This is a genomic window from Citrobacter sp. Cpo142, from assembly GCF_030332425.1.
Taxonomy (GTDB): domain Bacteria; phylum Pseudomonadota; class Gammaproteobacteria; order Enterobacterales; family Enterobacteriaceae; genus Citrobacter; species Citrobacter portucalensis.
Window position 1 is genome coordinate 1 of sequence record NZ_JAOWHW010000124.1, and the last position, 57,671, is coordinate 57,671.

Annotated in this window: 55 protein-coding genes (1 of these 55 running past the window's edge); 10 read left to right on the forward strand and 45 right to left on the reverse strand. The window is 51.4% G+C overall.

Going from position 1 to position 57,671, the window contains the following annotated elements; all coding sequences use genetic code 11:
- From OGY18_RS13405 to pcoA, 12 genes are all read right to left on the reverse strand, one after another.
- Positions 1-526, reverse strand: a 526-nt coding sequence (locus OGY18_RS13405; protein ID WP_044258217.1) for a hypothetical protein, incomplete at its 3' end; no start/stop codon positions are given.
- 28 nt (positions 527-554) lie between these two features.
- Positions 555-1,265, reverse strand: coding sequence for an ABC transporter ATP-binding protein (locus tag OGY18_RS13410; RefSeq protein ID WP_022652302.1), 711 nt, complete (start codon positions 1,263-1,265; stop codon positions 555-557).
- Position 1,266: 1 nt separating this feature from the next.
- Positions 1,267-2,472 carry an ABC transporter permease gene (locus OGY18_RS13415; protein WP_286553339.1) on the reverse strand — a complete coding sequence of 402 codons (1,206 nt, stop codon included), beginning with the start codon at positions 2,470-2,472 and terminating at the stop codon, positions 1,267-1,269.
- A complete protein-coding gene (locus tag OGY18_RS13420; protein ID WP_022652304.1) occupies positions 2,469-3,620 on the reverse strand; it encodes an efflux RND transporter periplasmic adaptor subunit in 1,152 nt (383 codons plus the stop codon). The genes OGY18_RS13415 and OGY18_RS13420 overlap by 4 nt, the downstream gene beginning before the upstream one ends.
- Positions 3,617-4,225: a TetR/AcrR family transcriptional regulator gene (locus tag OGY18_RS13425; RefSeq protein ID WP_004393990.1), complete on the reverse strand. Its 609-nt coding sequence runs from the start codon at positions 4,223-4,225 to the stop codon at positions 3,617-3,619. Before OGY18_RS13425 ends, OGY18_RS13420 begins: the two co-directional genes overlap by 4 nt.
- A 486-nt stretch (positions 4,226-4,711) precedes the next feature.
- Positions 4,712-5,146, reverse strand: a complete 435-nt coding sequence (pcoE, locus tag OGY18_RS13430) for a copper resistance system metallochaperone PcoE (protein ID WP_038633679.1) — start codon at positions 5,144-5,146, stop codon at positions 4,712-4,714.
- Positions 5,147-5,361: 215 nt separating this feature from the next.
- On the reverse strand, positions 5,362-6,762 hold the full coding sequence (gene pcoS, locus OGY18_RS13435; RefSeq protein ID WP_142514401.1) for a copper resistance membrane spanning protein PcoS: 1,401 nt from the start codon (positions 6,760-6,762) through the stop codon (positions 5,362-5,364).
- Entirely contained in the window at positions 6,759-7,439 is a 681-nt protein-coding gene (pcoR, locus tag OGY18_RS13440) for a copper response regulator transcription factor PcoR (RefSeq protein ID WP_001188930.1), read from the reverse strand. Before pcoR ends, pcoS begins: the two co-directional genes overlap by 4 nt.
- Before the next feature lie 54 nt (positions 7,440-7,493).
- Positions 7,494-8,372, reverse strand: a complete 879-nt coding sequence (gene pcoD, locus OGY18_RS13445) for a copper resistance inner membrane protein PcoD (RefSeq protein WP_306453573.1) — start codon at positions 8,370-8,372, stop codon at positions 7,494-7,496.
- A 55-nt stretch (positions 8,373-8,427) separates the two neighbouring features.
- Complete coding sequence (gene pcoC, locus OGY18_RS13450) at positions 8,428-8,808, reverse strand: copper resistance system metallochaperone PcoC (protein ID WP_000025662.1); 381 nt, start codon at positions 8,806-8,808, stop codon at positions 8,428-8,430.
- A 39-nt stretch (positions 8,809-8,847) separates the two neighbouring features.
- Positions 8,848-9,738 (reverse strand): copper resistance outer membrane transporter PcoB, encoded by an 891-nt coding sequence (gene pcoB, locus OGY18_RS13455; RefSeq protein ID WP_001378118.1) that lies wholly within the window; start codon positions 9,736-9,738, stop codon positions 8,848-8,850.
- A gap of 5 nt (positions 9,739-9,743) precedes the next feature.
- On the reverse strand, positions 9,744-11,561 hold the full coding sequence (pcoA, locus tag OGY18_RS13460) for a multicopper oxidase PcoA (protein WP_000925242.1): 1,818 nt from the start codon (positions 11,559-11,561) through the stop codon (positions 9,744-9,746).
- A gap of 234 nt (positions 11,562-11,795) precedes the next feature.
- Between pcoA and OGY18_RS13465 the strand changes: the two genes are divergently transcribed.
- Both OGY18_RS13465 and OGY18_RS13470 read left to right on the forward strand, forming a co-directional pair.
- Complete coding sequence (locus OGY18_RS13465; protein ID WP_001023257.1) at positions 11,796-12,245, forward strand: PcoE/SilE family metal-binding protein; 450 nt, start codon at positions 11,796-11,798, stop codon at positions 12,243-12,245.
- A 288-nt stretch (positions 12,246-12,533) separates the two neighbouring features.
- Positions 12,534-13,271, forward strand: a complete 738-nt coding sequence (locus OGY18_RS13470; RefSeq protein ID WP_000287501.1) for a peptidoglycan DD-metalloendopeptidase family protein — start codon at positions 12,534-12,536, stop codon at positions 13,269-13,271.
- A 33-nt stretch (positions 13,272-13,304) separates the two neighbouring features.
- Here the strand turns inward: OGY18_RS13470 and OGY18_RS13475 are convergent, their stop codons facing one another.
- The 7 genes from OGY18_RS13475 to silC all read right to left on the reverse strand — a co-directional run bounded on the left by OGY18_RS13475 (position 13,305) and on the right by silC (position 22,974).
- Complete coding sequence (locus OGY18_RS13475) at positions 13,305-13,502, reverse strand: DUF2933 domain-containing protein (protein WP_000843494.1); 198 nt, start codon at positions 13,500-13,502, stop codon at positions 13,305-13,307.
- 40 nt (positions 13,503-13,542) lie between these two features.
- Positions 13,543-15,990: an Ag(+)-translocating P-type ATPase SilP gene (gene silP, locus OGY18_RS13480; protein WP_023331515.1), complete on the reverse strand. Its 2,448-nt coding sequence runs from the start codon at positions 15,988-15,990 to the stop codon at positions 13,543-13,545.
- Between the two features lie 126 nt (positions 15,991-16,116).
- Positions 16,117-16,557 carry a DUF411 domain-containing protein gene (locus OGY18_RS13485; protein WP_000758228.1) on the reverse strand — a complete coding sequence of 147 codons (441 nt, stop codon included), beginning with the start codon at positions 16,555-16,557 and terminating at the stop codon, positions 16,117-16,119.
- Between the two features lie 86 nt (positions 16,558-16,643).
- Complete coding sequence (silA, locus tag OGY18_RS13490; protein WP_032620969.1) at positions 16,644-19,790, reverse strand: Cu(+)/Ag(+) efflux RND transporter permease subunit SilA; 3,147 nt, start codon at positions 19,788-19,790, stop codon at positions 16,644-16,646.
- A 10-nt stretch (positions 19,791-19,800) separates the two neighbouring features.
- Positions 19,801-21,093: a Cu(+)/Ag(+) efflux RND transporter periplasmic adaptor subunit SilB gene (gene silB, locus OGY18_RS13495; protein ID WP_286553343.1), complete on the reverse strand. Its 1,293-nt coding sequence runs from the start codon at positions 21,091-21,093 to the stop codon at positions 19,801-19,803.
- Between the two features lie 113 nt (positions 21,094-21,206).
- Positions 21,207-21,560 (reverse strand): cation efflux system protein CusF, encoded by a 354-nt coding sequence (gene cusF / locus OGY18_RS13500; protein ID WP_008786772.1) that lies wholly within the window; start codon positions 21,558-21,560, stop codon positions 21,207-21,209.
- A 28-nt stretch (positions 21,561-21,588) separates the two neighbouring features.
- Complete coding sequence (gene silC, locus OGY18_RS13505; protein WP_038633711.1) at positions 21,589-22,974, reverse strand: Cu(+)/Ag(+) efflux RND transporter outer membrane channel SilC; 1,386 nt, start codon at positions 22,972-22,974, stop codon at positions 21,589-21,591.
- Positions 22,975-23,163: 189 nt separating this feature from the next.
- On the opposite strand from silC, the gene silR reads away from it, so the two are divergent.
- Both silR and silS read left to right on the forward strand, forming a co-directional pair.
- Positions 23,164-23,844 carry a copper/silver response regulator transcription factor SilR gene (gene silR / locus OGY18_RS13510; RefSeq protein WP_286553344.1) on the forward strand — a complete coding sequence of 227 codons (681 nt, stop codon included), beginning with the start codon at positions 23,164-23,166 and terminating at the stop codon, positions 23,842-23,844.
- Positions 23,837-25,312 carry a copper/silver sensor histidine kinase SilS gene (gene silS, locus OGY18_RS13515; RefSeq protein WP_032433718.1) on the forward strand — a complete coding sequence of 492 codons (1,476 nt, stop codon included), beginning with the start codon at positions 23,837-23,839 and terminating at the stop codon, positions 25,310-25,312. Before silR ends, silS begins: the two co-directional genes overlap by 8 nt.
- Before the next feature lie 81 nt (positions 25,313-25,393).
- Here silS and OGY18_RS13520 read toward each other — a convergent pair whose 3' ends face one another.
- The 11 genes from OGY18_RS13520 to OGY18_RS13570 all read right to left on the reverse strand — a co-directional run bounded on the left by OGY18_RS13520 (position 25,394) and on the right by OGY18_RS13570 (position 40,075).
- On the reverse strand, positions 25,394-25,636 hold the full coding sequence (locus OGY18_RS13520) for a hypothetical protein (protein ID WP_286553345.1): 243 nt from the start codon (positions 25,634-25,636) through the stop codon (positions 25,394-25,396).
- An 80-nt stretch (positions 25,637-25,716) separates the two neighbouring features.
- Positions 25,717-26,247, reverse strand: coding sequence for a hypothetical protein (locus tag OGY18_RS13525; protein WP_003828330.1), 531 nt, complete (start codon positions 26,245-26,247; stop codon positions 25,717-25,719).
- Positions 26,237-28,864: a type VI secretion system ATPase TssH gene (gene tssH / locus OGY18_RS13530; protein ID WP_286553347.1), complete on the reverse strand. Its 2,628-nt coding sequence runs from the start codon at positions 28,862-28,864 to the stop codon at positions 26,237-26,239. The genes OGY18_RS13525 and tssH overlap by 11 nt, the downstream gene beginning before the upstream one ends.
- Before the next feature lie 161 nt (positions 28,865-29,025).
- Positions 29,026-29,517, reverse strand: a complete 492-nt coding sequence (tssD, locus tag OGY18_RS13535; RefSeq protein ID WP_003024437.1) for a type VI secretion system tube protein TssD — start codon at positions 29,515-29,517, stop codon at positions 29,026-29,028.
- 16 nt (positions 29,518-29,533) lie between these two features.
- On the reverse strand, positions 29,534-31,198 hold the full coding sequence (locus OGY18_RS13540; protein ID WP_191219683.1) for an OmpA family protein: 1,665 nt from the start codon (positions 31,196-31,198) through the stop codon (positions 29,534-29,536).
- A gap of 3 nt (positions 31,199-31,201) precedes the next feature.
- Entirely contained in the window at positions 31,202-31,843 is a 642-nt protein-coding gene (tssL, locus tag OGY18_RS13545; protein ID WP_191219682.1) for a type VI secretion system protein TssL, short form, read from the reverse strand.
- A gap of 5 nt (positions 31,844-31,848) precedes the next feature.
- Positions 31,849-33,186, reverse strand: coding sequence for a type VI secretion system baseplate subunit TssK (gene tssK, locus OGY18_RS13550; protein WP_286553349.1), 1,338 nt, complete (start codon positions 33,184-33,186; stop codon positions 31,849-31,851).
- Positions 33,187-33,209: 23 nt separating this feature from the next.
- Complete coding sequence (gene tssC / locus OGY18_RS13555; protein WP_048225521.1) at positions 33,210-34,739, reverse strand: type VI secretion system contractile sheath large subunit; 1,530 nt, start codon at positions 34,737-34,739, stop codon at positions 33,210-33,212.
- A 65-nt stretch (positions 34,740-34,804) separates the two neighbouring features.
- The gene (gene tssB, locus OGY18_RS13560; protein ID WP_048225523.1) at positions 34,805-35,302 is read right to left on the reverse strand and encodes a type VI secretion system contractile sheath small subunit; all 498 of its coding nucleotides are present in this window, start codon (positions 35,300-35,302) and stop codon (positions 34,805-34,807) included.
- Between the two features lie 468 nt (positions 35,303-35,770).
- Positions 35,771-37,633 carry a bifunctional glutathionylspermidine amidase/synthase gene (gene gss, locus OGY18_RS13565; RefSeq protein WP_286553352.1) on the reverse strand — a complete coding sequence of 621 codons (1,863 nt, stop codon included), beginning with the start codon at positions 37,631-37,633 and terminating at the stop codon, positions 35,771-35,773.
- 153 nt (positions 37,634-37,786) lie between these two features.
- On the reverse strand, positions 37,787-40,075 hold the full coding sequence (locus tag OGY18_RS13570; protein ID WP_126317418.1) for an FdhF/YdeP family oxidoreductase: 2,289 nt from the start codon (positions 40,073-40,075) through the stop codon (positions 37,787-37,789).
- A gap of 218 nt (positions 40,076-40,293) precedes the next feature.
- Here OGY18_RS13570 and yghU point away from each other — a divergent pair, with 218 nt between their 5' ends.
- Positions 40,294-41,160 (forward strand): glutathione-dependent disulfide-bond oxidoreductase, encoded by an 867-nt coding sequence (gene yghU, locus OGY18_RS13575; RefSeq protein ID WP_048225529.1) that lies wholly within the window; start codon positions 40,294-40,296, stop codon positions 41,158-41,160.
- A gap of 94 nt (positions 41,161-41,254) precedes the next feature.
- On the opposite strand, the gene hybG is transcribed toward yghU, so the two are convergent.
- The 11 genes from hybG to yghX all read right to left on the reverse strand — a co-directional run bounded on the left by hybG (position 41,255) and on the right by yghX (position 51,122).
- Complete coding sequence (gene hybG / locus OGY18_RS13580; RefSeq protein WP_003024459.1) at positions 41,255-41,503, reverse strand: hydrogenase maturation factor HybG; 249 nt, start codon at positions 41,501-41,503, stop codon at positions 41,255-41,257.
- 30 nt (positions 41,504-41,533) lie between these two features.
- Entirely contained in the window at positions 41,534-41,875 is a 342-nt protein-coding gene (hypA, locus tag OGY18_RS13585) for a hydrogenase maturation nickel metallochaperone HypA (protein WP_003828349.1), read from the reverse strand.
- On the reverse strand, positions 41,868-42,356 hold the full coding sequence (gene hybE, locus OGY18_RS13590; protein WP_126317417.1) for a hydrogenase-2 assembly chaperone: 489 nt from the start codon (positions 42,354-42,356) through the stop codon (positions 41,868-41,870). The genes hypA and hybE overlap by 8 nt, the downstream gene beginning before the upstream one ends.
- Positions 42,349-42,843 carry a HyaD/HybD family hydrogenase maturation endopeptidase gene (locus tag OGY18_RS13595; RefSeq protein ID WP_032944999.1) on the reverse strand — a complete coding sequence of 165 codons (495 nt, stop codon included), beginning with the start codon at positions 42,841-42,843 and terminating at the stop codon, positions 42,349-42,351. The genes hybE and OGY18_RS13595 overlap by 8 nt, the downstream gene beginning before the upstream one ends.
- Positions 42,843-44,546 carry a hydrogenase 2 large subunit gene (gene hybC / locus OGY18_RS13600; RefSeq protein WP_003828353.1) on the reverse strand — a complete coding sequence of 568 codons (1,704 nt, stop codon included), beginning with the start codon at positions 44,544-44,546 and terminating at the stop codon, positions 42,843-42,845. The genes OGY18_RS13595 and hybC overlap by 1 nt, the downstream gene beginning before the upstream one ends.
- Positions 44,543-45,721 (reverse strand): Ni/Fe-hydrogenase cytochrome b subunit, encoded by a 1,179-nt coding sequence (gene hybB, locus OGY18_RS13605; protein ID WP_003828354.1) that lies wholly within the window; start codon positions 45,719-45,721, stop codon positions 44,543-44,545. The genes hybC and hybB overlap by 4 nt, the downstream gene beginning before the upstream one ends.
- Entirely contained in the window at positions 45,711-46,697 is a 987-nt protein-coding gene (gene hybA / locus OGY18_RS13610; protein ID WP_003828357.1) for a hydrogenase 2 operon protein HybA, read from the reverse strand. The genes hybB and hybA overlap by 11 nt, the downstream gene beginning before the upstream one ends.
- A 2-nt stretch (positions 46,698-46,699) precedes the next feature.
- Positions 46,700-47,818 carry a hydrogenase 2 small subunit gene (hybO, locus tag OGY18_RS13615; protein ID WP_003024486.1) on the reverse strand — a complete coding sequence of 373 codons (1,119 nt, stop codon included), beginning with the start codon at positions 47,816-47,818 and terminating at the stop codon, positions 46,700-46,702.
- 188 nt (positions 47,819-48,006) lie between these two features.
- Positions 48,007-48,294: a DUF2623 family protein gene (locus tag OGY18_RS13620; RefSeq protein ID WP_003024490.1), complete on the reverse strand. Its 288-nt coding sequence runs from the start codon at positions 48,292-48,294 to the stop codon at positions 48,007-48,009.
- Positions 48,295-48,378: 84 nt separating this feature from the next.
- Positions 48,379-50,019: a methyl-accepting chemotaxis protein gene (locus OGY18_RS13625; protein ID WP_286553355.1), complete on the reverse strand. Its 1,641-nt coding sequence runs from the start codon at positions 50,017-50,019 to the stop codon at positions 48,379-48,381.
- Between the two features lie 215 nt (positions 50,020-50,234).
- On the reverse strand, positions 50,235-51,122 hold the full coding sequence (gene yghX / locus OGY18_RS13630; RefSeq protein WP_286553485.1) for a YghX family hydrolase: 888 nt from the start codon (positions 51,120-51,122) through the stop codon (positions 50,235-50,237).
- A gap of 155 nt (positions 51,123-51,277) precedes the next feature.
- Here yghX and OGY18_RS13635 point away from each other — a divergent pair, with 155 nt between their 5' ends.
- Positions 51,278-52,318 carry an aldo/keto reductase gene (locus tag OGY18_RS13635; RefSeq protein ID WP_003828364.1) on the forward strand — a complete coding sequence of 347 codons (1,041 nt, stop codon included), beginning with the start codon at positions 51,278-51,280 and terminating at the stop codon, positions 52,316-52,318.
- A gap of 68 nt (positions 52,319-52,386) precedes the next feature.
- On the opposite strand, the gene OGY18_RS13640 is transcribed toward OGY18_RS13635, so the two are convergent.
- Complete coding sequence (locus OGY18_RS13640; protein WP_008785809.1) at positions 52,387-52,890, reverse strand: ESA_00282 family adhesion-associated protein; 504 nt, start codon at positions 52,888-52,890, stop codon at positions 52,387-52,389.
- Positions 52,891-52,994: 104 nt separating this feature from the next.
- Between OGY18_RS13640 and OGY18_RS13645 the strand changes: the two genes are divergently transcribed.
- The gene (locus OGY18_RS13645; protein WP_003828367.1) at positions 52,995-53,399 is read left to right on the forward strand and encodes a hypothetical protein; all 405 of its coding nucleotides are present in this window, start codon (positions 52,995-52,997) and stop codon (positions 53,397-53,399) included.
- A gap of 1 nt (position 53,400) precedes the next feature.
- Positions 53,401-53,808, forward strand: coding sequence for a cytoplasmic protein (locus tag OGY18_RS13650; RefSeq protein ID WP_148361476.1), 408 nt, complete (start codon positions 53,401-53,403; stop codon positions 53,806-53,808).
- A 77-nt stretch (positions 53,809-53,885) separates the two neighbouring features.
- Here the strand turns inward: OGY18_RS13650 and exbD are convergent, their stop codons facing one another.
- Both exbD and exbB read right to left on the reverse strand, forming a co-directional pair.
- Positions 53,886-54,311, reverse strand: a complete 426-nt coding sequence (gene exbD / locus OGY18_RS13655; RefSeq protein ID WP_003828370.1) for a TonB system transport protein ExbD — start codon at positions 54,309-54,311, stop codon at positions 53,886-53,888.
- 6 nt (positions 54,312-54,317) lie between these two features.
- Complete coding sequence (gene exbB / locus OGY18_RS13660; RefSeq protein WP_003828371.1) at positions 54,318-55,052, reverse strand: tol-pal system-associated acyl-CoA thioesterase; 735 nt, start codon at positions 55,050-55,052, stop codon at positions 54,318-54,320.
- A gap of 250 nt (positions 55,053-55,302) precedes the next feature.
- Between exbB and metC the strand changes: the two genes are divergently transcribed.
- Positions 55,303-56,490, forward strand: a complete 1,188-nt coding sequence (metC, locus tag OGY18_RS13665; RefSeq protein ID WP_003828372.1) for a cystathionine beta-lyase — start codon at positions 55,303-55,305, stop codon at positions 56,488-56,490.
- A 131-nt stretch (positions 56,491-56,621) separates the two neighbouring features.
- The gene (yghB, locus tag OGY18_RS13670; RefSeq protein WP_003024510.1) at positions 56,622-57,281 is read left to right on the forward strand and encodes a DedA family general envelope maintenance protein YghB; all 660 of its coding nucleotides are present in this window, start codon (positions 56,622-56,624) and stop codon (positions 57,279-57,281) included.
- Between the two features lie 90 nt (positions 57,282-57,371).
- Here the strand turns inward: yghB and OGY18_RS13675 are convergent, their stop codons facing one another.
- Positions 57,372-57,671, reverse strand: partial view of an AraC family transcriptional regulator gene (locus tag OGY18_RS13675; RefSeq protein WP_032934199.1) — the 3' portion only. The gene runs 600 nt beyond the window's last position; 300 of the gene's 900 nt are visible here — the last part of the coding sequence; its start codon lies off the right edge, out of view — the gene reads right to left on this strand; its stop codon occupies positions 57,372-57,374.

The following is a 57,671-nucleotide window of genomic DNA, read 5'->3' on the forward strand; positions in this document are numbered from 1 at the left end:
AAATAAAGCACGCTAAGCCGGTGGCAGCGGTCGCAATGGCCTGAACTTCCCCGCACCGACCTTGGCACTGCTGCGCCATAGGTAATCGCCGGTCAGGTTGATATGCTCCCACCCCAGCGGGGACAGATAGGGCGAATGATTGGATCACCGCCTTGCCGTCGCTGCTCGCAGCAGCCAGCTTCATGGCCAGCGCCGCCTCGTGAGTCTGCGCGTCAAAGTTTCTGAACTTGGTCGCATCAGCGCCGAGGTAAGCAAGGATGCGCATTTTTTCAGTAAGCGGTGGCTCGGGGTGTGCAGCAACTTTTGGGGCGAGCTGAACGACCTGAACCCATTCCTCCTGCGAAATCGCACCGGTAATAGCCTGCATGTTGCGCCCGAGTTCCTGCATGATCTTGCGTAGCGCCAGTGGCTCAACCTGGGTAGCGTCACCAGCCCAAGCTGGCAACTGAAAACCCCATAAAAGCAGGCAGGCCGTAACGGTCAGGGTGATAGTTCCAAATGCGTGGCTGTGTTTGCGGTGGGTCATGAAATTCTCCTGTAATTCAATCGTTCTCTCATTCGAACTCCCGCCCTTCGCCAGCTTCCTCATGGGTCACGCCGTCGCGGATGTGGTAGATGCGCTTGAATGTGGGGATGATCTTTTCGTCATGGGTGACGACGATGATGGCGGTCTCGAACTTCCGGGCCATGTCGTTGAGGATGCGGATTACAGCCATGGCGCGCTCGGAATCCAGCGGCGCAGTGGGTTCATCGGCCAGGATCACCGGCGGACGATTGACCAGTCCGCGCGCGATGGCGACCCGTTGCTGCTCGCCACCGGAGAGTTGCGAGGGCATTGCGCGAGCTCGGTGTTGCACATCAAGCGCTGTGAGCAATTCCAGTGCCTTCGCGCGCGACTCTCCATTCGCGACGCCTGCAAGCATCGGCAGCAGCGCCACGTTGTCGGTGACATCGAGAAACGGAATCAGGTACGGCGCCTGGAAAACGAAACCGATCTTGTCACGCCGTAAGGCGCGCAGGTCGCGGACTTTCCAGCCATCGGCGTAGATCACTTCATCGCCCAGCGTCATGCGACCGGCGGTCGGTTCGATCACCGCACCCAGACACTTGAGCAGCGTGCTCTTGCCGGACCCGGAAGGGCCGATCAGTCCCACCACTTCACCAGGCGCAACATGCATATTCACGTCTCTCAAGGCAAAGACAGCGGTGTCACCATCGCCATACCGCTTGCTTAAACTTTCGATGTGTATCCCTTTGCTACTCATCTCAACCTCCAATGGCTTCGGCCGGATCGACCTTGAGTGCTATGCGAATGGCGACGAGGCTAGCTAGAACGCAGATCACGAGCACGGCAAAAAAACCGGCGACAGAATCCATTGGCGTGAGCAGGACATATTTTGGAAAAGCCGGTGCTGAAAAGGTGGCTGTGATCTTGCCGACCACGAAGCCAATCACGCCCAGGGCGAGCGCCTGCTGCATGATCATCGCGGCGATGGTTCGGTTGCGTGTGCCGATGAGCTTCAACACCGCGATCTCACGGATTTTGTCCATCGTCAGCGAATAGATGATGAAGGCAACGATGGCCGCGCTAACGATGGCCAGAATCACAAGGAACATGCCGATCTGCTTGGCCGAGGTGGCGATCAGCTTGCCGACGAGGATGTCTTCCATCTGTGCCCGGGTGTAGACCGTCAAACGCTTCCAGCGCTGGATGGATTCGGCAACCTCGTCCGGCGCATGACCAGGTTTCAGAGTGACCAGCACGGCATTGACGAACGCGTTGCTGCTCTGTGAAGCAATCACGGCATCCAGCAAACCTGGATCACCGGGTCGATTGAAGACCGGGTTGGCTTCGGTGCGACGCCGGCTTTGCCAGATGGCATCGTTGTCCTTGAGGAACTGGGCCTCCTGGGCATCTTTGAGCGGAATGAATACCATCGGGTCGCCGCTGGACGACACCATGCGCCGTGTCAGCCCCACGACGTTGTAATGATTGCGGCGAATGGCAAGACGATCTCCCAGTTTGAAGCCGGTGGCGATGTCGGCCACAGCCTCGTAGTGACCGCGCGTGATCTGGCGTCCAGCGACGAGATAAGGAGGCCATCCGGGTGTAGCCCCCAACGCACCGGGCGCGATGCCGACCACCATGGTGCGTACATCACTCTCGCCCTTGCGTACCTGCATGGTCAGGTAGGTCGCGTTCGCAGCCTGTGAGACTCCCGGCATGGCGAGAATGGCGCGATACACGTCATCGTTGAGGCTGGACGACTCCGCATAAGGACCCAGAGTATCCTTTTGCACCACCCAAAGGTCAGCGCCACTGTTGTCGAGCAACGCCTTGCCGTCGTCCACCATGCCTCGGTACACCCCAGCCATGACTAGGGTGACGCCGATCAGCAGACCCAGACCGATGCCGGTGAAGACGAATTTCCCCCAGGCATGGAGAATGTCGCGGCCGGCCAGGCTGATCATCGTGAAACTCCCGGGATATGCTCGACCACATGGATGCGGCTGCGCGCCGTCAGTGCCTTTTCGCTATAGGTCACAACCTGGTCCCCATTCTTGAGCCCTTCGCGCACCTGCACGTAACCATTGAGGTCGGAAGTGCCGAGCTTGACCGGGGAGAAATGCAGATCACCATCCACGATTTGCCAGACACCAACTTTATCGCCTTCACGCTGGACGGCAGCGTTGGGGATCAGTGGAGCGGCCGGGAGCGCCGGCAAGTCAACCGTGACTTCGGCCAGTTCACCCACTGGTGGCAAAGGTTCTGGTTTGTTATCGAATGTCACCTTGGCAAGCGTTTCCTCGGTTACCGCGTCGGCCTTGGGTTCCACCCGCAGCACGCGACCTTTCAAGGTCTGGCCACCACGCGAACGCAGGACGATATGAGCCGGCAGCCCCCCAGCCAGCCCCGATGCGCTGATCTGGTCGAAGCGCACATTGATCCACAAACTCTTGGGGTCGATCACTTCCACCACGGCCTGGCCCGCGACGATGGTCGTGCCGGGATCGGCATCGCGCACGGCGACTACACCGTCGACCGGCGCGATCAGGCGCAGATTGCTCCGCTGCGCGACGAGTGCTTCGCGGTCGGAGCGTGCCCGGGCAATATCTTCCCGAGCGGCGGATAGGGCGGCATCGGCGATCTGCAGTTCCTGCCGCTTGGTGGTGACGATTTCCTCGCTGGTCGAGCGCACCGCAAACAATTGCTCATAGCGGCGCGCCTGGGTTTGCGCGTAGGCTTGCCGGGCTTCTGCCTCGCGCAAAGCCGCTTCCGCCCGCTTGAATACAGACTCCTGTGAGCGCACCCGATCATCAAGGTCGACCGGCTCCATCTCGCCGAGCACCTGTCCGGCCTTGACCTGGTCGCCTACATGCACCTCCAGGCGTTTGACGCGCCCGGCAAACGTCGGTCCGATCTTGTAGGTGTAGCGCGCCTCCACCGTGCCGATGCCGAACAGCGCCGGTGTGATAGCCTGTGATTCCACGCTTGCCACCGTCACAGCGACCGGGGCGAGCGGCCCTGATCGCAGACCGACATAAATAAAAAGCACCAGCAAAGGAATGATGACGGCAAGCAGTGCCAGGGTGCGGCCTTGCAAGGGTAACTTTTTCATTGCGCACTCCTTATGCCACGCCGATAAATTGCAAAGACGCGCGGCGCATCGCGGTGCATACGTCCCACATCACCCGCCAACAGCGATTGCATGACCAAGCCCTGGATCGTGCCAATGAACAGCGTTGCCGCCGCCTCGTTGTCAAGCGAGGGAGACAACTCGCCGCTGGCCTTGCCTTTCTCGATGAGACGATGCAAACGTTCGCCGTAGCGCTGAATCAAGGTTTGCACCATGCGCTTGGCCGGTGTCGATTCGGCACGCTGAAGCTCACCAAACATCATTCTTGGCACGCCTGGGTGCTCAGCTACGAATTCGATATGACTCATGAACATCGCCTCCATGGCTGCCAAGGGCGACTCGATTCCTTGTGCGGATCGATCGATTCTGGCTAATAGGCGCTCTGCTACCCACTCCATGACCGCCTGCCAAATGGCTTCCTTGTTCGGGAAGTGCCGAAACAGCGCACCCTGGGTCAAGTTCATGTGTTTAGCGATAGCCGCAGTGGTTATCTCGCTTGGGTTTTGTGAACCGGCAAGCGCCACGACGGACTCGACAGTTACGGCACGACGTTCATCGGCCGGCAGATGCTTTGGATGGGTGTCCACGAGCACTCCTGGTAAGATAGTAATTGATTACTATCTTACCACAAGAGGCAACTCAAACAAGAGAAAACCCGACGTACTCGTCAATATCTAGAGTCTGCAATGGGCTTAACGTGCTTTATTTTCCGTTTTCTGAGACGTCCCCAGTATGGCAACCACGATCAGTTGTGTAGAGACATTAAAGTTGTATCCTTTAACCTGAAAAAGACTTTAAAGTTGTAAACTTTTAAAAAAAACACATACAAAACATGATACTAAGTGTGTATCACACGCTGTTCCAACATTATGCCTTGATGTTCTTGCAGGAACTGCAATTTACAGGAGGAAAAAGGTGTTTTTGTAGTTATCTGGCGTTACGTGACAGTGTTGGTCAGATACTTCCACCTCTTCAGAGTTAAAGTTTGATATATGGGAAAAAAACGCTCCCGGACGGGAGCGTAAGCCAGTGACTTCGGCGTCAAATGAGGGTCTGACAAGTGGAGCTGCGGGTTAATTCTGGGTGATCTGGCTGCGATGCTTTTCAGCCTGCTGCTGATGAATAACGGAAGATTGACCATTATTCGCCTTCTCATGCATAACAGCGGCTTTCTCATGCTCGTTCATTTCGGAAAATGATTTTGCTGTTTCGTTAGAAGCTGCTGGCTTGGATTTCATCATTTTTTTATGCATTTCAGCCATGTCCTGATGGGCAGCAGAATTGCCGTTTTGCATCATTTCATGGGACATTGCGGCCTGATCGTGACCGCTCATATCCATCATTTTCATGCTCTCCCCCTGAACTGCACTTTTTTCAGCGGATGATTGCATCTGATGGGCAGGCGCCTGGGCATTATTTACCTGGTCATGCATGTTCATTGTCTCTGCAGCCCAGGCAGATGAAGCGACAGCCATCATGGCAATAAAGGATACAAGGATCTTTTTCATGGTTGGGTCTCCGGTGTTTTCATACCCGAACAATCAATGCTTATAACAGAGAAAGCATTTGATCTCAGGGCTGGTTGATCATCACGCCAGGAACCGGGCGATTGAATTATCACGCTGTCCTGATTTATGGCTGATTATAAAAAACCGCCTCTGTTTATCGCGTGACTGAACGATGACATTTTTGTCACCTTCCGGGTTTCTCCTGAATAACGGTATTAATCCATTAACAGACGCACACTGAACACAATTTCCCGCCCCTGCTGTTCTGCTGACAGCTCGCCGCCGTGAGCATGAATGATCGACCTTGTAATTGATAATCCCAGCCCCGCGCCTTCCGTGTTGTAGAACCTTGATGAGTCTGCGCGATAGAACCGGTCAAACAAACGTTCCAGATTAGCGGGAACCTGGCCGGATATCGTATTCGTAATCATCACGTTCACACAGTCACTGTCACGCTCAAGGTGTATCGCTGTACAGGTGTTATCGGGAGAATACTTGATTGCATTGGAAAGCAGGTTACTGAAAGCACGTCGGAGCATATCGCTGTCTCCGGCAACAACGCCCTCTCCTTCAACCGTGATTGTCTTTCCTGTTTCGTCTGCCAGGGGGTCGAACAACTCACGTAATTCATTCAGTTCGGCTGCCAGATCCACATCATGTTTATCCAGCCGCAGCAGACCATGCTCTGAACGTGCCAGAAAAAGCATGTCACTGGTCATTCGTGACAACCTTTTCAGTTCTTCCAGGTTAGCGAATAAAATTTCGCGGTAATGCGAAACATCCCTTTCCTTAGCCAGTGCAAACTGCGTCTGCATCATCAGATTACTGACTGGTGTGCGCAGCTCATGCGCGATGTCAGACGAGAAATCTGACAGTTTCCGGAATGCCCCCTCCAGGCGATCAAACATATTATTGAACTCCTGCATGGTCTCAGAGATTTCCGGCGGAGCCAGATCGGGATTTAGACGCTGATCCAGGCTGTGTACAGTCATGGAGGAAGCCAGACTGGTCATTTCCCGTAACGGTTTCAGACCAATACGTGTGGTCAGCCAGCCCAGAAAAACAGAAATAAAGACCAGACCGATATTGAACCAGAACAGCCAGGTACTGAGTTTGTCCATAAACAGGGTGTGATACCCAGTATCCGTGGCAACCGTAATGATGACATGTTTGCTTTTACCCTGTTCCGGCGTCACGGCAACCCGCCGCGAGATACTGCGGTACACGGTGTTATTTTCTTCCGTCTGGATCATATAGTCGAGAATATCACCCGACTTATTAAGCAGGACCGCTGGAACAACAGAATTTTTGGCATAGAGTTCAACAATTTTTTCATTTTCCATGTTTTTTATAGAAATGAATAAACCATTGTGCCCTACCATCGCATCGTTTATTTTTTCTGATAATGACTTAATATCCGTTTTGTTCCGGAACGTCTCTGTTTTAAGAAACTCTTCGGTGAGCTGAAGTTTACCTGTCAGAAAATCGCGGTCCTGATTATCGAAATAGCCATTAAGGGTGCTAATCAGGATAAAACTTGATAACCACCATACCGTAAGCATCACCGCAGAAAAAATCAGGCTCAGGCGTGTGGTCAGGGAAATTTTGAACCTCACTCTTCTCTGATCTCCAGGACATATCCGGCACCGCGAACGGTATGGATCAGTTTTGGCTCAAAGTCATCATCAATTTTACTTCTCAGACGTCTCACGGCGACATCAATCACATTCGTATCACTGTCAAAATTCATGTTCCAGACCAGGGACGAGATAAGACTCCTGGGTAACACTTCTCCGGTGCGTTGCAGCAGCAACTCAAGCAGAACGTATTCTTTACCGGTGAGATGGATCTTCTTCCCCGAACGGATCACGGTCCGGCGCACCATATCAACGGTCATATCGGCGATGGTGCAGACTGTTGCGGCCTGCGAGCGTGCCCGGCGCAGTAGGGTTCTTACACGTGCAACCAGCTCCGTAAAATCAAAGGGCTTAATCAGGTAGTCATCTGCGCCAAGCTCCAGTCCTTTCACTTTGTCCCGCACGTTGTCCTTTGCGGTTAAAAACAGGACCGGTTCTTCGTGCCCGGACTCCCTCAGTGCGCTGATGATTTGCCACCCGTCGAGGAAAGGCAGCATCACGTCCAGTATTATCAAATCATACTGTCCCTTCGACGCGGCCCCGAGACCATCGCGGCCATTATTAAAGAGATCGGCCTGATAGCCTTCCTCAACCAGTCCCTGCTGCAGGTAACGACCTGTTTTTTGTTCGTCTTCAACGATTAAAATACGCTGCATGGTCAACTCGCTGATATGAAAGTAAAAATCTCACGCATGAGCTTTGGCTGTCCCCTAGCTGACCTGAGACGGAGCAAGCATTCCGAGCCACGCTACGGCGCCCAGAATGATAATCGCAACAACGAATTCTGTCAGGATGCTGTTTCGCATCAGGGCAACGCTGCGATCATAATTCCCTTCCCTGACCATAACTTCAAGCCGGGGACCCAGGTGAAACCGGTTTGCTGCAGCCAGAAGAAGCATCAGAACAAACAGAGCCGTCTTGGCAAGCAATATCCTCCCCCAGGAACTGTTGAATAAGGGAGTTAAGTTACCCTCAGCAATATACAGATAGTTGACCAGCGCACTCAGGATCAGGGCTACAACAATCACCGTTCCTGCCGTGGCAAATTTTGCCAGGGAGTCAGATATCACAATGACGCTCTGTGCATTATGCTCGTTTCTGCGCATCAGCAGGATAGCAAATGCAACCAGAGCACCTGTCCAGGCACCTGCAGCGCCGAGATGGGTCAGATCGCTCAGTAAATGGAGATAGTAATGCAGACCGTCATGCATAACGGCGTGTCCTCCCCAGGCAAGTGTAGCCAGCGCCACGCCCCCACTCATCGTCATCAGCAGGCAGGACAATACTCTCTTATTAGTGTAAAGGAACAAAGCACCGAGTGTGGTAAACAGGGCACAGAGCCTGACAATCCAGCTAATACCCACATCAGTTTCTTCTATCACCATCTCGATAACATGGATGGATAATTCTCTGAGGTCAGTTACTCCACTCATGGCATTAGATACCAGGAGCATATTAATGCCAGTAAGAATGATGCCTGTAACAACAGCAAAGGTTATAAACGACCTGAAATTAGTCAGGTTATAGGTTTCATATCTGACACCGCTTATTCCATATATCTGAAAAAATGGCAATCCAAATATTACCATCAAATCCAGATAAAGAAGAAAACGAATAACAATCATAATCAGGTCGTTCATAATATTACTTCACTGTAAAGGTGTAATTACCGGTAATAGGGTGCGTATCTGAAGAAACCGCGCGCCAGTCAACACGATAAGTGCCAGCGGGTAAAGGCTCTCGCGGAATAATGACCATCGATTTAGGGTCAGCGCCTGGCGCCACTTTTGCCGCGACCGGCATCGGAGAATGTGATGACATGCCTTTCATACCCGTCATCGTTAATTTTGCACCTGAGAATTTCACGGTCAGATTTTCCGAGAAATTAAGCTGAATCTTTTCCGGGGCCGCTACGGCTGAATCAGCCTGTGGCACAGAGCTTTTTAATTCCGGATGGGCCATAGCAGAGAAAGCAACGCCCATAACGAGGCCACCTGTAAGAATGGCTTTATTTAAAATCGACATTTTATTTACCTGTTTAGTTGAGTGTTTTATATCAGTGCGTTAAAACCAGATTCTGGCTCCCGCCAGGAATACTACCTGATGGTCTTTCTCACCTTCTCTTTTCGCCATATCGGATGTTTTCCCGTAAAGTTGATTCCAGGAAACGCCTATATAGGGTGCAAACTCACGGCGTATTTCATAGCGCAGCCGGAGCCCCAGCTCTGTGTCAGTCAGTCCCCTGCCGCGACCCCGCGATTCATCATCCTGACTGTAGAAATTCACCTCATAGGATGGCTGGAGTATGAGCCGGTTAGTCAGTAAAACGTCGTATTCTCCTCCCAGACGAAGGGCTGCTTTTCCGCCATTACTGACAAAACCCGTAATTTCAGACTCAAAATTATAGAGTGCCAGCCCCTGAAAACCGACAGCAGCCCAGGTCCGGGCAGAAGCAGGTCTGAAATCCTGCCTGACACCCGCAACCAAATCCCACCATGGGCCAACCGCATGTCCCCAGAGTAACTGCGCTTCAGCCGCCTCCGTTTCCCCATTGCTTCGTTCACCTTCACTCTTTAGCCAAATCCGATCTGTGTCGCCTCCAATCCAGCTGTTAACACTCCAGCTGAAATTGTTGGTGTTATCCGACCGTTGCCATTCCAGTTGATCCAGCAGAACCAGATAATTAATCGCACTGTCGTGAATCGCATGCCCCTGTAAATTGCCGAATGCAGCCTTCCGGTCGGCATCGGTAACAGGCGGAATTGGCGTTCTGCTCTCAGTTACAATGGGCTCCATTGACGTCATCTCAGTGAAATTCTCATCTGCTGGCATCTGCATGGCAGACATGTCGTGCCCGGCGTGGGGATCTGCAGAGACGGAGCCCGCCGCAATAGAAAGCTGTGAGGTAAACAAACCGGCGACCAGAACAGGTATGGCCTTCAAATTTCTCTTCATTCGCATCATTCCTCCACCCGGACTTCACGAAACATTCCCATTTCCATGTGATAGAGCAAATGGCAGTGATACGCCCAGCGGCCAAGCGCATCTGCTGTCACTCTGTAACTGCGTTTTGTACCAGGGGGAACATCTATTGTGTGTTTACGAACCATGAAATTACCGTTTTCATCTTCCAGATCGCTCCACATACCATGCAGGTGAATGGGGTGAGTCATCATGGTATCGTTGATCAGCGTGATCCTGAGCCGCTCACCGTATTTCAGCAGCACCGGTGCGGCATCTGAAAACTTGATTCCGTTAAATGACCAGGCAAACTTTTCCATGTGGCCGGTTAAATGCAGTTCTATGGTACGGCCAGGTTCACGTCCGTCAGGATCCTCAAAGCGGCTTTTCAAATCCGCGTACGTGAGAACCTTTCTTCCGTTATTTCGAAGACCAATACCCGGATCATTTAATTTCGGAGAGACGCTCATCGCCTGCATATCAACCAGTGGGTTATCCGTTTCTGACGCAGGATGACTTTGCATACCCGGCATTCCGGCCATCCGGGAATGATCCATACCGGCCATGCTGCTGTGATCCATGGGCGCGGAGGATGTCCCGCTATCCGGAAGGTCAGCACCGTCCATAGACATCATCTCTCCGCTGTTATCCATGCCTCCCATCTGGCTGTGGTCCATTCCTGCCATATCATGTCCCATTCCCCCCATACCCATATCTTCCATGGTCAACAGAGGACGGGGATCGAGGGGGGGAACGGCAGCACTTAACCCCTCTCTCGTGGCCAGTGTCCCTCGAGCGTAACCGGTCCTGTCCATGGATTGTGCGAAGATGGTATAGGCCTCACCCTGAGGCTCCACAATGACATCATAGGTTTCGGCAACGGCAATCCTGAATTCGTCAACGGTAACCGGGTTTACATACTGGCCATCTGCAGCCACGACCGTCATTTTCAGCCCGGGGATACGGATATCGAAATAGGTCATTGCCGAGCCGTTGATAAACCGTAAGCGTATCTTTTCACCGGGACGGAACAGTCCGGTCCAGTTTTTCAGCGGGGCCTGCCCGTTCATGAGATAGGTGTAGGTGTAGCCACTGACATCCGCGAGGTCAGTCGGATTCATTTTCATTTCAGCCCACATTTTCCGATCGGCAATGGTGGCTGACAGCCCCCTGGTATTCACGTCGCGGAAAAAAGAGCCAACGGTTGGTTTATTGAAATTGTAGTAATCCGACTGTTTTTTTAATTTTTTCAGCAGGCTGTGAGGATTTTCATCGGTCCAGTCAGACAACATGACCACATGCTCACGATCGTAAGCAAACGGTTCTGGCTCCCTGGCATCGATGATAATGGCACCGTATACCCCCTCCTGTTCCTGCAGACCGGAATGGCTGTGGTACCAGTAAGTCCCGTTCTGCTTAACCTTAAAGGTGTAAACGTAGGTATCATCAGGCTCTATGCCCATAAAACTCAGCCCCGGAACACCATCCATATTGGCCGGAAGAATAATGCCGTGCCAGTGAATGGACGTCTGTTCATTAAGACGGTTTTTGACCTTCAGGGTAATGGTGTCACCTTCTTTCCAGCGAAGAACGGGCCCCGGCAGGCCTCCATTGATTGTTTTGGCCTGACGCTCACTGCCCGTGATATTGACGGCCGTTTCACCAATGGTCAGGTCAAACTGAGTACCCTGCAGGGATGCGGCAACTGGCAGGCTCAGACTGGAACGCGCATTGAAACTCCATACGCCAAGACTTCCGGCTACGCCAGAGAGGGTTAACCCCTTCAGGAAAGTTCGTCGAGACGTTTTCAACAGCATGCGCATTCCCTTATTTAAAGTATGGTTACTGACAGAATTCGAGAACCGATTTAAATTAAATTACTGGTTCATCCACTTACAATGAAATGAATCTAGCACACCTTAAGAAACAAATTCATTACAATCGTGTAATGTACATAGCTGTATTACATTTACGTCATCTTCCCCACAGGTTGATTATTTTTATATATGATCATAAGGACATCTTTTATTTACCTCAGAAGGTAATTACACATGAATATATTAATCACGACCACTGCGTTTACAGCTTTATTTTGTGGGGCAGCTTTTGCTCAGTCCAGTGATATTGCCCATGAAGCACATCGATTTGTTAATAATGCCTCAGCCGTCAGTCATGTGAATTCCTCGACGCATGAAAACTTACCGGACAGGGTTAATAAAAACAACACGCCCTCATTCTCTGAAATGAATGAACATGAAAGGGCCATTGTTGCTCATTCATTTATGAACAACAGCGCGTCCTATGCGCATCAGAAAATGATTGAGGAACATAAAAAAATGCTGTCCGGCAGTGATGCAAATTCAAAGACCTCGTCTTCTTCTTTTAACGAACTGAATGCCGGAGAAAAAGCCGCTCTCGTGCATGAGCAGGTCAATAATGCCGGTGCGGAAGCACATCAGACGCAGGCAAGAAAGCTTCGCGGGCTGTATTCGACCAGGTAACTGCAGGCGGGTTAGTGCTTAGCGTCAGGTGCGCAGCAGGGCTTTACTGACGGGTTACGTAGCAGGACATGAGCCCCATATTGCTCTGCCGTAACCTGTTTCAGTCCCGTTAATCATCACCGTCGGGCTGGTCATACAGTTCCCAGAGCTTCAGGAGCAAACGGGAAACAAGATATGTTACAAAAATGACGACCATCAACGGTGCTCCCGATTAACTGACAGATGACACGCCTCCTGAAAACCCCTAGCATACGCCGCAGTGTTCATGCTAACGGCGAATTCCAGTAAATGTATTCTACCGATGTCGTAAAAGAAAATGCCTACCTTTCAGCCACCCGCTCGGGGCTGGAATCGAACGAGATCGCTACTCTTCAGCGCTCCTTGCCTTCCCGGTTTAATCTGCGGCATTTGAAAAAAAATGAATCATTAAAACTCGTACTGCAAAAGAAAGCGGGAAAATCACGTGTCGTGGCCTATAAATTTACGTCCGGTTCATTTAATTACACGGCGTATCGTATATCAGATAAAAAGTTCTATAACCTTTCCGATACTTCCGGGAAAGGCAGTCTCGATTATCCGTTACCGGCCACAGCAAGACTCAGTTCGCCTTTCAATCCTGCAAGACTTAACCCGGTATCGGGAAAAGTGAGTCCCCATAATGGCATTGATTATTCCATGCCCATGAACACGAAAATAGTCAGCGTCATCGACGGAAAAATCACCCGGGCCGAATACAACAGTACCATGGGATATTTTGTTGAAGTAACGGGAAAAGCCGGTGTTAAAACTCGCTATCTCCACCTCAATAAAATACTCGTTACTAAAGGGGCCAGGGTTACACGGGGAGGTGCTATTGCGTTATCCGGTAACAGCGGACGTTCATCCGGTCCTCATCTGCATTACGAGCTGGTCATCAATAACAACCCTGTTAACTCTCTGGCGTTCCGGGCAGCGGCACCCGCTGATAACAAACTCGAACAGCATGCCTTTGCGCATGCCAGAGACTACGAACGATACCTGGACTGATAACGGGACCGCGACGCGGCCCCGTCTGCCGGATTAATTTTTTTTATCGTTTTCACTTCCGTGATGTTGATGATCTCCATGCCCTCCGTGGCCGTGGAAAAGATGCATTAGCGGGCAGACCAGCAATAACAGATATGGCCAGTAACCTGCCACATGTGACCAGTGTTCGCGCAGGAGGGCAAATGCCGCGATCGCGGCGACAGCAATAAGCGCATAGGTGGTACTTTTCATACTGGACTCCTTCTGTTCGTAACTGACCCTTCACTCAGTGTTATTTCCCGAGCCTGACACTTTTCAGACGCAACGCATTCACAATGACGCTGACGGAGGAAAGAGCCATGGCCGCCGCCGCAATAACTGGCGACAGCAGTATTCCATACACAGGATAAAGCAGACCTGCAGCCACAGGCACGCCAAGTGCGTTGTAGATAAATGCAAAAAACAGATTCTGACGGATATTTTTCATGGTGATCTCTGACAGATGACGGGCCCTGTTCAGTATCATCAAGTCGCCTTTGAGAAGGGTGACTCCGGCACTTTCAATTGCCACATCTGTACCCGTTCCCATGGCTATACCCACGTCAGCCGCTGCCAGCGCCGGGGCATCATTCACACCGTCTCCGGCCATCGCAACCACATGGCCAGACTCTTTCAGTCGGGTTATCACTGCTTTTTTGCCATCCGGCAGAATTCCGGCTTCAACCTCATCTATTCCCAGTTTCCGTGCGACTGCTTCAGCAGTAAGCTGGTTATCCCCGGTGAGCATAACAATGCGGATCCCCGCCTGACGCAAAGCTTTAAGCGCATCCGGCGTGGTTGTTTTCACGGGATCCGAGATAGCTATCAGGCCTGCAAGGTCCCCGTCTGTGGCCACATAGATAACGGTAGCGCCTTCCATCCGCAACGTATCCGCAACGGCCTTTTGATTATCAATAACGATACTGTTTTCCTGCATAGCCAGTTCATTACCAATAACAACCCGTTGACCTTCGACATCGCCTGAGACACCTTTACCCGACGGTGCATCGAAATGAGTGACTGCGGGTATTGCGATCCCCTTTTCCTGTGCTGCTTTAACTACTGCCATACCCAGCGGATGCTGCGAGCCTTTTTCCACTGCGGCTGTTACACGCAAAAGAGATGTTTCCCCACCCGGATTGAGACTGATAATCCCTGTCACCGTAGGCGAACCTTCCGTGAGCGTGCCTGTTTTGTCGACAACCAGCGTGTCCACTTTTTCAAGACGCTCAAGGGCTTCGGCATTCCTGATTAACACCCCGGCCTGGGCTCCTTTGCCCACCCCCACCATTATCGACATCGGCGTGGCCAGCCCCAGCGCGCAGGGACAGGCAATAATCAGGACCGACACAGCCGCAATGAGACCGTGCGCCATCCTGGGCTCGGGCCCCCAGACAGACCAGATCACGAAAGCAACAACCGCGATAAGTATCACCAGAGGAACAAACCAGCCTGAAACGCTGTCAGCCATTCTCTGGATGGGGGCACGCGAACGCTGTGCATCAGCGACCATCTGAACAATTCGTGAGAGCATTGTTTCATCACCGACTTTCTCTGCACGGATGATGAGACTCCCTGTCTGATTAATGGTCCCCCCGATGACAGGGTCACCCTCCGTTTTGGTAACCGGCATAGATTCCCCGGTCACCATCGATTCATCAACGGTTGTTTTGCCTTCGATCACAATACCGTCGACCGGAATACTCTCTCCTGGTCTGATGCGGAGCTTATCGCCAGGCAGAACATCTTCCGCATTAATATCCGTTTCATGACCGTCATGATCCAGCCGCCTGGCGGTTTTGGGGGCAAGATTCAGTAGTGCAGTAATGGCACCTGAGGTTTGTTCCCGTGCCCGCAGCTCAAGAACCTGTCCCAGCAGAACAAGCACCGTAATAACTGCTGCGGCTTCAAAATAAACGGCCACCAGGCCATCCATGTTTCTGAACGATGCAGGAAACCAGGAGGGGAAGACGGTTGCAATGACGCTGTACACCCAGGCTACGCCGGTGCCCATTGCAACAAGGGTAAACATATTCAGGGAGCGGTTACGTAACGACATTCCGGCCCGGGCGAAGAATGGCCAGCCACACCACAACACGACAGGAGAGGCCAGAAGCAGCTGCAGCCATGTGTTGTACTGTGGCGGTACTGTATTCCTCAAGGCGGGAAACAGATGAGATCCCATTTCGAGTACCAGAACCGGAAACGCCAGCAACAACCCCAGCCAGAAGCGTCTTGTCATGTCGCGAAGTTCATCACTTGGCCCCGTGGATGCCGTAGCTACGAGCGGCTCCAGTGCCATTCCACAGACAGGACAGCTTCCGGGACCACTGCGGCGTATCTCCGGGTGCATCGGACATGTCCACACACCTTCAGAATTCTCTTTCTCCGCCTGGTGGTGAGGCTGTTTTATCTGATCAGGGCTGACTTCGTGATGATCGTGGTGATGGTGATGGGAATGTTCACTGGCATCTTCGGTAAGATAACGATCGGGATGGGCTTTAAATTTACTCTCACAGCTGGCGGAGCAGAAATAAAGTTGATGGTCCTGGTATCGAATGCTGCTGTGCGCCCTGTCGGGCAGGATGTCCATCCCGCACACGGGATCTCTCACCTTATGCAATACGTGGCCCTCGTCCGGGGATAATGTCTGCTCAGAAGCAGTCTGGTTGTTGTGTTGCACTGCATTGTCATTTTTCACAGTAACTCTCCTTATGCATACCGAAGCATCTTCTGTCTTCAGGGTATGTCATGGATGCGATTACCACGAATGCCGCCGGCATAAGAGTGCCTGCTGCCGGCGTCCCGTTATCAGCCGTTCCGCTGACTATTCGATTCGCTGGAAGACTTTTTTACTTCCATCCGGTGAGAATGCGATAACATCGTAAGCCTCTTTTCGGGCTCCCATCTCCATTCCAGGACTTCCTGCTGGCATACCGGGGGTGGCGAGACCGTATATACCTGAACCAGACTGCATTGCCTTATGTATCGTTGTCGCAGGCACATGGCCTTCAATGATCAAATTACCGGCAACCGCGGTATGACAACTTCGCAGTCCTGCAGGAATAGCATGCTTTTCTTTCAGGGCTGACAGCGCCTGATCATTCATGACGTGAGTTCGTACTTCAAACCCGTCTTTTTCCATCGCCTTGCCCCACAGGGAACAACAGCCACAGTTTTCAGATTTGTACATATCAATCACTTTTTCACTCGCCATCGCGGGCAGTGAAAGGCCGAGAGCCAGCGCCATCAGAACCACTTTTTTCATACTCACCTCTGTATATTATCGATTTAAACCCTGACGTCAGGGTGAATCAGTAAAGAAGGACACCCACAGGGGGTGCCCTTTCAGGTTCAGGACACGCTTTTTTTATGTCTGCGCAGCCAGATTAATTTGTAGGCGGCAGGAATAATGAACAGGGACAGCAGCGGAGCCGTGATCATCCCACCAATCATGGGTGCCGCGATACGGCTCATGACTTCTGAACCTGCACCGGTTCCCCAGAGTATTGGCAGCAGACCCGCAATGATCACCGCCACGGTCATGGCTTTCGGCCGGACACGCAGTACGGCACCATGATAGAGGGCTTCATCAAGGCCTTCCGGTGTGAACGTCTCTTTACGGGACAATTCCGGGTGCGCTTCAATGGCATGACGCAGATACATCAGCATGACCACGCCAAACTCTGCTGCCACCCCGGCCAGAGCGATAAACCCCGTTCCGGTTGCGACAGACATATGGAAGCCCTGCCAGTACAGGAACCATATCCCGCCAACCAGGGCGAACGGCAGGCTCATCAGGATCAGCAGGGCTTCATCAACCCGGCGGAATGCCAGATACAACAGGATGAAGATGATCATCACCGTCATCGGCACCATCAGCTTCAGTTTCTTGTTGGCATGCTCAAGCAGTTCAAACTGTCCGGAGAATGACACGCTGGTACCCGGTCTCAGTTTCACTTTCTGACTGATCGCCGTTTTAATGTCATTAACCACCGACACCATATCCCTGCCGCGCGCGTCAATGTAAATCCAGCTGGCTGGACGGGCATTTTCCGTTTTCAGCATAGTCGGCCCGGAAACGACCTTAATATCCGCAACATCGCCCAGCGTGATCTGCTGCTTCATCGGGGTCAGGATCGGCATCTGTTTCAGGGCCTGCGGGCTGTTCCGGTAATCCTGCGGATAGCGGATATTAATCGGGTACCGGGCCACGCCTTCAACCGTCTCACCCACCATAGCCCCACCGATGGCTGATGAGATGAACAGCTGCACATCGCCCACCGTCATTCCGTAGCGGGAGGCTTTTTCCCGGTTGATATCCACATCAATGTAGCGCCCGCCTTCCAGTCGCTCTGCGAGAGCAGACACTACGCCGGGTACGGTTTTGGCGACCGCTTCGATACTCTGCGCCGTTGCATCGATATCGGACAGAACCGTTCCGGACACCTTGATACCTATCGGGCTTTTGATCCCGGTTGAGAGCATATCAATACGGTTACGGATTGGCGGCACCCAGAGGTTTGCCAGCCCCGGTAAACGGACGGTCCTGTCGAGTTCTTCAATAATCTTGTCAATCGTCATGCCTGGACGCCACTGATCCTCAGGTTTGAGCTGGATCGTGGTTTCAACCATTTCGAGCGGTGCGGAATCCGTGGCGGTCTCTGCTTTACCGGTCTTGCCAAATACAGAGGCCACTTCAGGAACGCTTTTGATTAACTTGTCCGTCGTCTGCAGGAGCGCTGCAGCTTCAGCCGGAGAGACACCCGGCAGGGTCGACGGCATATACAACAGGTCGCCCTCGTTAATCTTCGGCAGAAACTCACCGCCCACCTGGCTCAGCGGCCAGATAACGGTGAAAATGGACAAGGCCGCAACCAGCAGGGTTGTTTTTGGCCAGTGGAGAACCCGCAACAGCAATGGATGATACGCTTTGATCAGTACCCGGTTCAGGGGGTTACTGGTCTCTGCAGGAATTTTCCCCCGGATCCAGAATCCCATCAGAATCGGAATGACGATGATGGCCAGCGCGGCCGCGCCCGCCATGGAGTACGTTTTCGTGAATGCCAGCGGGCCAAACAGACGTCCTTCCTGACCTTCCAGGGTAAAGATAGGAATAAAGGACAGGGTGATGATCAGCAGGCTGATAAACAGTGCGGGTCCCACTTCAACGGAGGCATCGGTAATCACCTTCCAGCGGGTGGCGTTGTCAATCTGCTCACCAGGATGCTGATGATCCCACTCCTCAAGCCGCTTATGCGCATTCTCAATCATCACAATGGCGGCATCCACCATCGCACCGACGGCAATCGCTATCCCTCCCAGCGACATGATATTGGCGTTCAGTCCCTGGAAGTGCATGACGATAAAGGCGATACACAGACCAAGCGGCAGAGAGATAATCGCCACCAGGGCAGAACGTACGTGCCACAGGAACAGGGCACAGACGATGGCCACCACGATAAACTCTTCCAGAAGTTTGGAACTGAGGTTATCAATCGCCCGGTCGATGAGCTGGCTGCGATCGTAGGTGGTCACGATTTCAACGCCTTCCGGCAGGCTGGCCTTCAGCGTCTCAAGTTTATCCCTCACTGCCGTGATAACGTCGCGTGCATTTTTACCCGACCGCAGGATCACCACGCCGCCAGCGACTTCGCCCTGGCCGTTCAGCTCGGCAATACCACGCCGCATTTCAGGCCCGGTCTGCACTCGGGCAACATCCCGCAGATAAACCGGCACGCCGTTCTCGCCTGTTTTCAGGACGATGTTATTAAAATCATCAATGCTCTGAAGATAACCGCTGGCACGGACCATATACTCAGCTTCGGCCATTTCAACGGATGAGCCACCGGCCTCCTGGTTAGACGATTCAAGGGCCTGTTTCACTTCGGGCAGGCTGATACCATACTGAGACAGTTTTACCGGATTGACCTGAATCTGGTACTGTTTCACCACGCCGCCAACCGAAGCGACCTCAGCCACGTTCGGGATGGTTTTCAGCTCAAATTTCAGGAACCAGTCCTGCAGAGAACGCAGTTCTGAAAGGTCGTGTTTTCCGCTGCGATCGACAAGGGCATATTCAAATATCCAGCCCACCCCCGTGGCGTCCGGACCGATTTCAGAACTCACACCGGCGGGCAGTTTTCCCTGTACCTGGTTCAGGTACTCCAGCACGCGGGAACGGGCCCAGTACAGATCGGTGCCGTCTTCAAAAATGACATACACATACGAATCACCGAACTGTGAAAAACCACGCACGGTTTTTGCGCCAGGCACGGACAGCATGGTGGTGGTAAGTGGATAGGTGACCTGGTTTTCTACAATCTGCGGGGCCTGGCCGGGATAGCTGGTTTTGATAATGACCTGCACATCTGACAGGTCAGGCAAGGCATCGACAGGCGTGTTAATAATCGTCCATGTGCCCCAGATGCTGAGAAACAGGGCCCCCATCATGACCAGGAAACGGTTGGCGACAGAGCGCCGGATAATCCATTCAATCATCGTCGTCTCCTCAGTGCCCTGAATGCATATTTACAGGCTGGTCAGACATTGCTGGCATACTGCTTTCTGTTTTTTCAGGGTGGCGCATACGTTCCAGTGCGCCCGTAATATTGGCTTCAGAGTCAATGAGGAACAGGCCACTGACCACCACGGTATCGCCTTCATTCAGGCCGGAGCCGATGCCGGACTGTTGCTGTGACTCATGCAGAACGTGGATCTGTTTCGGCACAAACTTGCCTTCATCATCAACAGTAATCACGCGCTGTTCTTTGCCGGTATCGATAACGGCCTGGCTTGGTATCAGCAGCATCTCCTGGCTTCTGGTATTCAGTTTCAGATAGGCATTCATGCCCGGCTTGAGAAACTCATCCTTATTAGAAACCTGGAGACGGACCTGAAGCGTACGGGTTGTCTGATCCACGCTGGGAAGAATATTCCATTTTTCGACATGGAATGTTTTATCCGGATAAGCCGGTACCGAAATTTCAAACTGCGACGTATCTTTCAGCAGATAGGCGATAGATTCTGGCACTGCAGCGCTGATCCAGACCGGGTCCATTCCCTGAATCTGAGCCACCACCTTATCTTTCGAAATATTCATGCCGGTGCGCAGGTCAAATGCAGTAATGACACCATCAATAGGTGCTTTAATGGTAAAACGGGTCTGAATGCTCCGGGTAGAACGCAGTCTCTGAATATCCTCTTCCGGCATACCTGCCAGGCGAAGCCGTTCCAGAACGCCTTTAATTTGCGTGGAAGTACCACCGGTGCTGGATAACAGAAGGAATTCACTCTGTGCTTCCACCCAGTCCGGAATGGTAATATCGATAAGTGGCGTCCCCTTCTTCACATGATCGCCAATCGTCATGGGGTAGACTTTTTCGACAAACCCGTCAGAACGCGCCTGCACAATAACAAACTGATACTCGTTATATCTGACATTAGCCGGGATTGTCTGAGAATAATTCAGCATTCCTCGCGTGACTTTTTGCGTTTTTAATCCCAGATTCTGAACCTGGGTTGGGTCGATACGGATCCCGCCACTGCTTTTATCGCCACTGTCATCAGCATATTTTGGCACCAGGTCCATATCCATAAAGGGCGATTTTCCGGGTTTATCAAATTTGGTATCCGGTTTCATTGGGTCATACCAGAAAAGCACCTTTCGTTCCGGTGCCTTTTGTTCTGTTTTTTCTGTCTTTTGTGCTGAGTTTACATACTGCCAGGCAGTAACCGATATCAGCCCCCCTGCTATGAGGCTGCTGATAATTATTGCAGCATATTTTATCTTTAAAGAAGCCATACAATTTTCCGCTAAAAAATCAAAACACCTGGCATATGCGCCTGACGGTTAACTCACACATATACCTATGTGAATGTACAGGCGCACAGGATGTAATCGCTCCGGACAGCCAATCAGGACTGCGTCACGTTAATGCTTTTAAGTAAAGAAATATTACCCTGCTGAATAAACGAGAAATCGACATGGTTGCCGGTTTTCAGGGCATTGATAGCGTCGTCTGCATTAACAAAAGTGAAGCGCATGGTCATTGCAGGCCAGCCCACCGCAGGGATTGCTTCGTGCGAAATGGTGATCTTTTTACTATTTATATCAATTTCTTTAACGACACCGGTGCCCTTGATAACCTGCTGTACCGAAGCATCACTGGCAGTATTCATATCGCCATGCTGATGTGTTTCAGCATGAAGACCGGCAGAAAACATGACAGAGAAGGCACCAAATAAAACGGCTTTAAGTGAATTACGCATTTTAAATTTCCTGATTAATGAAATAAATTTACTCTACCCAACCGCCACCCAGTGCGGTAAACAGATTAATTTCGTTAACCTGCCGGGAATAGGTAAGATCGAGAATGGTTTGCTGCGTAGCGAAGAGAGAACGCTCTGCATCCAGCACTTCAATGTAACTGACAGCACCACTGGAATATAATCCTCTGGCACGCTGGAGAGTTATCTGAAGTGAATCAAGATAACGCTGCTGTGACTCAAGTTGCTGGCTAAGGCTGTCGCGCAGCGCAAGCGTGTCGGAAACATCCTTAAAGGCTGACTGAATTTTTTGTTCGTAATTAACCACCGACTGTTGCTGGCGAATTTCAGCCAGCTTCAGATTGGCTTTATTCCTGCCAGCATTAAATATAGGAATTTCAATTTTAGGGATAAAATTCCACATTCCACTTCCTGACGTAAACAGGCTGGACAGCTCCGTACTGCTTGCGGAAAGACCACTGGTCAGGGTAATTGAGGGGAAAAAGGCCGCTCGCGCTGCGCCAATATTGGCATCAGCCGCTTTCAGCTGATATTCCGCTTCCATAATATCCGGTCGCTGCAGCAAAATTTGTGAAGACAGATTTGGTGGCAATTTTACTGGGGCTATCTCCCCGCCTTTCATCCCTTTTTCTGACGGAAGTGCGCGGTACGTTCCCAGCACCAGTTGCAGGGCATTGTTTGCCTGAGCCAGATCGCCTTCTCGTTTGGCTATTTCGGCGCGGGTACTTTCGATTTGTCCTCGCGCCTGTTCAAGTGCCAGAACGTTCGTACTCCCGGTCACGAGCTGCTGCTCAACGAAAGCATAGGACTGTTGATAATTTTTCAGCGTTTCCCGCGCAATACGAAGTTGTTCGTACGCCAGTTGCTGGCTGAAATAGCTTTGTGAAACGTTGGATACCAGCAGGATGTGTACGGCCCGACGGGCTTCTTCGCTGGCAAAGTAGTTCTGGCGATCAGCATCACTCATGTTCTTAAGTTTGCCGAAAAAATCGAGCTCATAACTGAACTCCAGACCTGCGTCGTACTCCTGTGTGGTCGGCTTGTCACCTTTCAGACCACCGCTGTATGTGATCCCGGATGAGGCATTCAGCTGGGGATAACGATCTGCATCCGTGACGTTGAACTGGGCCCGGGCCTCTTCAACCTTCAGGGCAGCCATTCTCAAATCACGGTTATTAGTCAGGGCTTCAGTAATCAGCCGGGTGACCTGGGGATCGACAAAAAAGTTACGCCAGCCCGTATCCTGATAGCCATTCACCGCTGGCGTCAGGCTGTTACGGGACAGTGAAAACTGCTGGGGTACCGGTGCTGCCGGACGCTGATATTCAGGCGCCAGAGAGACACAACCAGCCAGAATGAAGATTGTGCTGATGCTGAGTAGTTTTAATTTGAACATATTGCTTCTCGTCCAGGCAGACCTGGTAAATGGTTCAAATGAAGTTCAGAGTATTACCAGGGTTACTTTACATAATGCACTCTGTTTGTCGGGTGACAGAATAATGACAATGTTGTCATTTTTACGGTAATTCGTTGATTACGATCGTGTGCGCAATAGAATGACATTAGCAGCCAGACGGGGAGCAAGATGAAAATATTGATCGTCGAAGACGAAATTAAAACAGGTGAATATCTCAGCAAAGGGCTTACAGAGGCAGGGTTCGTAGTGGATCACGCTGATAATGGTCTTACCGGATATCATCTCGCCATGACAGCCGAGTATGATTTAGTCATTCTGGACATCATGCTGCCTGATGTGAACGGCTGGGATATCATCCGCATGCTGCGCACTGCCGGAAAGGGTATGCCGGTCTTACTACTGACGGCCCTCGGCACGATCGAACACAGGGTCAAAGGACTGGAACTGGGTGCGGACGATTATCTGGTTAAACCCTTTGCGTTTGCCGAACTGCTGGCCCGGGTGAGAACCCTTCTGAGGCGGGGAAACGCGATGATCACGGAAAGCCAGTTTAGGGTGGCTGATCTCTCGATGGATCTCGTATCCAGAAAAGTCAGTCGCGCCGGAAACCTCATTGTGCTCACCAGTAAAGAGTTCAGCCTGCTGGAATTTTTCATTCGCCATCAGGGCGAGGTTCTTCCCCGTTCCCTGATTGCCTCTCAGGTCTGGGACATGAATTTTGACAGCGACACTAACGCGATTGATGTCGCCGTAAAGCGACTCCGCGCTAAAATAGACAACGATTACGGGACAAAGCTGATCCAGACTGTCCGGGGCGTGGGCTATATGCTGGAGGCCCCGGATGCATAGCAAACCTTCCAGGCGCCCTTTCTCACTCGCCCTGCGGCTGACCTTTTTTATCAGCCTGTCCACGATACTGGCTTTTATCGCCTTCACCTGGTTTATGCTGCATTCTGTTGAAAATCATTTTGCCGAGCAGGATGTCAGCGATCTTCAACAAATCAGCACTACCCTGAACCGTATACTGCAGTCCCCGGTGGATCCGGATGAAAAAAAAGTAAGCAAAATAAAGGAGTCGATTGCCAGCTACCGCAACGTTGCCCTTTTGCTCCTCAATCCCAGGGGGGAAGTGCTCTTTAGTTCAGCGCAGGGGGCGGCACTACACCCGGCCGTGAATTCCGCAGATTTTAGCGAGCACAGCCGCGCACGGGATGTCTTTCTCTGGACGGTGGAGGATCCTGCGAGACCGATGGATACCGGGTCTGAAATGAAGATGGAAACATACCGGATTATCGCCTCCTCTGGCCAGGCGATATTTCAGGGCAAACAGCAGAATTATGTCATGCTGACTGGCCTCTCCATTAATTTCCATCTCCATTACCTCGATGCGCTGAAAAAAAATCTGATTGCGATCGCCGTCGTGATAAGCCTGCTGATTGTTCTGATCATTCGCATCGCTGTCCGTCAGGGGCACCTGCCCCTTCGTAATGTCAGCAATGCCATTAAAAACATCACCTCCGAGAATCTTGATGCGCGGCTGGAACCGACACGCGTTCCCATTGAGCTGGAGCAACTGGTTATCTCGTTCAATCATATGATTGGAAAGATTGAGGACGTCTTTACCCGCCAGGCCAATTTCTCTGCCGATATCGCGCATGAGATCAGAACGCCCATCACCAATCTGGTGACGCAGACTGAAATCGCACTGAGTCAGGATCGAACCCAGAAGGAACTTGAGGATGTCCTCTACTCCAGTCTTGAAGAGTATAACCGGATGACCAAAATGGTCAGCGACATGCTGTTTCTGGCACAGGCGGACAATAACCAGCTTATACCTGACAGGGTCCGTTTTGACCTCAGAGCAGAAGTCATGAAAGTCTTCGAGTTTTTCGAAGCCTGGGCCGAAGAACGCAATATCACGCTCAAATTTAACGGGATGCCCTGCCTGGTTGAGGGAGATCCACAAATGTTCAGAAGAGCGATCAATAATCTGTTATCCAATGCCCTGCGTTATACCCCGGAGGGACAGGCCATCACCGTCTCAATAAGAAAGCAGGAGAGCTTTTTTGACCTTGTGATTGAAAATCCAGGGAAACCGATCCCTGAAGAACATTTATCAAGGCTGTTTGACCGTTTTTATCGGGTGGATCCATCCAGACAACGAAAAGGAGAAGGCAGCGGCATCGGCCTTGCGATTGTGAAGTCAATCGTGGAAGCACATCACGGAAGAGTGCAGGTGGAATCAGACGTACGCTCCACGCGTTTTATCTTATCCGTGCCCAGACTGGAGAAAATGATCCCGGAAACCCAATGCTGAAAATAAAGATGTAAATGACAAAGATGTCATTAGCCTGTCATGCAGCAAACAGAAGCCATTCGATATAATTAGTGCAACTTATCAGGAAGGCTGGATTGCTTCATCAATACCCGGCGTCAGAGTACGCCAGGAAATGAATATCCAGCCCTCTTCCGGAGAAATAAACGCTGCCGAACTTGTTTCAGTTATGGAACTGAAAACATCGGTTGTACTTCCCCGGACATCACTAATGATACTGGGTTTATGTTTCGCAGAATCATAAACCCAGAAACAGACATTTTCCCCAACCATGCTAACCACAGCTTCCTTATCCAGAAGTAACACATCCCCATATCCTGGACATCCGGTGAGAAATACCAGACTGTAACTCAACAGACTGAAACAAAAAAACAATCTACTTTTCATCACCAGGGGAATCCTCGAAGAGTATTCCTATAAGATTCTCGGATTACACTTTCATGAATATCCCCATCTAAAGTTATATTATGATTGAAGCGCATATCCAGCCACGTTCTATATCCACTCTTTTGTAGAATAAAACTATCCGCAATAATTTGAGCCTGCTGCTCCATAGGGTACTCACTTAGAAGTCGCCCATCCAGTTTATATCGATAACTGACTAGCCAACTCACCAGGCCTCTACAGATAACATTCATGCCTTTTTCTCGTTGCCAGACATGACTCATTTCATGGATAAATAAGTGTTGATAATGGGATAATGTCTGAGAAAAATCATCCCGGTACTGATTGCGAAAGTAAATCTCACCGTCAGGCGTCATCGCCGTATTCGAATCCTGTAAATTAAAAGGCAAATAACTGTCCCTGTGGATCCACACTTTATGATACTGGAGAGTGGAACCAAATACAGACTTTGCCAGTTCAACCTCTCCAGAGGTAAGTCTTCTGAGACCACCTTCCTTAATATTATTTGGCACTCTCAAACTCCATTATGATGCCCTTGAACTCATCCCAGCTAAGGATCAGAGAGTGTGGTTTTTGCTGCCGGGAAAGATACGTTAACAACTGCTGGCTAAGCACAGGCAAGATTTGTTGGTTGAGCAGACTATCAATATTCCTTGCCCCCGTATCCGGTAGCAGGCAAGCGGCGGTCAGGGCATCAAAAAGGCTCTCGGATATCGTAGTGGTGATGCCGTAGTGACGCAGTAATCGCTGGCTAACCTGATCCAGTTTCATTTGTACAATCGTACGTAACGCAGATTCACAGAGCGGATGGTAGATAATCGTCTGGAAGCGGGCCAGTAGCGCTGGCTGGAAGTGATCGCGCAAAAGTGGGCGCAGCAGTTCGTGCAGCTCAGACTCGGTGGTTTCCGGCTGTTCTTCCAGCATCTGCATTACAGCGTCGCCGCCAAGATTGGAGGTCATCAAAATAACGGTATTGCGAAAATCAATTTCACGGCCTTCGCCGTCACGCATGAAACCACGGTCAAATACCTGGTAAAACAGATTCATGACGTCGCGATGCGCTTTTTCTACTTCATCCAACAGTACCACGCTATAGGGGCGTTTTCGCACCGCCTCGGTCAGGATCCCTCCCTGACCATAACCCACATATCCCGGAGGTGAGCCTTTTAGCTGGCTCACGGTGTGCGGCTCCTGATATTCAGACAAATTAATCGTGATCAGCGATTTTTCACCACCAAACAGAATGTCAGCCAGGGCCAGCGCCGTCTCCGTTTTGCCGGTTCCACTTGGTCCAGTAAGCAGGAACACACCCTGTGGGCCGTTTTCCGGCGTCAGTCCTGTTTTTGATGCCCGCAACCGCTGTGCGATCGCATTCAGCGCGTAATTCTGACCAACAACGCGTTCTCCCATCTGGGTTTCAAGCGTCAGCAAGTCTGCCTGGGAGTCCTTCATTAATGAAGACAAAGGTACACCGGTCCAGTCGGCAATCACCGTAGCCACGGTGCGCGCGTCTACATCCGGAAACAGTAACGGATGGTCCTGCTGAAGCACACTAAGCTGCTGCTGCAATTCAACCGTTTCCGCCTGACGAGAAATATCACGGCGGCTGGCAAGCAGTTGCTCTGTGAGCGCTAATTCCTGACCATACTGAGTTTCTCGTTCATCCAGCTCGACAAGCAGAAGATTTTCACGCTGTTCAATGCTGGACAGCCTTTCACCATGCTGACCATTTCCTACGGAGATATCTTCAAGTAGTGCCTGTTTTTCCATTTCAAGCGCGGTGATCTCTGACTTCAAACGCGTCAGTGGTTCCGGAACGGTATCAAGGCTCATCCGCACTCTTGCACCTGCGGTGTCCAGCAGATCGACGGCTTTGTCGGGTAATTGTCGCCCGGTAAGATAGCGGCGAGAGAGCGTAACAGCAGTTTTAACCGCTTCGTCGGTGATGTGAACGCCATGGTGTTCTGCATAGCGTGATTTCAGACCACGCAGCATTAAGCAAGCAGTATCATCATCCGGCTCATCCACTTTAACCATCTGAAAACGCCGCTCCAGCGCAGCATCGCGCTCAAAATACTGTTTATATTCACTCCATGTGGTCGCCGCGATAGTTCGTAATTCACCTCTGGCCAGAGCGGGTTTTAGCAGATTAGCTGCGTCAGCGCCTCCCGCCTGATTACCGGCCCCAATGATGGTGTGTGCTTCATCGATAAAGAGCAGAACAGGCGTTGGCGATTGCTGAACGGCATCAATGATATTTTTTAACCGCTGCTCAAACTCACCTTTCACCCCGGCACCTGCTTGTAACAGCCCAAGATCCAGCGTGCGTAATGTTACTGATTTCAGGCTATCCGGCACATTACCTTCAGCAATACGCAGCGCCAGACCTTCCACCAGAGCGGTTTTGCCGACACCGGGTTCCCCGACCAGAATGGGATTATTTTTTCGCCGACGGGACAACACATCCACCATTTGCCGGATTTCATTATCGCGACCAAATACCGGGTCGATATCGCCGGCACGCGCTTTCGCGGTCACGTCTAGCGTAAATTTATCGAGCACGCCTTGTAATGATGGCGACAACGTCGACTGGGTCTGGTCCGGACGCGGTTCATCATTAGGGGAAACCTTCACCAGAGCGGCTTCTTGCTGTCTTTCAGGACGTTCATCCGACTGGGAATTTAATAGCGGCAGGAGTCGTTCCAGTTGAGTATGTCCGGCGCTCAGAAGCGGCCACAGACCGTCACACTTCAGTAGCGAAGGCTTTCCTACCAGTGCCATCAGCAGATGCACACCACGTATCTGCGAATTTTCATCCGTTGCGGCACACAGCCACGCTTGTTGGATTAATGAGAGGAGCGCATCAGACAACTGCGGACGGCTTTTCACGGAACGAGGCTGAACATCCAGATGTGCCAGCAGCGACTGCCAAAGATTATCGATATCCCATTCATAACGACGAGCAATGACAGTAATATCGCCCTCCCCCTGCTCCAACAGCTTCAGCAACCAGTGTTCTGGAGTGATTTCTGCATGCGCGCGCGTCTGACATAACGATGCCGCTGCTTCAAGCGCCTGAGCACAATAGGGGTTGAGACGTCGTAATAGCACTGCTGAATGGTGTTCCATTTACTTCCTGACTCCCTGTATTCAGGCACGCTACCGCCCGTAGCCGTAATCCAATGCCCATAAGGTAATAGTGATGTTGATACTCTCTGCTTAACCCCCGCCCCGGAAGCTCAGCAGAGGGCATAAAAAAACGGATGAGGAAATCCTCATCCGTTAGCGCATTACGCGGTGGTACGCTCGTTCCAGGCGTCAGAATGGATAATGTTGCCATCCTTATACGTCCAGACGATCTTCTCGTAGCGCAGTTCAATTTGTTCCAGGTGGTTATGCTTCTCTTTTGCGGGATCTTTGATGTCGTACATCACAGGGTTTACTTTCACCACTTTCACGTTGTGTAACGTGGTGTTGAAGTATTCCACTTCCTGACCCGCGTCATTGATGCGATACCATTTGAACTCTGCCTGGCGCAGGGTCTGACCGGTGGTTACAGCCTTGTACAGATATGGACTGGAGGCATCGATTTCCTTAGTGAAAAGGAACGGGGTATGGATGCGCGTACCGGTCAACTTACCGGTATTGTTATCTGTAGGGATGTACAGGTTATGTTCCTGAGCCACCACTTCGATACTGCCTACACGGTCTTTTACGTCAACAGAACCTTTAATATCCGCGCCGCCATCATCTTTCAGCCAAAGGTAGACTGGAATTGCCATAACTCTTTCTCCATTTTTACTTCGCTAATGCGTCACCACCTTGTGGTGACGGTTCCTTCATGCCCGGCAGCCGACAGGCATCAGCCTGCGGTACCAGACTGATCTCTACACGGCGGTTGGCTGCCCGCCCCTCCGGCGTATCGTTGTTTTTGTAGGGCCGTAATTCGCCGTAGCCCTGAACGGCAAAACAGCTCTCCGCGACATCACCGGTATCTCGCATCCAGTCACGAACAGATTCCGCGCGTTTGAGAGAGAGCAGCTGATTAGATTTATCGTCACCCACATCATCGGTATGTCCGGCGATGACTATCAGCCACCCGGGTTTGGCTTTGATATTGACCAAAGCCCCAATGAGTACTTTTGTTGAACCCGCTTTTAGCGCCCACTTACCCGTATCAAACAGCGACATACTGTCGAGACGTACAGTTTGCAGGGCAGTCACTTTCGGTTTTTCGGGTGACCCCCAGTCACTTATGGCAACCTGTAAAGGGGGGATCAATCTCATCCCTTGATACAATCCCATTGAAAGAGAAAGTGGTTCGCCACGCTGATACCAGCGATCAAGGAGTTGCGCATCACGACGAAGTTGATCCTGGGCCAGGATCTTTGGCTCGGCGGGATTACCGCTAAGTTGGCGGTATAGCATCAGGTGATCGTTTGTGATCCTGATGAGATGTTGGTTATTGATAAAGCTGCTTGCCATCGCCATTCCGATGAAAATGCCGCATAGCAGACCACTTACGCCCACCGTCCGTTGAAATGCTGTCAACGCCCGACGGCGGGATAAGAATGGCAATGCTAAATCTGGAAAAGGCAGCAGTGCGGGCGCTACTGACGCCGCAGGGGAAAGCGTTGTTTGAGCAATGATATGCCGTTGCCAGAGGTTATTTTCGCAGACCGCTGATGATGTGAAACACACAACCCGTAATGCAAAGAAAACAGGAAGAGCATGGTGTTCAGTATCGCCTTGTACCTTCTTCAGCCAGCCCAGTAAATTATCTAACCACACTGCATGTGTAAGATGAAAATGGCGGGCTGGGCTCTCTTGCGAAGAGAAAGGAGCAAAGTCGTCTAATCCCGTAGCCGACTGCACTTCTGCATCCTGAGGGGTTCGAATAAACCAGCGTACAGCCTCATTGCATTGAGGAGAATTCAGCCAACAGCACAACCAAAACGGCGGTACACCTGATAACCAACGCCGACTCTGGGTCACCACTCGCCGCCAACTGAGCAGTATGTGCTTAAGAGCATCCTCATCAGTATGCCGTTCCGGAGTTAATGCCAGCATTACGGAGACGCGCATAAGAAGCCCTGGACGCTGAGCAGCTATCTGACGAACCAGAGCAATGTAATGCTCCGGGGACTGGACAGATAAATACCAGCCCTGCGAGCTCTCGCAAGAACCGCTGCGTCCGGCAAACAAGGGGGCATTATCGCCACACACCAGCACAACTGGCCCACTGAAATTCTCCGGAGGGAGCTGAACTTCATGCTCGGAATGCGCTGATCTCAACTGGCCATATTGGCGCCAGCCATAAACGATCCCTGGAATGGAAAACAGTAAAATAAAGACGGTCAGGCCGCCCCGAACACCCGCACTTAACGGACTGAATCCCCAAACCAGCAACAAAGCCAGCACAGCTGTCAGTACATAGTTAACGATCCCTCGCAACTGAGCCATGTTTTAGCCCTGCCCAATAAGCTGAGCAACCAGCCCTTGTAAGACATGAGAAAATGTTAACCATAAAACCCCCAACGCCACCGCGCCGACAATCCATGCCTGCCACCAGCGGCGCTTACTGCCAGAGAAACCGGACGCCTGCATGATTACAGGCGCATCGTGCTTTAACTTAAAAGGTCTCGCCTGAGCCGCTAGCGCCTCAAGAACATCTTCACGACGTTCGTCACCTTGCTCACGATAGCGCCCCACAAAACCGAGCGTGATTGCGCGATAAAAGCAGGTTATTACGGCGGTATCAGGAACGGGCTCACGCAGTACAGACCGGATGCGTTCCCAAAGCTCTTCCCCTGCGTTGGTGGTATTGAAATAACGGGCCTGTAAGGGTGTCGCAAGCCAGGTGATATAACCGCTATCCTGCCGGTTGCGGTTCAACACGCTTTCATCCAGTAACGCACATTGCGTGTAGAGCATATGTTCAACGCTGTGTTCGCTGTACCCCATATCACGCAATGCCTCACGTGCAGATTCAACCCATTGGCTGGCCCGACGATAAAGAACAGCTCCGTCGTCGACTTCTGCCCCGTCACGTAGCTGGCTTACAGCAAGCCATGTTGGCCAGAAAACCTGATCAATTTCCTTATTCATTTATTTCAATCCCTTAATACTGCAAACAGCTCAAGTTGAATCTCTCCCAGCGTTCCCGGCACATAGAAAGCACAATTACCAGCGTCCAACATGGCCTGGGCTGCTGGATGATTAATCTCAAGAGCAAAGTATTGATTTTCCAGTCGTAATGGGATGGCTGCGGGTACATGTGTCAGCGGTTTTAATGGAATACCGCTGAGTGCCACATTGACGACATCTGACACATCTGCCCGGCTCCCTGCTTTACAGAGCTGTGGAAATTGCGCCAGGAGGACATGTGCGGGGAGGCCCGAGCGAACGGACAGGTAAAAATCAGCACCTCCACGCAGTCGGGCATCCGACAGAGCCCCATACCAGAACTGTCGCTCCTGCGTCAGTTCAATAGCGACAACACGAGACGGCAGACTGGCTTCCAGCAGTTCCACCAGCAGAGCAAACAGCGGCGGGAATACCTGCTGCGGATTTGCATGCTGATATGGAGGTACAACACTGACATCATTTTCTAACGAGAAGGTCAGCAGGCTGCCCGCTAACCGCGCCAGCTCACGCCACAAAAGTTCGGGATGACGGCCTGGGTTTTGCAGCATTTCTTTCAGAACAGGTTCCGAACTATTAAGCGCATTCAGCAGCCAAAACAACGAAACATCTGCTACTGCAAAATCCGCCATTCGTTCGTTACTTTCTCGGCGCAAGGCCATCAGGCGGCGACAACGAGCCTGGATACGATGCACCAAATCACTGAGCGAATTGATTAATAAGGGGCTGGCTGAGAGTGAAAGCGAGGGGGGTAAAAAATCACGTCCCAGCTCCCATTGCCCCTGAGCATTACGAATAAGGCAAGCTACCGGACAAGTCAGGTAAGCGCTGTTATCATCATGGGCATACCGGAGGGTGATAGCATGCCGCAGCACTGCCATATCAGTCCGTTCCTGACCGGAGAGATCCTGAACTGGCAGCCATTCCTGCTGCCAGCGACACGGACGGCTGACACCGTTGCCTGATGAAAGATTGCCGCCATTAGCTGAAAGCAACGGCAATGCCAGCACGATATCAACGCTGCTGTAGCCAGTAAGATGCGATAAATCACACGCTGGAGGCAGGTTATCTGAAATACCTGTATCCACTAAAGTACCGTCAGGAAAGCGCACAACCAGATTAACGGGATTCAAACGGGAAACCGTTAACGCACTTTCATCAAACTCCGCGCTGATGACGCCCCACGGTGATGAAAGTGACATGTGAGCAACAACGTCAGCAACGTAAGCATCCCAACGTGTCTGTTGCTGAAACTGTTGGGGAGCCAGAAAAGCCCCCTCGCTCCATAACGGACGATAGATCTTCATCGCACCTCCTGTGCATTACGCCGTTAAGATTTCGACTTAGGCATCTGTGAAACTAACGACAAGCTGACATCCATACCTTCAACCTGGAAATGCGGGATGGCGTACAGGCGCACGCGGAAGAAACCCGGGTTATCCTCAATGTCCTCCACCACGACACGCCCATCACGAAGCGGATGTGAAGCCTGCAAATCATCGCCAGGATCGGTCATTTCGGTAACCAGACTGCGTAACCAGTTGTTTAGTTCAAGCTCAAGCAGGCGGCGATCTTTGGTCGTACCAATGTTTTCTCGCTGCAAGATTTTCAGGTAATGAGCAATACGAGAAAGCAGGAAGATATACGGCAAACGTGAGTTAATTCGACTATTAGCTGTTGCTTCCGGGGTATCAAACTGCGCAGGTTTTTGAGCCGAGTTAGCAGAGAAGAAACAGGCGTAATCACGATTCTTATAATAAGAAAGCGGAATAAAACCGAGGTTGGCGAATTCAAATTCACGAGTTTCCGGGATCATCACTTCAGACGGGATTTTCACCTGATTACCCGTCCCCAGATCGTACAAATGGATAGGTAAATCTTTAACCGCGCCACCCGCCTGTGGTCCACGGATCTGGACGCACCAACCATTCTTGATAAAACTTTTCACCATATTCACAGCGAAAGAGAAAGATGCGCTGGTCCACAGATATTTTTCGTGATCCGGGCCCTTAACTTCCTCGACATAGTTAAAGCTGCGCACAGGAATGGTATCAGGGCCGTAGGGCAAACGCCCGAGTACACGCGGCATGGTTAATCCGATATAGCGTGAATCATCACTATCACGAAATGCTTTCCATTTGATGTATTCAGCACGTTCGAAATAATCATTGATATCTTTTATGGCTGCGACCTCTTCCATATTTTCTTTCAGGAAGAATTTCGGCCCAACTGAACCAATAAATGGCATATGGCAGGCTGCCGATACGCCAGAAATATTGCGCAGTAGCGCAATATCCTGCGGGCTGTTATCAAATTCGTACGCTGAAATCATTGCCGCAATAGGTTCGCCACCTGGTTGGTCATATTCTTCAATATAAACATGACGATATAATCCGCTCTGGATAAGTTCCGGCGCGTCATCAAAATCATCACGCAGCGCATCCTTACTGACATCCATCATTTCGACACGGACATTTCGGCGAAAATCAATGCCAGAGATCATTGAATGCAAACCACGCCAGAGCGATTCTTGTTTTTGAAATTCAGCATGATGCATAACTTCATTAACCTGATCGCTAATCTGCTTATCCAGACGAGCAATCTGCTCATCGAGTAGCGTTTTATCCAGGCGTTCTAAGGGTTGTGCGGCATCAGCCAGACATGAGACCAGAACCTGAATAGCAGCGGTCACACGCTCAGCCGGAGCGGCATCAGAAAGCGCTTCATCACTCTGCCACGCATCTACATTTTTTAATGACGCGACGGGAGAAAGATTAATTTTGTCAAAGAGGGACTGATAAACACTGCGTTCACTGGTCGTGGTGGTCGCGGCTGAAGAGGTATGTTCCTGAACAGACATCAACATATTCCTTTTATGTTCCTTTACTATTCCTGCCGATTTAGCGGAGGAAACCCTGTAGAGCGTTAAATCTCTTCTGGCATCATAGTTGCCAGCTCATTACGCAATTCCTGACTCAGGGCTGGATCCTTAAGGATTGTTTCCAGCTCGCGACGAAAAGCAGCGTTATCGAGTAAGTTAGATTTCAGGTCACGTAGTAAGTTACGCATAGCCAACAGAACACGTAATTGTGGGATATTTCGTGCGACCTGCTCAGGTTCAAAATCGCGGATATTCTTAAAGGTAAGGTTAATATCGTCCTTTCTGTCATCATCAGCTAACGTATTTTTAACACTTAAATTAACCACTGGTGAAAACTTGGCCAACACATCGTTAAAATTATTTTTATTAATATCTATCTTTTCACGCTCAGATAATGGTCGCTGCTCTCTGCCATTACTGAAATCACCGACAGTCAGTAGTTTTAAAGGCAATTCAACTTTCTTTTGAACGCCTCCAGTGTGTAAATCTAACTTAATATTAACGCGTGCCGTCGGCACTTCATTCTGAAAACTGTCACCCATACGTCCCTCTCAGACCGGCGACTCCTGCCGGTATTTTGCGTTTCCTAATGGAGCACGTTCCAATCGCTCAACATGTTTCTTACAACGTCATTTCTGCAGGCAGTTAACAATGGCTGTTGATGACAATTAACTATTATAATTATCACGCTAATGCAATCCGATATATTCCATAGGTAAAAACATGATCAATGTCATTAATTAATCGAATAACACATTATGTTTTTATATTTAAAATAACAATCAAGAAAATATTTATCTAATACAAACAAAAATATTTATTTAATGATTGATGCATTCATTTAACGAATGCATCAATCATTAAATAATCATTTACCATGAGAATATTTTCTGTCGTTTATATAAATATAGACACTCATTTAAATATAAGTACTATCAATCTAATCATAAATAAAAAAACCGGAGAGATACTCCGGTTTTTCATATCTCACTCGTGAGCGAGCAGAAAGATTAGTCTTCCTTCACCACAATCAGTGGTTCAATATCGCTCTCTTTTTTAATCACCAGCGACTCGTCACCACGCAGGCAGGTACCGCCGTAGTTACCACCTACGGTAAAGGTACAAACCTGGATATATTTACCGGCAACTTTTGGCAGACACCAAAGCTGCTGATAAATGTTCTTCTGCTCGGCAAACTTACCGCTGGTTTTATCCAGTAGCTCTTCCTGATGACTCACCAGATCGATGTTGCTGCCACAACGTCCTGCAATAGGTTTCACCGCATAACCGGTTTGCGCCAGCTCTTCATTAACAGTGAAATCCGTATCTAGCAGATAACGGTGGTGCGGGAACAGTTGCCAGAGGATCGGCAGAATCGCTTTGTTGCCAGGGATAACCGTCCACAGAGGTTCGAAGACCAGCACTTCCGGGCGCAGCAGCACGTCGATTAAACGCACTTCCTGATTCGTATGCCCGGTACGAATTGGCACCGCGGCGTACTCCGTTTCGCTAACCTCACGCACCTGCTCAATCGCGGTTTCCCACGCCCAGGTCTTCCAGACGCAGTTCACCAGACGGCCGTCCCCGTCAATCAATTGACCGGCGTCATCCCAGCGCAGTTCATCCAGACCTCGCAGAATTTTGCTGTCAAACCCGGCCTGACGCAGCGCCTGCTGCATAAACTGCGCGTGATAGTTTTCTTCGATATCCTTATCCTGCATGATGTGGACAAACGGACGTGCGCGGCTGTGCTTCCAGGCCCCCGCCAGTTCGTTGATCAACCCTTCAGCCGGGTTGTGTCCCTGCCCTGTGTAGCCCCGTTCGGCCCATCTTTCGAGGATCAAACCGGCTTCGGTATGGCACGATGCGGAATCAGCGTTGTACTCATACACCTTCAGCCCGCGTTCATCCATACAGAAATCCATACGACCCGTAATCATATGATGCCGACGACGCTGCCAGGAAAGGCGCAGGCGCGGCCAGAGGATTTTCGGAATATCAAACAGCGCCAGCAGGTTGTCGTCTTTCAGCACTTTGTCAGTCGCGTGCAGATACATCAGGTGCAGCTCGTTGGTGGCTTTAATCAGCTCCTGCTCGGCGCTCTCGGTAATGGTGAAGTACTGATGAGGGTCCTGATTAATCACATGCCCATTCGCCAGCACGTAGGCTTTTTGCAGCGGATCCTGTTCATCCAGCCATTTGCCGTCAAACTGCCCATTATCTTCCAGTCGCGCACCGCTGATTTTCAGCGAATCATTGGCGATCTCCGGCTGCGGCAAGCTGTAACGGGTATCATCAGTCTGAATCATCCAACCAAGGATAGTGGTGTCGTCAAAGGTATCACGCAGGGTATAACAACCGTTTTCAACCACCATCTCCAGTTCGCGAGTCCACTGCTGACCGGGAGGTAGCGGGGTATGGAGCACGTTCTGTTCGGCAATACGGATTTTGTTTTCCAGCAACTGGGTGACAACCGCCACATGCCCGGTATCTTTAAATTCGCCGCCTTTTTGCCAGATAAGCAGAGCGCCTGCGACCGGCGCGCGGGGCGAACCATTCGGAAATGCCTGTAACGGTAGGATGTTGTCATTCACGACTTCGCGCAGGAAGCGTAAGGAGAAGATCTCCCAGGCCATGCCAACATCGGTGAAGACCACGCCATAGTTAAGGAAGAGAAAGCGGCGTGCGAACTCTACGCACTGCCATTTGTGGCCCATGTATTCATCGTCAATATAGCTGCGAAATGCCGCATCATCGTCGTAGTCCCGTGGGTCGAGGGAGCTGTAATCTGAAGAGTAGATTGCTACGCCACCTGGGGCGTAGCCCAATAATGTCCCGAATGGGGCATCCTGACTGGTCGTTCCTTTGCTCATGCACCTTACCTCAAAACAATACAGCCTGAGCAGGTTGGCGTGAATTTTTCGCTCTGGTTGCCTGCTCTGCGACACTAACCGGACAGAGGTCGACATCATCATACACCTCAACGCAGCGGCTGGCGCTCAGAGGCGAAAAATTCACAGCAGGAACTACGCTTTGGTCAGGGTGACCGGTACGCTTTTATACGCCGGAGTCAAACTTTGTGTATCTACTGCATCCAGCGAAAGCAGGACATTCGCTTCAGGCAGATAAGCGCCAATTGAGCCAGCCGCCATGTTGTAAATCACCACCGTTAAGCCGTACATGATGCGATCCGCGCAGGGCTGACCGTTGTCGTCCAGCGCCTGAACGTTGACCACATCACCCTGGCTCAGACCGCGGCTCGTTGCTTCTTCGGCGCTTAAAAACACCACATCCCGACGACCGGTAATGCCACGATAGCGATCGTTCATACCATAAATCGTGGTGTTGTACTGATCGTGGCTACGCAACGTCGCCAGCACCAGCGCATCGGCAGGCTGATGTTCCCGCTCCACCGCCCGCTGATTACTGACGATAAAGTTGGCTTTGCCATTCGCCGTTTGCCATTCACGGCGCGAAGCAGGCGTATCCATACGAAATCCGCCCGGCTCGGCAATACGTGCGTTGTAATCGTGGAACGCCGGGATCACGGCTTCAATGGCGTCACGGATCAACGCGTAGTCCCCGGTAAATGCTTCCCAGTTGATCGGTGAACGCGGTAGCGTGGCACGCGCCATGCCCGCCACAATCGCGGGCTCCGATTTTAGCCAGCGGGAAGCCGGCTTCAGCGCGCCGCAGGAAGCGTGAACCATCGACATAGAATCTTCGACGGTCACCGACTGGATCCCCGTCGCCTGCATGTCGCGCTCCGTTCGGCCTAATGCAGGTAGCAGGTAGTTATGCTTTGCCAGCAGCAGATGAGATCTGTTCAGTTTGGTCGCCACATGGACCTGCAGATCCAGATTTTTCATCGCCGCAAAGGTACGCTGCGGCTGGGGCATCGCTACCGCCAGATTGCCGCCCATGCAGATGAGCGCTTTTGCATCTCCCCGCTCGATGGCCCGAATACTCTCCACGCTGGAGCGGCCATGTTTGCGCGGAACACGGATAGAAAAATGCTTCTCAAGGCGTTGCAGGAAGTCTTCGGACGCCGCTTCGTTGATCCCTACAGAACGATCGCCCTGCACGTTAGAATGACCGCGTAACGGGCAGATCCCCGCCCCCGGCTTACCCATATTGCCTTTCAGCAGCAACAGATTTACCAGCTGCTGGACGTTCTCGGTGCCGTTTTTATGCTGAGTGATGCCCAGACCATAACAAACAATCGTGGCGCTGGATTTACTGTAGCTGTGCGCCAGATCTTCCATCTGACTGCGCGTCAGGCCCGAGTCCTGTTCCAGCTCAGCCCAGTTATGCTGACGTAAGTCGTCATACAGCGCTGCATATCCCGCGGTATGTTGGTCGATAAACGCATGATCGAGCGTCGGCTGCTGATCCAGTAGGATCCGCGCTTCGTCCATTTCGATTAGCGCCTTCATTATGCCTTTGAGCAACGAGGCGTCCCCGCCCATTTTTACCTGGTAGTAGTCGTTGCTCAGCTCCGTCGCCTGACCGGTGAACATCTCTTTCGCGCTTTGCGGGAAGCTAAAGCGCTCAAGCCCCCTTTCGTTCAGCGGGTTGATGGAGATAATTTTGGCTCCTCGTTTGGCAACGTCGCGCAAGGTGGTCAGCATGCGTGGATGGTTAGTACCAGGGTTATGCCCGATACAAATCACCAGATCGCAGTGGTCGAAATCATCAAGTTCAACGGTCCCTTTCCCAAGACCAATGGCCGGCGTTAGCCCTGCGCTGGTCGGTCCGTGGCACATGTTGGAGCAATCAGGAAAGTTGCTGCTACCATATTCGCGGGCAAACAGCTGATACAGGAACGCCGCCTCATTTGACGTTCTGCCGGAGGTGTAAAATTCAACCTGTTGTGCTGAGTCATAGCTGCGCAGACGCTCGCCGATCTCCCGAAAGGCGAAATCCCAATCTACCGCCTGCCAGGTGTCTGACACTGCATCGTATTTCATTGGATGCGTCAAACGACCAATGTTTTCCAGTTCATAATCGCTGTAGTGCCAGAGTGTGGAAACCGGGTGACGGCTGAAAAATTCCGGTGACGCTTTCTTACTGGTTGTCTCCCAGGAAACCGCCTTAACGCCATTTTCGCACAGCTCCATTGGCGCACGATGCCCGGGGTCCGGCCACGCACACCCCGGACAATCGAACCCTTTCACCTGGTTCATTTTGAACATCGCGATAATGTCGCGCGCGACAGCCTTTTGCGAAAACACCGAAGCAGTGACGGCTTTTACCGCACCCCACCCACCCGCAGGGCCCTGATAACCGCTTACTCCTGGAACACCATTTTTCATTATTACTGCTTATTCACCGCCAATTTTTGATGGCGAATACGGTAGCAATTTCCGTCCAACATTGATTTCCTCTTCATGGAGTACGGGCCAGGTACAATGAACGGGTTAGATTTATCTTCCCCTTTCAGCACAAAGCGACATAAAGTCCCAATCTGTTAAATTGAGTTCTACCTAACTGCTACACTGCATCAACACAACCACTCAGAAGGCAGGTCAATATGTCAGACAATACCTATCAGCCCGCGAAAGTCTGGACGTGGGAAAAGTCGAACGGCGGCGCATTCGCCAATATCAACCGCCCGATTTCCGGCGCCACCCACGAGAAGACGCTGCCGGTTGGCAAGCATCCGCTACAGCTCTATTCGCTGGGTACGCCAAATGGGCAGAAAGTGACGATTATGCTGGAGGAGTTACTGGCACAGGGCGTGAAGGGTGCGGAATACGATGCCTGGATTATCCGCATCGGCGATGGCGATCAGTTTTCCAGCGGCTTTGTTGAGGTGAATCCGAACTCGAAGATCCCGGCGCTGCGTGACCATTCGCAAAACCCACCGGTTCGCGTATTCGAATCTGGCGCAATTCTGCTCTATCTGGCGGAAAAATACGGTTATTTCCTGCCGCAGGATTTGGCAAAACGTACTGAAACGCTGAACTGGTTGTTCTGGTTACAGGGTGCGGCGCCGTTCCTCGGCGGTGGTTTTGGTCACTTCTATAACTATGCGCCGGTAAAAATTGAGTACGCTATTAACCGCTTCACCATGGAAGCCAAACGCTTACTCGACGTACTGGATAAGCAGTTAGCACAGCATCAGTTTGTGGCAGGAGATGAATACACCATTGCCGATATGGCGGTCTGGCCATGGTTTGGCAATGTGGTGCTGGGTAACGTGTACGACGCGGCAGAGTTCCTCGATGCAGGAAGTTACAAGCACGTGCAGCGCTGGGCAAAAGAGGTTGCCGCGCGTCCGGCAGTTAAGCGAGGTCGTATTGTAAACCGCACTAACGGGCCGCTGAACGAGCAGCTTCATGAACGTCATGACGCCAGCGATTTCGACACCAATACCGAAGATAAGCGCCAGGGCTAACACAAGATGCCGGATGGCGGCATAAATGCCTTATCCGGCCTACATCGAAGGCGTAGGCCTGATAAGCGCAACGCCATCAGGCACTAACCGGTTGTCACGCGCTGGTGACGTCGTACTCCATGCGGCGAAGTGCGTCTAACGTGGCTTTAGCTTCATCTTCATCAATGATGCTCATGGCGAACCCTACGTGCACCAGCACCCATTGCCCTACCAGCTCAGCGGTATCACCTTCACAAATCAGGGCAATATTGACATCACGTTTGATGCCGCACACTTCAACCTGCGCAAGCTGGTGAATATCTTCACCAACGGCCAGAACCTGACCAGGGACTCCAATACACATATCTGACTCCGCCCCATAGCAACCTATGGGTTATTCGACTTCAATACTTTTCACTTTCAGTGAATCGCCTGCATCAACCCGCAGACGATCGCCCTGACATAGTGGACACTGCGCATCATGCTGGGTGATTTCCACAACCTGACTGCAATCCCAGCACCATGCCTGGGCTGGTTTGTAATCAATATGCAGCTCACACCCTTGCGCCAGCGTGCCCTGACAGACGATGTCGAAACTGAAACGGACGGCGCTCTCTTCAACGCACGAGAGCGCTCCGATTTCCAGCCAAACGCCGGTTACACGTTTGACACCGTGCTGCTCTGCCTGCTGTTGAACAATCTCAACCGCGCTCTGACAAAGGGACAGCTCATGCATTTTCGCAGTTCCGACGACCCAGCAGTAGCGCGCGACGATTTAGCTGCGGCGCATTCGGATCGCTCACCGGCAGCGATAACAACATTCGCGCGCAATCGTCAGTCAGACGCACACCCTCTTGCGCCGACATATTGTGCGAAAGCGGCGACATCAGTGAACAGGAAAGGTATTGCGATACGCCATCCAGTTCACCAACGGTAAAGGTCATCTCGCCATACGGCAGACGCAGCCCGATTTTTTCGCTGACTTTACGCACCGGCCAGATCTGGTCCGGTCCGGGGAAAATCAGTGCGCTGAGCATCCAGGGTGTGATAACACACCCCGTCCACTGACCTTCAAACAACGTAAAATCAGAGACATATACCGGCATATTCGGATGCAAGAAAGAAAGATCGTGCATCGAACGCCGGGCAACCTCTTCAAACGCTGCCTGAATCTGCGTCTTCGGGGCCGTCTGAAAACCGACAAACTCCTCAGACATGAGCCGCCTCCCGAGGGATCGCTTCAACGCCTGATTCGCGAAGCGCGGCAAGAACCTGCTCCAGCGCCGGTTCAATCATCGCTTCAACCGTTGGCGTTAGCCCGATATGCGGCTCCAGCGATTCCGGAATAACGCCGACTAAGGTCAGCTTTTTCGGAAACTCGCCGGTAAAACGCAGGGCCGACAATACGTCGGCCAGGCCAAGCTGGTGTGGTGAGATTTTGTTGGTAAACAGCGCCGGGATCTCTTCATCCCGCAGGACCATCATCGTTCCTGGCGTGTTTTTCTTCGACACAATGGCGTCAGCAATGATCAGATGATCTCTGTTCGCCATATCGCCAAGAAGCTCCATCCCAGCCGTACCACCGTCCAGAACATCAACAAAGTCTGGCAGGATGTACCGTTGCTCTAATGCCTCAACGATACGTACCCCGATGGCTTCGTCGGTCAGCAAAATATTGCCGACCCCTAAGACTAATATCCGCATTACAGAACCTTAACTGAGACCACTTCGTTCCCGTCAACGTCCACCACATGCACCGCACATGACATACAAGGGTCGAAGGAGTGAATGGTACGAACCACTTCCAGCGGTTTGTTTGGATCGGCAATCGGCGTACCTACCAGCGAGCGCTCATATGGTCCCACTTCATCATTAAAGTTACGTGGGCCAGAGTTCCAGGTTGACGGTACAACCGCCTGGTAGTTGCTGATAATGCCGTCTTTAATCACCATCCAGTGAGACAGCATACCGCGTGGCGCTTCGAGGAAACCAACACCTTTGAATTCGCCCGTTGCCGGAATATCCGGTTTCACGAAGGTGGTGTGGTCGCCCTTACCGATGTTCACAATCAGCGCGTTGTACTGATCCTGCAGAACGTTCTGCAGTTCACAACAGTGAACGGTACGGCCAATAATTCGGCCCAGCGTAGAGTGCAACTGCGACACTTCGATAGTTTTACCGGTCAGCTTGGTGTAAATCGCGATGATTTCATTCAGCTTGGCATGAGTAGACTCGCGTTTGGCCGCCAGTTTACACAGCATGTTGGCCAGCGGACCCACTTCAACCGTTTTACCGTAGAAAGTCGGCGCTTTAACCCAGGAGTATTTGCCGTCGTCTGACCAACCGGTGTAATCAGGAACCGTTGTGCCTTCCCACGGAGCCTGCGGCGCTTCGTCTTTGTACCACGCGTGTTTCGCACTCTCCTGAATCCCTTTGATCAGGTACTCATCTGAGTGAGAGGTGATCGGACGATAGGTCGAAAGATCGGCATCGGTGATATAACCGCCCGGGAACAGGAAGCTGCCGTTTTTACCGTCTGTCGGGAATTCCGGCGCACTCAGGTAGTTAACCGCACCCTGACCACGTTCCAGCCACTCAGGATAGAACGCAGCAATAACCGCGGTATCAACCTTGTACACCTGCTCAACGAAGTCGCTCAGCTTATCGATGAAGGACTTGATGTACATCAGGCGTTCAAGGTTCAGCACACCGAGGCCGTCAAGGTTAATTGGGTTAGCAACCCCACCTACCGCCAGGTTCTGGATGTGCGGCGTTTTACCGCCTAACAGTGCCACAACGCGGTTGGCATCACGCTGGCATTCCAGCGCTTGCAGGTAGTGTGCGACCGCAATCAGGTTCACTTCCGGCGGCAGCTGCATTGCCGGGTGACCCCAGCAACCGTTAGCAAAAATGCCTAACTGACCGCTGGCAACAAGATCTTTGATCTTGTTCTGAACCTTGGTGAACTCTTCTGCGCTGTTCAGGTGCCAGGAGGACACGCCGTTCAGCATGGCAGACGCTTTCGCTGGGTCGGCTTTCAGTGCAGAAGTGATATCCACCCAGTCCAGCGCAGACAACTGATAGAAGTGAACAATGTGGTCATGCGTGGTGTGCGCGGCCAGAATGATGTTACGGATATACTGTGCGTTCACCGGAACATCAATATTCAGCGCACTTTCTGCTGCACGAACGGAAGAGATAGCGTGAGTGGTCGTACAAACGCCACAGATACGCTGCACAATCATCCAGGCATCGCGCGGATCGCGGTTTTTCACGATCTCTTCCATGCCACGCCACATGGTACCGGAAGCCCATGCTTTAGATACCACGCCATTTTCGATTTCGCAGTCGATGCGTAAATGACCCTCAATACGGGTTACCGGATCAATAGTAATTCTCTGGCTCATGCTTTGCTCGCCTCATGACGATTTTGATCGTTTTGTTTTAAAGGAGGAAGTATCGGCAGTAGACGAATGAGTACGATGTATGCACAAATCTCAATAGCCACAAAACCAATAGAAATCAACAGCTCTTCCCAGGTCGGGAAGTAGTGGTAGCCACCACCAGGATTGAACGCCACCAGCGAATAGGACAGACGCCATGTTGCACAACCCAGCAACGCGCTCAGCGCAGACAGATACAGCATACGCGAGTCATTACGCAGCTTAGTGACGCGCAGCACCACCAGCGGGAAGACCATCAGCACGACTTCAAGCCAGAACATCAGGGAGTACAGATCGCCTGAGAACGCATAGGACAGCTTGTCGCGATAGATCAGTTCGCCAAAGCGCAGGACGACGAAAATCGCCAGCAGCACGCTGATGGTATTCGTCAGCTTGATGAACAAACTTTTCTCGTCCGGACCGTTACCTTTCAGACCGGCTTGTACCAACGAGCCTTCAAAGATGACGATCGAGAAGCCCATAATAAAGGCGGTTAATACCGAGAAAAGCGGCAGCATTTCATAAGCTTGCCATAGCGGATGCACCTTATAACCCGCAGAAATCATCAATGAACCCATTGAAGACTGGTGCATGGTTGGCAGCAGCGCGCCGAGGGCAATAATAAAGAACATCACTTTATTCAAACGTTTGAGGGAAACTTTCCACCCCAGACGTTCAAACAGAGCCGGAGCAAATTCCAGCGCCATGATGCCGATATAGATGGTCATACAGACCGCCGTTTCGAACAGTACCGAGTTCACGTTGAAGTGGCCCGGAATGTAGAAATACGGCAGGTTCCAGTAACGACCGACGTCAATGGTGATCGACAGCCCCCCCAGCGAGTAGCCAAACAGGCTCGCCAGCAGCGCCGGACGAACCAATGGATGGTATTGTCCTCTGTTGAAAACGTACACCGCCCATGCCAGCGCCCAACCGCCGCACGCGAAGCCAGTACCAATCAACAGGTCAAACGCGATCCATACACCCCATGGGAAACCGCCGTTCAGATCGGAGACTGAGCCCAGTCCGAAGACCAGACGTTTCACGATCAGGAGCATACACAGGACGATAAGCGGCCCAAAAATAATGACCGGTTTGCTGATTATTTTTCCGCCCAGCGGTTTAGGATCATGACTCATGATCGTCTCCTCCATCGTGATGGTCGTTTTTCGTGTTACGACGAACCAGCACGGTTAAGCCCGCCAGCGCAGCCAGGGGTAATATCATGCCCTTGTACAGGGAATGTTGAACATGTTCGGAACGCGCACCAGTTGAAAGATCATCCAGCTTCGGCAGATCCAAATCCTCGTAAGGAACACCCGTCAGTACCATAACCTGCGTACCACCGCCTTCTTTCTCGCCGTACAGGTGCGGGTAGTACTTCGGTACCGTATGCAGATAGGTATCGCCTGCTTTCACCGTCTGACGCGGATAGTGGTATTCGCTACCAGGCTTCAGCGCGAGACGTTTTTTCGCCTCAGCCATCAGCTCTTCACGCGTACCAAAAATCACCGCACCGGCAGGGCACACTTCAACACAACCCGGTAAACCACCTTTGTCCAGACGCTCAACGCCTTTCTGGTTACACAGTTCACATTTGTGAAGCGCACCAAACGGGTTGTTGTAGTCGTACTTAGGCACGTTGTACGGGCAGGCGACCATGCAGTAACGACAGCCCGTGCAGACATCTTTGTCATAATGGACGATGCCGGTTTTCGGATCTTTCTTCAGCGCGGAGACCGGGCAAACGGAAACGCAGTTCGGATCAACACAGTGCATGCACTGTTTCTTGATGTATGCGTAGCCATTTTCTTCCTGGTCTTTGTTAACGCCTGTTCCGCTACGCCACACCTGAATGATGTTATTGGTATACGGCGACAGTTTGTCGTTGTTCGACCAGGTTTGCTCGCCTTCCGGGTTACGCGCCGGGAAGTTGATATCCTGACACTTTGTGACACAGGCCTGGCAGCCTACGCACAGCGTCGAGTCATAGAGCATCCCAAGAGAACCTGGGATCGGCGGACGGTTTTCTGCAGCCGCATGGCTGATGGACGGCGCAGCGCCCAACAGCAATGCCCCGCTGGAGGCTGCTTTAATAAAGTTACGTCTGTTCACGGTTATTCTCCCCGTGAGTCAGCGTTATCTTTCTTCTGCTGACGACCCAGTTCACGAACCGCCATCACGCTGACGCCGGCAACCAGTCCTACTACGCCGCCCAGCAGCCCAATCGCTCCGGCAGATACATTGCCGCCTTCTTTCATGTTGACGTCAGGTTTCTCAGAACGTGGTGTTTGGTTTTCCACATGAGCAAGCTGGTGAATACCTTTATGGAAGCCGACGCCTTCTTCGTTACAGCCGTAGCAAGGGTGACCGATAGCCACCGGCCACACGCCGCCCACATCGCAGAATTGCAGCGTTGAGCAGTTGCCGTAGGTTTCTGGTCCTTTACAGCCCAGATGGTAGAGGCACCAACCTTCACGGTGGCCTTCATCGCCAAACTCTTTAGCAAAGCGACCAGCATCGAAGTGCGGGCGACGTTCGCAGTGTTCGTGAATCAAACGGCCATAGGCGAATGTCGGACGGTTTTTGGTATCCAGCTTCGGCGGCTTACCATAAGTGATGATATGCGCGACCGTTGCGAGGAAGTTATGCGGGTTCGGCGGACAGCCGGGGATGTTGATGATGGTTTTACCTGGCAGAACTTCTTGCAGGCCGACGGCACCCGTTGGGTTAACGCCAGCGGCAGCAACACCACCCCACGCGGCGCAAGAGCCGATGGCAATGATAGCGGCTGCGCCTTCTGCGGCCCGGCGGATGTGATCCACGATCGGCTCACCGGCAACCATGCAGTAAATACCATTATCTTTCAGTGGGATAGAGCCATCCACTACCAGAACATATTGCCCTTTGTACTTCTCCAGAGCGTTATGTTTGTTCTCTTCAACCTGATGGCCGAAGGCGGCAGAGAGCACCTCATGGTATTCCAGAGAGATTGTCTCCAGAACGAGGTTTTCCACTGTAGGGTGTGTCGCGCGAAGCAGCGATTCAGTACAACCCGTACACTCCTGAGCACCAATCCAGATAACCGGTGGGCGCTGAGGACGAGAAACTGATTCGGCCATTTCTGCGGCGGCTTTGCTACTGAGCCCCATGGTAGCGGCCAGTGCTGCACAAAGCTTCATGAAATCACGGCGATTAATGCCGCTCGAATTGATGAGAGAGTTATCTCCAGTCATTTTATAGTTATTCCGTTGCGAAGACCTGGCTTTTATTTTGCACCATTCGCATGTTGCATATTGCGATCGGCGCGCCATTACCACACTTTTTATATGGTTATGTGCATTATAATACTTCGGCGGAGCAACAAAACGAAGGCGTAGGTCAATAGTGTAATTAATTAAAGCAAGATAATACCCCTTTCGGATCAAGCTTCGAGTCGATAGCCGGCCATGAAAAAGCGAATTGTTGTACTGGACTGGTTCTCTTTAAAGAAATCCATCACCATCTCTTTATCCAGCCCATAACGGCGCGTCAGGATCCCCGCTTCCCACGCGCTGAGCTGTCGATCGCCCGTTTTTTCAAACATTCGATGTGAAAATCCCAGCACAAAACCACGCTTATAATCCGCACAAAAATTCGCCACCGAGCGTGCACTATCCGCACTTGAGGCGTTTAATCCGGCCATCAGACCTTTACCAAAATGGTTGTCCATGCATAACCTCCAATCGCTATATAATAAATTATATAGCGATTTTTTAAGCAAAGACCAGAGGTATCACGAACTTTTTATAACGGCTTAAAAGGACACCCACTCATCCGTTTTAGCGGCCGCAGACGTTTTGCTGTCTGCTGAAGAGGAAGCGGTTTGGCTGGCTGTGAATTGCACATCATTAGCGGAAAGGCGGAACTGTTGCACCGAGCGTTGCAGCTCCTCTGTTTGTCGTTCCAACGCTACTGCCGCGGCGGAAACTTGTTCTACCAGCGCAGCATTCTGTTGCGTTACGCTGTCCATCTGCGTGATCGCCACGCTCACCTGCGAGATACCCTTATTCTGTTCTTCCGAGGCAGAGGCAATTTGCTTCATGATGACAGTCACTTCGGTGGCGCCGCGCAGAATCGCCTCCATGGTTAATCCTGTTTCTTTAACCAAACGAGCACCCTGATCAACACGACGCGATGACTCGCCAATCAGCGTCTCAATCTCTTTCGCCGCCCCGGCGCTGCGACTGGCAAGGTTGCGTACTTCACCGGCAACGACGGCAAAACCGCGCCCCTGCTCGCCTGCCCTGGCTGCTTCAACCGCCGCGTTCAGCGCCAGAATGTTGGTCTGGAAAGCAATGCTATTAATAACTGACGTGATTTCCGCGATCTGTTTAGAACTGGCGGCAATGCCGTCCATCGTCTCAACCACTTCCGAAACCAGCGTGCTCCCTTTACCTGCCGTTTCTGTCGCCGTATCGGCAAGCTGGCTGGCTTCACGGGCATTTTCTGCGTTCAGTTTTACCGTTGCGGTCAGCTGCTCCATGCTGGCAGCGGTCTCTTCCAGCGCCGCAGCCTGCTCTTCAGTACGCGAGGAGAGATCGTTATTGCCGGTCGAAATTTCCGTCGCCCCTCGCCAGATGTTGTCACTACCTGAACGGATAGTACTGACGGCTTCGCGCAGGCTGTCCTGCATCGCGCACAGTAACGGCACCAGTTGACCCACACAGTTCCGACCAAAATCTTCAATTGGATGACTGAGATCGCCCTGCGCAATCTGCTGGAACTGCTGGCGAATACGTCCCAGCGGTTTCACCATCATGGAAACAAGATAACGGTCGGTAAAGAAAAGGAGGGCAATCCCAAGGATCACGGCGGTGATAATTAACGTCCGGATGATAGACGTTTTGCCATCGACCATCACGCGGGTGGTATCGAGTCGCTCGCCTGCCGTGGCGTTAAAACGCTCGGCACTGGCGCCAAATTCACGGCTCAACGCGGGTGTAATAGTGCTGGCATGCTCCGCAAAGGCCGTAAGCGTACCCTGCTGCGCCAGCTGCATTTGCGGGATCACGCCGTTGTCCAGCAGCGCCTGCCACTTCGTCAGTACTGCGTTAGCGACGTCAGGGTCCATAGGGCCCGGAGATAATGTTTTCATCTCCTGGAGTTTTTTGCTCATATTCTCAAGGGACTGTTGCGCCGGCGCAAAATCAGGCGTTCCGCCGCTCATTTTGACATCCATGGCGCGACTTAAGCGCGTTACGAAGCGAAAGTACTGATCGTTGCCCTGACTGAGAACCGTCATCTGATGGACAAGATGACGGTCAATATCATTGCCTTCAGATATTTTTGATAACGAATGAAGACTGAATAAACCCACGCCTGACCAGAGCAGGCAAAAAAGTCCCAGTATTGCCAACATGACAATACGAATAGTGAAGTTTTTCAGCAAACGCATAATAATTTCCTTGCCGTTGATGAGGAATTCGCCATCAGGCGATACTTATCCTTGTTATCGGCAGGCAACAGAGAAGATATAATGCGTTCTTTATTTTTTTACTTTCTTAAGTACATCCACTATCTCTCCACACTATATCAATATGAATGCTAATGAAATTCGGTAGCATTATTATTCAGGTAATTAGTTATAAGCATTAAATAATCTATTGTTTTCTATCGCAAATATTTGTTAAACCACGCAAGAGTACGTTCCCAGGCTAAATCAGCGGCAGCTTTATCATAACGGGGGGTCGAATCGTTGTGAAAGCCATGATTAACGCCGGGATAGATATAGGCTTCATAGACTTTCTTATTCGCCTTCAGTGCCGTTTCATAGGCAGGCCATCCCTCATTAATTCGGGTATCTAATTGCGCATAGTGCAGTAATAAAGGCGCGTTTATTTTAGGGACATCTGACGCAGGAACCTGACGCCCATAAAAAGGCACCGCGCAGGCCAGTTCCGGGAATGCCACTGCGGCGGCATTCGATACGCCACCACCGTAGCAAAATCCGGTGATACCTACCTTTCCCGTGGTCCCCGAATAATGTTGCATAAATTCAATGGCGGCAAAAAAGTCGTTCATTAACTTTACGGGGTCAACCTGCTGCTGCAATTCCCGACCTTTATCATCATTGCCTGGATATCCCCCTACCGAACTTAATCCATCAGGCGCGAGTGCCATAAAGCCCGCCTTCGCCACCCGTCGCGCCACATCTTCAATATACGGATTCAGCCCACGATTTTCATGTACTACCACCACCGCCGGAACATTCCCCGTCACCTTCGCAGGTTTAACTAAATACCCCCGCACATCACCATGCCCTTCAGGCGAAGGATAGGTAATATATTCCGCCAGAATATCGGGATCGGTAAATTCTACCTGCGTTGCGAGGGCATAGTTGGGTTTCAATAAATTGAATAAGGCCAACGCCGTCATGCCACCCACTGCATATTTCGCTGCCAGATTGAGAAACTCGCGTTTCGTTATTTTGCCATGCGCGTAATAGTCATAGTAGTCGAGCAGTTCTTGCGGAAAATCTTTGGCAGTCAAACGCGGCATCGTCGCACTCCTGATTGATGTTTTTTTAAGCAAAGCACAGTGACCTGTTTTTGCCCAGTTTTTCATCTCAGTGTGACCTGGTGAACGGGATATTCACCGTGAACCCGCTAGAATAGAAACGTTGTTTCGAAATTCACCTGCACTAAGGAGATCTCATGGCCTGGTTTGCCAATCCTGAACGTTACGAGCAGATGCTCTATCGCTACTGTGGGCGCAGCGGTTTGCGTTTACCCGCGCTATCGCTGGGTTTATGGCACAGTTTTGGGCACGTTCAGGCGCTGGATTCACAGCGAGCCCTGTTGCGTAAAGCATTTGATTTAGGCATCACGCATTTTGATTTAGCCAATAACTATGGGCCGCCACCAGGCAGCGCAGAAGAGAATTTTGGCCGATTGCTGCGCGAGGATTTTGCACACTATCGCGATGAACTGATTATCTCCACCAAGGCAGGCTATGACATGTGGCCTGGGCCATATGGTTCTGGCGGTTCGCGCAAATACCTGCTCGCCAGCCTCGACCAGAGTCTGAAACGCATGGGTCTCGACTATGTCGATATCTTCTACTCTCACCGCGTTGACGAAAATACGCCAATGGAAGAGACCGCCTCGGCGCTGGCCCACGCCGTGCAAAGCGGTAAAGCGCTGTATGTCGGCATCTCATCCTATTCCCCGGAACGTACGCAGAAAATGGCCGAGCTGATGCGGGAATGGAAAATTCCATTGCTGATCCATCAGCCGTCTTACAACCTGCTTAACCGCTGGGTAGACAGCAGCGGCCTGCTGGATACGCTGGAATCCAACGGTATGGGCTGCATCGCATTTACGCCGCTGGCTCAGGGACTGCTGACGGGGAAATACCTTAACGGTATTCCGGAAGGTTCACGCATGCAGCGTGAAGGGAAAAAAGTTCGTGGGTTAACGGAAAACATGCTGACGGAAGAAAACCTTACCAGCCTGCGTTTGCTTAATGAGATGGCGCAACAGCGTGGACAGTCGATGGCACAAATGGCCTTAAGCTGGCTGCTAAAAGACAACAGGGTAACGTCGGTATTGATTGGCGCCAGTCGACCGGAGCAACTGGAAGAGAACGTTCAGGCGCTGGCGAATCTGACGTTCAGCGCCGAAGAATTGGCGCAGATCGATAAGCACGTCACGGACGGTAAGCTGAACCTGTGGCAGGCCTCATCTGACAAATAACTGTAGGTAACACCGTGCCGGGTGGCGGCATTAGCCTCCCCGGCACGTAATACGGGCCAGTTAGTCCCTCACACCTCTTCCGCTTTAATCTCTGGACGTTGATATTCCGGCCACACCAGCGCGACAAGCGCAGGATAAGCCTCAAGGCTGAACTCCCTGAAGCACTGACGTAGGTTAAGCACGTCCAGATCGGCATGCGGGACCTTCTCACCGCTCAGACAGCGTTTTTTAATATTGTCGTAATATTTATACACCGCAGAGTTGAGATCGCTACAACGCCGCTGTGCATCAAATAGCCCTGGCGTCTCATTCAGCTCCACCATTGTCATCCGTTTGATCGTCGAGTGGATAAAATCGATATATTCGTGATTGACGCGCCAATACCAAACCGGAGTAATCGAATTCATCAGTACCGAGAAATGATCTTCACCCTCTTCTTTACTCAGTATTTCCGGTTGGTTTTCAGCGTATCCATTTTCTGCATTGCGGTTTTTATTTGCGCTGCGCATCAACAAAAGTACCCCGCAAGTCAGCAATAGCAGGGTAATAACAGAATAAAATATACTGTTCATATACTGGCTCCATTTTTTTTGATTTTAAAATTACGCCATGCTATTGTCAACGCGGCATGGTTTATTTAAAACAACATATCATTGGCATCAAAGGATATTTCAACATGCTTCCCGAGCATCTTGTTCCCTCGCGTTTTCACTTATCCAGCTCACCTGACAATACCACCTCTACAGATAATAGTGAAAATTTGACTCAGGGGAAGATAACATTAAGCGATTACGAATCCGATATTTTGATTAGCTCAACCGCTACCGGTCAGTCACGGAATATGCTATTTGAAGAGTGCGACCGCCATTTAAAAGAGCGTCTATTTCGTGCAGCAAAAATTGAGTCATTCTCTCGCCTGCTCAATTCACTACAGGCAGAAGGCGACATTAATGCACAAGAATTAAGTAAAATTTTGACTCAAAAAACAGCCATCATAAATGAACAGGGCAACAAAATTTGGCTTAATTTAATTACCCGTGAAACCAGCGATCCTATTTTTTATTCTCTGGAAGAGAAATAAAATGAAAGATGTTGAGGATAATAATGTTTATTTGGCTTTAGATAACCATAAAAGCGATGAGTTTGTCTTAAAGCAAAATTTAGCCGTGTTGATTGCCAATAAAAACACGACACTGGAAAGCGTTGCTCAGGAGATAGTCTCTATTCCCGCTGCACTGGTGCGGATGAAATGGCAAAATCGCCGTGAAATTTACTCGCTACAGGCTAAAGAAGAGATCTACGGTGCCGCGATCGAAGCCATTATGGAGCAGCAACCAGAACTGCGGGACAAAATCATGGCCCGACTGGAAAGCACCTACCAGCATATACTCGCGCGGGAAACGGCCACCTTACGCCTGACGCGAAAGCTGTCTGAAGGGAACTACGAACCCACCAGAATAACCACGGTCGCGTTAGATGAGAACAGATAAGAACAAGTGTGCGAGGGAGTTGAATCAGGAGAGGCACGCCGGGTAAGGCGGCAACCATTACCCGGCAATGATGAGGATTACTTCGCTTTCACAGTCTCTTCGCCAACCAGACCAATCTTCAGGAAGCCCGCCTGATGCAGCGTATCCATCACCTTCATCATGGTTTCATAATCAACGGTTTTATCTGCCCGGAAGAAAATCGTGGTGTCTTTCTTCCCTTCAGTTAGCGCATTTAGCTCGTTAATCATGGTTTCATCCGTCACCTGATTGTTGCCAATAAACATACTCTTATCGGCTTTAACTGACAGGTAAACCGGTTTTTCCGGACGCGGCTGCGGCGTGCTGGTGGAGGCAGGGAGATTCACCTTCACATCTACGGTTGCCAACGGCGCGGCAACCATAAAGATGATCAATAAAACCAACATAACGTCGATAAACGGCGTCACGTTGATTTCATGCATTTCACCGTTATCGTCCAGGTTTTCATTAAAGCTCATTGCCATGGAACATTATCCTACACGTAATTTCTGCGCTGCACGTACCGGATGCGCGGATGCGCTCGCGTTCAGGTCTAGATCGCGGCTTTGCAACAACAGCACCTGTGCCGCGACGTCGCCCAGCATCGCTTTATAGCTGCCAATCTGACGTGCGAAAATATTGTAGATAACAACCGCTGGAATTGCTGCGACCAGACCGATTGCGGTCGCTAACAGCGCTTCTGCGATACCCGGCGCAACAACGGCCAGGTTGGTCGTTTGGGTTTGTGCAATCCCGATGAAGCTATTCATGATGCCCCATACGGTACCGAACAGACCGACGAAAGGAGAGATAGCCCCGATGGTGGCCAGGTATCCGTTACCGCGGCCCATATGGCGACCTACCGCAGCCACACGACGCTCCAGACGGAAGCCGGTACGCTCTTTAATGCCTTCGTTATCTTCGCTGCCTTCTGACAGTTCCAGCTCGTTCTGCGCTTCGTTAATCAACTGTGCGCCCAGGCTTTTGCCATCGAATCCTGCGGCAATCTCACTTGCCTGATCTAAAGAGCGGGCTTCCGCCAGCAGTTGCTGTTCACGCTTAAGGCGGCGTTTCTGAGTAAAGAACTCAAGGCTCTTACTAAAGAAGATAGCCCAGGTGACCACTGACGCCAAAATCAGCCCAATCATCACGCACTTAACCACGATATCGGCGTGCTGATACATACCCCAGACGGAAAGATCCGTCTGCATCAAATTATTACCCACTCTGTATCTCCAGGACGCAAATCACAAAATCTGAGCGTAATCATATCAAAACGACGTCGAATTGATAGTCGTTCTCATTACTATTTACATATTGCCGCACCTTTGGTTTCTTTTCCTTGCGCTCACGCAGTAAAAAAGTCACCAGAAGCATTTTGAGATTATTTTCTACTGTATGGCCGTTCTGCAGGATGCGTCATCTTTGATTCATGGTAGTTTAGACATCCAGACGTATAAAAACAGGTAAGACAACATGGCAGATAAGCAACTTGAAACCAAACTCGTTCACGCAGGACGCAGTAAAAAGTACACGCTGGGCTCGGTAAATAGCGTTATCCAGCGCGCTTCTTCGCTGGTTTTTGACACCGTAGAGGCCAAAAAACAGGCCACGCACAACCGTGCGAACGGCGCGCTTTTCTATGGACGTCGCGGAACCCTGACGCATTTCTCTCTTCAGGAAGCGATGTGCGAACTGGAAGGTGGCGCGGGTTGCGCGCTGTTCCCCTGCGGTGCGGCGGCCGTTGCCAACACCATCCTTGCCTTTGTGGAGCAAGGGGATCATGTGCTGATGACCAATACCGCCTATGAACCCAGTCAGGATTTCTGTACCAAAATTCTCGGCAAGCTCGGCGTGTCCACCGGCTGGTTCGATCCGCTGGTTGGCGCCGATATCGTTAAGCACATACAGCCGAACACGAAAGTCGTATTTCTGGAATCTCCCGGCTCTGTCACTATGGAAGTGCATGATGTTCCCGCTATTGTTGCCGCCGTCAGAAGCGTCGCGCCGGATGCAATCATCATGATTGATAACACCTGGGCTGCCGGGGTGCTGTTCAAAGCGTTGGATTTTGGCATCGATATCTCTATTCAGGCAGGCACCAAATATCTGATTGGTCATTCTGACGGCATGGTCGGCACGGCGGTATCTAATGCCCGCTGCTGGGATCAACTGCGCGAAAATGCCTATCTGATGGGGCAAATGCTGGACGCCGATACCGCCTATATGACCAGCCGTGGACTGCGTACGCTGAGCGTTCGCCTGCGTCAGCACCATGAAAGCAGCTTAAAGGTCGCCGAGTGGCTGGCCAGCCATCCGCAGGTCGCCCGCGTGAACCACCCGGCACTGCCCGGCAGTAAAGGGCATGAATTCTGGAAGCGTGATTTCACCGGCAGCAGCGGCCTATTCTCCTTTATATTGAATAAGAAGCTCAATAATGAGGAGCTTGCTGCGTATCTGGATCACTTCAGCCTGTTCAGCATGGCCTACTCCTGGGGCGGTTTTGAGTCGCTGATTCTCGCCAACCAGCCGGAACACATTGCGGCAATCCGTCCGCAAGGCGAGGTGGATTTCAGCGGAACGCTCATCCGTTTACATATCGGTTTAGAGAATGTTGACGACCTGATTGCCGATTTGGCCGCAGGATTTGCCCGAATCGAGTAAAATTGCCACAGATGGACATATATGCAGACACTTCTGGTGGAAAAGTCTGCAATTGTTGCGTCCGGGATCAAGGCATCCCGGGCAATTCAGGAGTACAATCCACACATAAACGCTGTTCCACAGGAAAGTCCATGGTAGTCATTCAAGATATTGTCTCCGCACTCTGGCAACACGATTTTGCCGCACTGGCGGATCCGCACGTTGTGAGCGTGGTGTACTTCGTCATGTTCGCCACGCTGTTTTTAGAAAATGGCCTGCTGCCAGCCTCCTTTTTACCCGGAGACAGCCTGTTATTACTGGCAGGAGCGCTGATCGCTCAGGACGTGATGAGTTTTTTACCTACCATAGCTATTCTGACGGCCGCAGCCAGTCTGGGCTGCTGGCTGAGTTATATTCAGGGACGCTGGCTAGGCAACACGCGCACGGTGAAAGGCTGGCTGGCGCAATTACCGGAAAAATACCATCAGCGCGCAACCTGCATGTTTGACCAACACGGTCTGATGGCGCTGCTGGCAGGGCGTTTTCTGGCGTTTGTTCGCACCTTGCTGCCAACGATGGCGGGCATTTCAGGGCTTCCTAACCGTCGGTTCCAGTTTTTTAACTGGCTGAGTGGCCTGCTGTGGGTCACCGTCGTCACCAGTTTCGGCTATGCGCTGAGCATGATCCCGTTCGTCAAACGTCATGAAGATCAGGTGATGACCTTTTTAATGATCCTGCCGATTGCCCTGTTAACCGCAGGATTGTTGGGAACATTGTTCGTGGTGATTAAAAAAAAATACTGTAGCGCCTGAGTATTATCCGTAGCCGGGGTAATCCCCGGCATTTTGCCTGATGGCGCGCAGCTTTATGGCCTACGGTGTACCTTTCAGGCCTACAAGCAATCAACTCCCCTGCATCATACGAATTCTTGCCGCATCTTCCCCCGGCGTTACGCCAAAGAAACGTTTGAACTCCCGACTGAATTGCGATGCGCTCTCATAGCCGACGCGCATGGCAGCCGCACTGGCCTTCATTCCATCGTGAATCATCATCATCCGTGCTTTATGCAGGCGATAGCTCTTAAGATATTGCAGCGGCGACGTGCTGGTCACCGCTTTAAAATTATGATGAAACGCCGACACGCTCATGTTCGCTTCAGCTGCCAGCTGTTCTACATTAAGGTTTTCGGTGTATTTGGTTTC

Excerpts from the sequence above, each read along its gene's own strand:
- pcoB (WP_001378118.1), bottom strand. The coding sequence starts at position 9,738 with ATGAAGAGAAATTTGAAGGCCATACCTGTTCTGGTCGCCGGTTTGTTT.
- OGY18_RS13570 (WP_126317418.1), bottom strand. The coding sequence starts at position 40,075 with ATGAAAAATGGTGTTCCAGGAGTAAGCGGTTATCAGGGCCCTGCGGGT.
- hybG (WP_003024459.1), bottom strand. The coding sequence starts at position 41,503 with ATGTGTATTGGAGTCCCTGGTCAGGTTCTGGCCGTTGGTGAAGATATT.
- pcoE (WP_038633679.1), bottom strand. The coding sequence starts at position 5,146 with ATGAAAAAGATCCTTGTATCCTTTATTGCCATGATGGCTGTCGCTTCA.
- OGY18_RS13640 (WP_008785809.1), bottom strand. The coding sequence starts at position 52,890 with ATGAACAGTATATTTTATTCTGTTATTACCCTGCTATTGCTGACTTGC.
- tssD (WP_003024437.1), bottom strand. The coding sequence starts at position 29,517 with ATGGCAATTCCAGTCTACCTTTGGCTGAAAGATGATGGCGGCGCGGAT.
- tssH (WP_286553347.1), bottom strand. The coding sequence starts at position 28,864 with ATGGAACACCATTCAGCAGTGCTATTACGACGTCTCAACCCCTATTGT.
- OGY18_RS13470 (WP_000287501.1), top strand. The coding sequence starts at position 12,534 with ATGTATTCTACCGATGTCGTAAAAGAAAATGCCTACCTTTCAGCCACC.
- OGY18_RS13485 (WP_000758228.1), bottom strand. The coding sequence starts at position 16,557 with ATGAAAAAAGTGGTTCTGATGGCGCTGGCTCTCGGCCTTTCACTGCCC.
- OGY18_RS13645 (WP_003828367.1), top strand. The coding sequence starts at position 52,995 with ATGCTTCCCGAGCATCTTGTTCCCTCGCGTTTTCACTTATCCAGCTCA.
- OGY18_RS13410 (WP_022652302.1), bottom strand. The coding sequence starts at position 1,265 with ATGAGTAGCAAAGGGATACACATCGAAAGTTTAAGCAAGCGGTATGGC.
- yghX (WP_286553485.1), bottom strand. The coding sequence starts at position 51,122 with ATGCCGCGTTTGACTGCCAAAGATTTTCCGCAAGAACTGCTCGACTAC.
- silC (WP_038633711.1), bottom strand. The coding sequence starts at position 22,974 with ATGTTCAAATTAAAACTACTCAGCATCAGCACAATCTTCATTCTGGCT.
- tssK (WP_286553349.1), bottom strand. The coding sequence starts at position 33,186 with ATGAAGATCTATCGTCCGTTATGGAGCGAGGGGGCTTTTCTGGCTCCC.
- OGY18_RS13635 (WP_003828364.1), top strand. The coding sequence starts at position 51,278 with ATGGCCTGGTTTGCCAATCCTGAACGTTACGAGCAGATGCTCTATCGC.
- pcoD (WP_306453573.1), bottom strand. The coding sequence starts at position 8,372 with ATGGTAATATTTGGATTGCCATTTTTTCAGATATATGGAATAAGCGGT.
- yghU (WP_048225529.1), top strand. The coding sequence starts at position 40,294 with ATGTCAGACAATACCTATCAGCCCGCGAAAGTCTGGACGTGGGAAAAG.
- OGY18_RS13465 (WP_001023257.1), top strand. The coding sequence starts at position 11,796 with ATGAATATATTAATCACGACCACTGCGTTTACAGCTTTATTTTGTGGG.
- pcoC (WP_000025662.1), bottom strand. The coding sequence starts at position 8,808 with ATGTCGATTTTAAATAAAGCCATTCTTACAGGTGGCCTCGTTATGGGC.
- hypA (WP_003828349.1), bottom strand. The coding sequence starts at position 41,875 with ATGCATGAGCTGTCCCTTTGTCAGAGCGCGGTTGAGATTGTTCAACAG.
- exbD (WP_003828370.1), bottom strand. The coding sequence starts at position 54,311 with ATGGCAATGAGCTTTAATGAAAACCTGGACGATAACGGTGAAATGCAT.
- hybO (WP_003024486.1), bottom strand. The coding sequence starts at position 47,818 with ATGACTGGAGATAACTCTCTCATCAATTCGAGCGGCATTAATCGCCGT.
- silA (WP_032620969.1), bottom strand. The coding sequence starts at position 19,790 with ATGATTGAATGGATTATCCGGCGCTCTGTCGCCAACCGTTTCCTGGTC.
- OGY18_RS13540 (WP_191219683.1), bottom strand. The coding sequence starts at position 31,198 with ATGGCTCAGTTGCGAGGGATCGTTAACTATGTACTGACAGCTGTGCTG.
- OGY18_RS13475 (WP_000843494.1), bottom strand. The coding sequence starts at position 13,502 with ATGAAAAGTACCACCTATGCGCTTATTGCTGTCGCCGCGATCGCGGCA.
- cusF (WP_008786772.1), bottom strand. The coding sequence starts at position 21,560 with ATGCGTAATTCACTTAAAGCCGTTTTATTTGGTGCCTTCTCTGTCATG.
- yghB (WP_003024510.1), top strand. The coding sequence starts at position 56,622 with ATGGTAGTCATTCAAGATATTGTCTCCGCACTCTGGCAACACGATTTT.
- hybE (WP_126317417.1), bottom strand. The coding sequence starts at position 42,356 with ATGTCTGAGGAGTTTGTCGGTTTTCAGACGGCCCCGAAGACGCAGATT.
- OGY18_RS13650 (WP_148361476.1), top strand. The coding sequence starts at position 53,401 with ATGAAAGATGTTGAGGATAATAATGTTTATTTGGCTTTAGATAACCAT.
- silB (WP_286553343.1), bottom strand. The coding sequence starts at position 21,093 with ATGGCTTCTTTAAAGATAAAATATGCTGCAATAATTATCAGCAGCCTC.
- pcoA (WP_000925242.1), bottom strand. The coding sequence starts at position 11,561 with ATGCTGTTGAAAACGTCTCGACGAACTTTCCTGAAGGGGTTAACCCTC.
- OGY18_RS13620 (WP_003024490.1), bottom strand. The coding sequence starts at position 48,294 with ATGGACAACCATTTTGGTAAAGGTCTGATGGCCGGATTAAACGCCTCA.
- hybC (WP_003828353.1), bottom strand. The coding sequence starts at position 44,546 with ATGAGCCAGAGAATTACTATTGATCCGGTAACCCGTATTGAGGGTCAT.
- OGY18_RS13415 (WP_286553339.1), bottom strand. The coding sequence starts at position 2,472 with ATGATCAGCCTGGCCGGCCGCGACATTCTCCATGCCTGGGGGAAATTC.
- OGY18_RS13625 (WP_286553355.1), bottom strand. The coding sequence starts at position 50,019 with ATGCGTTTGCTGAAAAACTTCACTATTCGTATTGTCATGTTGGCAATA.
- tssC (WP_048225521.1), bottom strand. The coding sequence starts at position 34,739 with ATGTCTGTTCAGGAACATACCTCTTCAGCCGCGACCACCACGACCAGT.
- OGY18_RS13595 (WP_032944999.1), bottom strand. The coding sequence starts at position 42,843 with ATGCGGATATTAGTCTTAGGGGTCGGCAATATTTTGCTGACCGACGAA.
- silR (WP_286553344.1), top strand. The coding sequence starts at position 23,164 with ATGAAAATATTGATCGTCGAAGACGAAATTAAAACAGGTGAATATCTC.
- pcoR (WP_001188930.1), bottom strand. The coding sequence starts at position 7,439 with ATGCAGCGTATTTTAATCGTTGAAGACGAACAAAAAACAGGTCGTTAC.
- tssL (WP_191219682.1), bottom strand. The coding sequence starts at position 31,843 with ATGAATAAGGAAATTGATCAGGTTTTCTGGCCAACATGGCTTGCTGTA.
- hybB (WP_003828354.1), bottom strand. The coding sequence starts at position 45,721 with ATGAGTCATGATCCTAAACCGCTGGGCGGAAAAATAATCAGCAAACCG.
- OGY18_RS13420 (WP_022652304.1), bottom strand. The coding sequence starts at position 3,620 with ATGAAAAAGTTACCCTTGCAAGGCCGCACCCTGGCACTGCTTGCCGTC.
- silS (WP_032433718.1), top strand. The coding sequence starts at position 23,837 with ATGCATAGCAAACCTTCCAGGCGCCCTTTCTCACTCGCCCTGCGGCTG.
- tssB (WP_048225523.1), bottom strand. The coding sequence starts at position 35,302 with ATGGGTGACAGTTTTCAGAATGAAGTGCCGACGGCACGCGTTAATATT.
- metC (WP_003828372.1), top strand. The coding sequence starts at position 55,303 with ATGGCAGATAAGCAACTTGAAACCAAACTCGTTCACGCAGGACGCAGT.
- gss (WP_286553352.1), bottom strand. The coding sequence starts at position 37,633 with ATGAGCAAAGGAACGACCAGTCAGGATGCCCCATTCGGGACATTATTG.